Here is a 57,255-nt window from a genome sequence, read left to right as displayed (position 1 = left end):
GTCCCGGCGCAAGCACCGCGACCGCAAGATCGGCTGAACGGACGCACCCGCTACGGCGCCTCCGGCCGCCGAGTAAGCTGGGCTGCGCATCGTATTCGAGCGGGAGAGTTCCGTGGCTGCCAGTCACGGACGCCGAAGGAGCAACACCTCTCCGTCAACCTCTCAGGCACCCGGACCGCACGGAATCATGATGCCTCTGGAAAGCGGCGTGGACCCCTGGTGGCCCGCACCCGCCGATGGGGAAAGGCGCGCAGGCAGTTTCGGCGCCGAATCTCTCAGGCGCCCGGCCGAACGGGTGAAGACAGAGGGAGAGGGCCGATAAGTCCTCTGCCTCAGGAGTTCCAGTGTCCGATCCATTCACTTTCGCCGCCCGGCACATCGGCCCGGACAGCCAGGCCGTCGCCGCCATGCTCGCCGTCATCGGCGTCGATTCGCTCGACGAGCTGGCCGCCAAGGCCGTTCCGGCCGGCATCCTGGACCCGTCGGCCGACAGGGCCGCCGCGCCGGGGCTGGATCGGCTGCCCCCGGCCGCCAGCGAAGCCGAGGCGCTGGCCGAGCTGCGGGAGATGGCCGAGGCCAACACGGTGGCCGTGTCCATGATCGGGCAGGGCTACTACGACACGCTGACGCCCCCGGTGCTGCTGCGCAACATCATGGAGAACCCGGCCTGGTATACGGCCTACACGCCGTATCAGCCCGAGATCAGCCAGGGCCGGCTGGAGGCGCTGCTCAACTTCCAGACCATGGTCACCGACCTCACCGGCCTCGAGATCGCGAACGCGTCCATGCTCGACGAGGGCACCGCGGCTGCCGAGGCCATGACGTTGATGCACCGCGCGGCACGCGGCGGGGCCAACCGGCTGGCCGTCGACGTCGACGTCTTCGCCCAGACGGCGGCTGTGCTGGCCACCCGCGCCAAGCCGCTGGGCATCGAAATCGTCACCGCCGACCTGCGCTGTGGACTTCCGGATCTGCCCGAGGGAAGTGACTTTTTCGGCGTGATCACGCAGCTACCCGGGGCCAGCGGCCGGATCACCGACTGGTCGGCGCTGGTGGCTGCGGCGCACGAGCGCGGCGCGCTGGTCGCGGTCGGCGCGGACCTGTTGGCGCTGACTCTGATCACGCCGCCCGGTGAGATCGGCGCGGACGTCACGTTCGGCACCACGCAAAGGTTCGGTGTGCCAATGGGATTCGGCGGTCCCCACGCCGGCTACCTCGCGGTGCACGCCAAGCACGCCCGCCAATTGCCCGGCCGCCTGGTCGGGGTGTCGCTGGACGCCGACGGGTCGCCGGCCTACCGGCTGGCGCTGCAGACCCGCGAACAACACATCCGCCGCGATAAGGCGACGTCCAACATCTGCACGGCGCAGGTGCTGCTCGCGGTGATGGCCGCGATGTATGCCGGCTATCACGGCGCCGAAGGGCTCACCGCGATCGCGCGCCGCGTACACGGTCACGCCGATGCCATCGCGACCGGACTGGGTGATGCGCTGGTGCACGACGAATACTTCGACACGGTGCTGGCCCGGGTGCCCGGGCGCGCCAACGAGGTGGTCGCCGCGGCCAAAGCCAAGGGCATCAACCTGTGGCGCGTGGACAGCGACCACGTGTCGGTGGCCTGCGACGAGGCCACCACCGGCACGCACGTCAACGCCGTACTGGACGCCTTCGGGGTCGCGGCCGGCGAGCCGGTGTGTGCGGGCGCCGATATGGGGGCCAACCGCACTTCGGAGTTCCTGACCCACCCCGCGTTCACGCAATACCGCACCGAGACGGCAATGATGCGCTACCTGCGCGCGCTGGCCGACAAGGACATCGCGTTGGACCGCAGCATGATTCCGCTGGGGTCCTGCACCATGAAGCTCAACGCCGCCGCGGAGATGGAGCCCATCACCTGGCCCGAGTTCGCGCGTCAACATCCGTTCGCCCCGGCCTCCGATACTCCGGGGTTGCGCCGGCTTATCGCCGACCTGGAGACCTGGCTGGTGGACATCACCGGCTACGACGCCGTCTCGCTGCAACCCAACGCCGGCTCGCAGGGTGAGTACGCCGGCCTGCTGGCGATCCACGACTATCACGAGAGCCGCGGCGAACCGCACCGCGACATCTGCCTCATCCCGTCGAGCGCGCACGGCACCAACGCGGCATCGGCGGCGCTGGCCGGACTACGGGTGGCCGTGGTGGCCTGCCGCGCGAACGGCGACGTCGACCTCGACGACCTGCGGGCCAAGGTGGCCGAGCACGCCGACCGGCTGGCGGCCCTGATGATCACCTACCCGTCCACGCACGGCGTCTACGAGCACGACATTGCCGAGATCTGCGCGGCCGTGCACGACGCCGGCGGCCAGGTCTACATCGACGGCGCCAACCTCAACGCGCTGGTCGGGCTGGCCCGGCCGGGGAAGTTCGGCGGCGACATCAGCCACCTGAACCTGCACAAGACGTTCTGCATTCCGCACGGCGGCGGCGGGCCCGGCGTCGGGCCGGTGGCGGCGCGTTCCCATCTGGCCCCGTTCCTGCCCGGCCACCCCTATGCCCCGGACCTGCCTGGCGGCCGGCCGGTTTCGTCGGCGCCGTACGGGTCGGCCTCGATCCTGCCGATCACCTGGGCCTACATCAGGATGATGGGCGCGGACGGCCTGCGAGCGGCGTCACTGACCGCGATCGCCTCGGCCAACTACATCGCCCGCCGGCTCGACGAGTACTTCCCGGTGCTCTACACCGGCGAGAACGGCATGGTCGCCCACGAGTGCATCCTGGATCTGCGGCCGATCACGAAGTCCACCGGCGTGACCGTCGATGATGTCGCAAAACGCTTGGCGGACTACGGCTTTCACGCTCCGACCATGAGCTTCCCGGTGGCCGGCACGCTGATGGTGGAACCGACCGAGAGCGAGAGCCTGACCGAGGTCGACGCGTTCTGCGAGGCCATGATCGCCATCCGCGCCGAGATCGACCGGGTCGGCGCGGGGGAGTGGCCGGTGGACGACAACCCGCTGCGCGGAGCGCCGCACACCGCGGAGTGCCTCGTGGTCGGCGACTGGGACCACCCGTACACCCGGGAGCAGGCCGCCTATCCGCTGGGCAAGGAGTTCCGGCCCAAGGTGTGGCCGCCGGTGCGCCGAATCGACGGCGCCTACGGCGACCGCAATCTGGTCTGCTCGTGCCCGCCGGTGGAGGCGTTCGCCTGACGGTACCGGCCGAACTTCAGCCGGGCGTCGTCGCGGGAGCGGGTAGCACCAGCGGCACCAGGTAGCGGCGGGCGAAGTCGCGGGCCCCGTTCAGGTCATAGATCGGGATGGCCGACTTCGGCGTCTCGATCAACGAGATGATCAGCCGTCCGATCATCTCGCCGACCACTTCGGTGTCCAGGTCGTCGGACAGTTCGCCGCGTTCCTGCCGGCGGCGAAGCCAGGTGGCGATGTAGCCGCGGGTCATGACGATCAGGTTCTCGTCGGTCAGGTAGGCGGACAGTTCGCCGGCGGCGGCCGACTCGCGGATGCTTCGGGTGAGCAGTTTGGGCGCGGACGCCTGGTGAACGAAGGCCGCGAAGACTTCGGCGATCGCCTCTTGCGGCGTTGTCGCCCGGCCGGCGACCTCGGAGACCAGGGTGCTCAGCCGCAGCGATTCGTCCATGATGGTCAGCCGCACCAGATTTCGCTTGCGCCGGAAGCGGCGGTAGACCGTGGCCACGCCGACTCCGGCGGTGTCGGCGATGTCCTGCATGGTGGTGTTCTGGAAGCCGCGTTCAGTGAAGCAGGTGCGGGCCGCGGTGACGATGGTCCGGGCGGTCGGATCGAGGGCGGCCAGACCGTCGGGCACCGCGCCCACCAGCATCGCGGGGTGCGGCGACTCGTTGTGACGTTGGCCGATCGTCACACGACGGTCGCCCCGAGCTTGTGCCGCAACCGCATGTCCCACACCACCGCTCGCACGCCCAGCCGCATCAGGAACCGCGGCGTGAACATGTCCAGCACCGACAGGCCCCGTTGCCAACGGTCGAAGCGGCGTTGCTGAGCGTCCGACCACTCGAATCCGAGCTTGTCGCGCAGTTGCGCCGGCAGATAGCCCAGCGTCATGAACAGGTTCCAGCCGCCCAACAGCCGCGGGACGGGAGCCGGCAGGAAGTCCAGGCGCGCGATGCCGACCAGAAACGTGCGCATCCGGTCGTCGAAGTCGAGTCGGTCGAGTTGCTCCTGCCAGTAGCGGTCAGCGGCCGCCCGGTCGCCGGGCCACATCTCCTGCGGCACCTGCAGCATGGTGGCGAACATCGACGCGGCGCGGTGCACCGCCTCGGGGTCTCGCCGCGACCGGCCGCCCCGCAGCCTGCGGGTGTCCTCGAAGACCGCGGCCATGCAGGCGGCCACCCAGAGCTGCAGTTGGGGGTCGAAGGCGTTGTAGCGCACCGGACTTTGCGCGCCGGAGCGCACCTGGGCGTGCACCGCGTTGACGGCCTCCCGATACACCTTGCGGTCGTGCGCATTGCCGCCGATCGCCACGGCGATATAGGTGAAGGTGGTACGCGCCCGTTTGAACGGGTGCTTGTGCAGGTTTCCGCTGTCGACCTTGCTTTCCATCACGCCGTAGGCGACGCCCGAATTCGCCAGTTGCATCACCACATTCGCCGCACCATAGGCCGGGGACAGCCAGGGTGACAGCTCCTCTGCCAGAAACCGGGTGTCCGCGGCATCGGTGTCCGCCCGTGCGGAACGCCGATCGCCAGGCGTCACCAGCGGGTTGGCGTCTGCAGAGGACATCGTCGACAGCATCTCCCAAGGCCTGACGGCTGATAGAAATCAACGTCGATTCTATCGCCGATTCTGGCACAGACCGTCGTCATTTGATAGCGACGACGAGATGTTTGTCCGGCACCAACCAATGGCCTTGGCGGGCCCAGAGCTTTCAGCTCAGGAAATTGTTGACTGCAGTCGCGAGATCAGGAGACGCCGATGTCGCCAGGTTCTGATAGCCACCGCCACTGAGCTGGGCGACCGCTTCCCAGGTCGCCCGGTCCGAGTCGGCGCCGAAGTCGATGACGTTCACCGCGATGGGTTTGGCGGGGTCGGCACTCTTGCGGATGAAATCCTGCAGACCCGGCCCGTCCAACGTCTGGTCGGTGTGCGGCCCGGCGGTGATCAACAGGATCGAATTCGCTTGGCCTGCACGATAATTAGCCTGCATATCCTGGTAGAGCATCCGCAGGGTGGTGAAGGACACCGCGCCGCCGCCCGACGAGTACTGCTTGTCCAGCGCGGCGCCCAGTGCCGCCGACCGCGGCTGGCCGTTGACGGCGTCGGACAGCGGCCCGCTCGCCACCTCCGATCGGCCCTCATGGCCGTCGAACGTCCAGAGGCCGACCACCGCGGTGGGCGGCAACGCCTTGATCCTGTCCTGCAGCGCCCCGACCACGTTGGCCAGCCTGGTTTTTCCGCCTTCCTGGCCGGGCATCGACTGGTCGAGCATGATCGTCGTGGCCTGTCCGCTCGACGGGCTCGCCATCGCCTCGGCGAGGGTGGCCCGCATCGGATCGTCGCCCACCGACAGGGTGGCGGGCAGTGCGGGGAAATTCGTCACCGGACTGCTGGGTGGTGTGGCCCCGTTGACGCGGAAGCCGGCCTTCGCCAGCTTGGCCAGTTGGTCGGATTTGTGCATGAAACGCGAGAACTCGCTGGCCGCCGAGGCCTGTTCTCGGCTCAGCCACGAACCGCTGAGCAGCACGGTGGGATAGTCGGCCACCGCTGCGGATCCGGGCGGAAGCCAGAAACCCAAGGCGCCCTTGGCGTCTGGCAACGATTGGCCACGCTGGAACAGCTGCTGTTCGGTGGTGACCACCGCGTGTACCGGCGCGGTGGCGGGGTCACCAGGCTTCAACAGCGCGTTCATCGACTCGGACAAGGAGTTGTCGGCCAGTTTGGGTTGTGCGCTCAACAGGCTGCGCACGGCGCCGGTCCCTTGCGCCACCGGGGCGCCGGGCGGCACCGAGCCCGCCGCCACCGCCTCCCCGGCGAGAAACGCCGCATCGCCGTTGCCGTTCATCGGCAGCGCCAAGCGCAGCGAGCCCCACGCGGGTAAGTTCAACCCGGCCAACGCATTCGGGTTGGTCTGCAGCCCGGGCAGCGCGGCCCAGTTCTGGTTGGACAGCGACGGCGCGAGTTGGGGCCGGATGGCGAGCACCACCGGCGAGGTGACCAGCGAATGGCTTTCGATGATGGTTTTTTGAGGCGCCGCCCCCGCCAGCCGCGCGGCCGAGATCGAACTGCCCGGAATCCACAACGCCGGCTGGCCGCCGAGTTCCGCGGGCCACTTGCCGATGAAGCCGTTGAGCACGGCGTCGGAGTTGGCCGGCTTGACGCTCACCACCATGCAGTGGTCACCGACCGGCCCTGCGGATTTGTTGTAGCTTTCCGCCAGCTGCGCAACGGGATCGGCGATCGACGGGTCGGCAACGACGGCGACGGTCTCCTGGCCTCCGACACAGCGGGTGGCAGCGGTGTGCGAACGCTTCGACAACGCGTCACCGAAGAAGCTCCACAGGATGACCGATCCCACCACGACGACGACCGCGACCAGCGCCGCGATCACGCCGATGCTGACGCCGCGCCGTCCGCCCTCGCTGCGATGACCGCCCAGCCGGTCGGCGAGCCCACGATGCCCACCCCGGAAGATCGACGCCGGCGCGGCGGGCGGCGCCGGGCTCGACGGGGCCGCCCGCCGCGCCGGAAACTCCGGGTAATCGTCGGCGGTGGTGTCGTCGAACGCATCCCCGGCCGCGTACGGATCGTCGCCAACATCGTCGGCAAGGTCCTCGTCGTCGCCATCCCAGTCTTGAAAGCCGGCCTCTTCACCGCGAGACGGCTCGTCGACGACGCCGTCGCGAGATGTCTCGTCGCGAGAGTCGTCGGGGTCGGGCGCACTGTGCCTACCCATAGCAGCGGCCGCGGCCTTTCCGTCGATCCATCAGTTGAACTCGGCGCCGATTTTAGTCACCGGCGGCATTTTTGTAGCGCAGCTCAATTCGACTGCGCGGCGCGCGCCTTGGCCTCGCGCCGACGGCGGTGCAGGATCGGCTCGGTGTAGCCGTTCGGCTGTTGCGTTCCGGTCAGAATCAGATCCTGTGCGGCGAGGAACGCCAGGCTGTCGTCGAAGTTCGGCGCCATCGGCTGGTACGCCGCGTCCTTGGCGTTCTGCTCGTCGACCAGTGGGGCCATCCGCTCCAGGCTGGCCCGCACGTCCTCCTCGGTGATCACCCCGTGGCGCAGCCAATTGGCCAGCAGCTGACTCGAAATACGCAGCGTGGCACGGTCTTCCATCAGTGCCACGTCGTGGATGTCGGGCACCTTCGAACAGCCGACGCCCTGCGCGACCCAGCGCACCACATATCCCAGGATGGACTGGCAGTTGTTGTCGACCTCTTCGCGGATCTCCTCGGACGCCCAGGCCAGTTCCTTGGCCAGCGGGATGGTCAGCAGCTCGTCGATGGTCGTGCGCTTCTCGCCTTCCAGCTCGGCTTGCACGGCGCCGACGTCGACGTAGTGGTAGTGCATCGCGTGCAGGGTGGCCGCGGTCGGCGACGGCACCCACGCGGTGGTCGCGCCGGCCTTCGGCTGACCGATCTTCTGCTCGACCATGTCGGCCATCAGCTCCGTCATCGCCCACATGCCCTTGCCGATCTGAGCCTTGCCCTTGAAGCCGGCCGCCAGGCCGATGTCGACGTTGGCGTCCTCGTAGGCCTTGATCCAGGTGGTGTTCTTCATCGCACCCTTGCGGATCATCGGCCCGGCTTCCATCGAGGTGTGGATCTCGTCGCCGGTGCGGTCCAGGAACCCGGTGTTGATGAACACGACGCGGTCGGCGGCCGCCTTGATGCAGGCCTTGAGGTTGACGGTGGTGCGCCGCTCCTCATCCATGATGCCGACCTTGAGGGTGCCCTGAGGCAGGCCGAGGACATCCTCGACGCGGCTGAACAGCTCGCAGGTGAAGGCGACCTCGTCGGGCCCGTGCATCTTGGGCTTGACGATGTAGATGGACCCGGTGCGGCTGTTGGCCAGTGGGCCGTTCGCCCCGTCGTTCTCCGAGCCGGACCGCAGGCCGTGGATCGCGGTCAGGCCGGTGAACAGCGCATCCATGATGCCCTCGAACACCTCTTTTTCCTCGTCGCCTTCGCCCCACACGATCGCGTCGTTGGTCATCAGGTGACCCACATTGCGGACGAACAGCAGGCTGCGCCCGGGCAGGGTCAGCTCGCCCTCGCCGTCGGGCGTGCGGTAGGTGCGGTCCTCGTTGAGCACCCGGGTGAAGGTCTTGCCGTCCTTGTCGACATCTTCGGACAGGTCGCCCTTGTTCAGGCCGAGCCAGTTCCGGTAGCCCAGCACCTTGTCGTCGGCGTCGACGGCGGCCACCGAGTCCTCGAAGTCCATGATCGTGGTGATCGCCGACTCCAGCACGACGTCCTTGATGCCGGCCTTGTCGGTCTTGCCGATCGGCGATTCCGGGTCGATCAGGATCTCGATGTGCAGGCCGTGGTTGACCAGCAACACCGACCAGCTCGGGGAGCCGAGCTCACCGGTGTAGCCGGCGAACTTCTCGGGGTCGGCCAGGCCGACGGAACCGTCGGCGGTCGTGACCTCGAGGCTGCCGGCTTCGACACTGAGGCCGGTGGCGTCCGCCCACGACCCCGATTCCAGCGGCACAGCCTCGTCGAGGAACTTGCGCGCGTAGGCGATCACCTTGTCGCCACGGACCTTGTTGTAGCTCGTGCCCTTCTCGGCGCCGTCGTCCTCTCCGATGACGTCGGTGCCGTAGAGGGCGTCGTAGAGCGAGCCCCACCGGGCGTTGGCGGCATTGAGCGCGAACCGGGCGTTGAGCACCGGCACCACCAGCTGCGGGCCGGCGGTGGTGGTGATCTCGTCGTCGACGCCGGAGGTGGTGATGGTGAAGTCCGCGGGCTCGGGGAGCAGGTAACCGATCTCGGTGAGGAAGTTGCGGTAGGCGTCGATGTCGAGGGGCTCGATGACGCGCTGCCGGTGCCACTTGTCGATCTGCGCCTGCAACTCGTCACGGCGGCGCAGCAGGTCCTGGTTCTTGGGGGTGAGGTCGGTGACCACCTTGTCGACGCCCGCCCAGAAACTGTCGGGGTCGATGTCGGTGCCGGGCAAGGCCTCGTTGTTCACGAAGTCGTAGAGCACTCGGGCGACGCGCAAGTTCCCCGCCGACACGCGATCAGTCATGATTCTCCTCCGTCATGGGCCGCACCGGACCGTCGTTGGACCAGCTTGGCAATGGCATAAGCCTACCGAGCGCAGCCTGGTGAGTGTCATCCGCCCGATCCGGCACGTGCAGGTCAGGCGCCGATGACCGTCCGGGCGACGACACCGCGGCGAGCACCGGGATCTGTTTTCGACAGCGCGTGTCCCGCGCGAAACGGACCCCTGCCCCCGGCACCTTCTTGACCGGTAGCCGTCAAGATCATACGGGCTGCGGCCGTTCGTACCGGCCGGCCAGTGTCGCTACGCCTCCCGCATGGTGCCGACCAGGTCCTCAACCAGGTCCTCCATCGCCACCATCGCCACCACGCCCCCGCCCTCATCGGTCACCAACGCCAGATGGCTGTTGCTGCGGCGCATCCGGGACAGGGCGTCGGCCAACGGCAGCGACCGGGACAGCCGCGGCAGCGCCCGGACCATTGCCAGGTCGATGACCGTCTGCGGATCGTCGCCGAGCGTCAGCACGTCCTTGATGTGCAGATATCCGACGAACGCGCCGCCGACACTGGCCACCGGGAAGCGGGAGTAGCCGGTCTGGGCCAGGGCCTGCTCGACCGCCCCCACCGTCGGCCCCGATCCCGCCGCGGCGACCGGCACGGCATGCACGTCCGCCAGGGGCACCGCGACGTCGCCAACCACGCGGTGGCGAATTTGCAGCGCCCGGGTGAGCCGCGTGTGTTCCTCCCGGTCCAGCAGGCCTTCGGACTCCGATTCGGCGATCATCTCGCTGAGCTCGACGGGGGACACCGTGATCTCCAGCTCGTCCTTGGGTTCGACGCCGAACGCGCGCACCACCACGCTGGCGCACTTGTCGTAGAACACGATGAACGGCCGGGCGGCCCGCACGTACGCCAGATACGGCGGGACGAGCAGCATCGCGGTGCGCTCCGGGCCGGCCAGCGCGATATTCTTCGGCACCATCTCGCCCAGCAGCACATGCAGCGTCACCACGATGGCCAGCGCGATCACGAATGACAGCGTGTGCAGCAGCGTCGCGTGAATCCCGGTGAGCCCCAACGCAGTTCGCAACAGGCTGGATACCGCCGACTCGCCGATCCGCCCGAGCAGCAGGGACGCGGCCGTGACGCCCAGCTGGGCGCCTGCCAGCATGGACGGCAGTTGCTCCCCGGCACGGATCACCGCGACCGCGGCCGCCTTGCCCTGTTCGGCCAGCGCCTCGAGACGGTCGCGCCGTGCGGAGATCAGCGAGAACTCCGCCCCGACGAAGAACGCGTTCACCGCGATCAGCAGGCAGGCCAGCAACGCGCCCATGGTGTCGCTCATCGGTGTGCCCCCGTCGCGGGGACGTCACCGTGAGTGCTCAACTCGACGAGTTCGAGCAGGTCGATCCGGCGTCCGTCCATCCGGATGACGGTCGCCTGCCAGTGCGTCGCCACGGCCAGCAAGCCGTCGGCGTCCAACGCGGGCAGCTTGACGGTGTCACCGGCCACCGGAATGTGCCCGATCTCCCGCAGCACCAGCCCGCCGATGGTCTCGTAGGGGCCCTCGGGCGCCCGAAACCCGGTGGCGGCGGCCACCTCATCGATGCGCAGCAGGCCCGACACCCGCCAGCCGGTGCCGGCGGGCACCACATCCGGAGTCGCGTCGTCGTGCTCGTCGCGGACATCGCCGACGATCTCTTCGATCAGGTCCTCGACGGTCACCATGCCCGCGGTGCCGCCGTATTCGTCGACCACCAGTGCGGTTTGCAGGTTGTTGGCCCGGATCTCGGCCATCACCGCGTCGCCGTCCAGGGTGGACGGCACCTTGGGAACGGACTGGGCCACCGTGATCAGGCGGGTGTGGGGCCGTTCGGTCCGCGGGATCGCGAATACCTGCTTGACGTGCACGATGCCGACCGTCTCGTCGAGGTCGCCGTCGACGATGGGGAAGCGGGAGAAGCCGGACTCGACGGCCGCGGTCGCCAGGTCGGCGACCGTATCGTCGGTCTGCAGCGCCACGATCTTGGACCGGGGCGTCATCAGCTCCTCGGCGCTCAGGGTGCCGAACTGCAAAGATCGGCGCACCAGGGCCGCCGTGGCGGGATCCAGCGCACCGCTGCGCGCCGACGAACGCACCAGCGACAACAGCTCTTGCGGCGACCGGGCCGACCGCAGCTCCTCGGCCGGTTCCACGCCGAGCCGGCGCACGATCCAGTTGGCCGCGCCGTTGGTCAGCCGGATCGCCGGGGTGAGCAGCAGCGAGAACAACAGCTGGGCGCTGACCACGGTGCGGGCCGTCGACAGCGGACGGGCCACCGCCAGGTATTTGGGGACCAGCTCACCGAACACCATCGACACCGACGTCACGATCAGCAGCGCCAGGAAGGCCATGATGGCATCGCCGACGCTGTCGGATATGCCCAGCGCATCCAGCCACGGGTGGGGCAGGTCGTCCACCATCGGATCGGTCAGGTAGCCGGCCGCCAGCGTGGTGACCGAGATGCCCAACTGGGCGCCCGACAGTTGAAACGACAGCCGGTGATGCGCGCGGCGGATCCAGCGGTCGCGGCGTCCGCCGCCGCGCGCGTTCGCCTCGACCGCGCTGCGGTCCAGGGTGGTCAGCGAGAACTCCGCGGCGACGAAGACGGCGTTGCCGAAGATGAGCACCGCGATCGCCACGACGCTGATCACGGTGACGGTGACGTTCATGGCCTGCGCCGCCGGCGGGCCGGGAGGAAGGGCGTGCGGAGCGCGGGCGGCGCGGAAGGAGGCTCCGCATCGGCCGATTCGTCAGACGGCCCGTGCGCCCGCAAGCCGATAGCTGGCACGGGTGCCTGCGGCACGTCGATCCCTTCGCTGCCCGGTGGTGGAGTCGGTCGCGATTGCGTCCGTCTTTGCTGCCCTATGCTAGCCCGGGCCGCGACCACGCGGGGCTACCAGTCGCGGCCGGGCCGCGGCTCACGGATTGGAAGCGCCGACCACCGACTCGTAGCCGCGATAGTCCGGCGTCATCCCGGCCGCCACCAACTCCCACAGCACCTCGTCGGTGCCGCCGCCGACCCGGGCCAGCTTCATGTCGCGCCACCACGCCCCCAGCGGCGTCTCATCGACGAGGTAACCCGACCCGCCGAAAATGTGCATGCACTCCGAAATCACCTCTTCGCCAAGGCGTGCCGCCGTCACCTTGACCCCCGCGGCCGCGCGGAGGTCCAGCCGGCCCTGAGCCGCGATGCCGTTGAGCGCGTGCCGCAGCAGATCGACGCGCGCCTGCAGATCCGCGATCCGCAGCCGCAACGCCTGGTGCTCGAACAGCGTGTGGCCAAACTGCCGGCGGGTCATCATGCGCGCCAACGTGATTCCGATCGCCCGCTGGCAGGAGGCGGCGATCTGCCCCGCGATCGACATGCGCTCATGCGCGAGTGCCCAGCTGATCGCGGCCAGTCCGGTGCCGGCGCGGGCGACCAGGGCGTCGGAAGGCACCCAGGTGTCGATGTGCACGGCGGCGGTGTCCAGCGGCCCGGCACCGACCTTGTGGTAAGGCCGTTGCACGCTGACCTGGGCGGTCGGCACCGCGATCAGCGCGACGTTGCCGTGTGTGCTGCTCGAGTCGTGGTCGACGCTGCGCGCCACCACCATGATGTGATCGGCGATGGGGGACAGCGACACGAACTTCTTGATCCCGCGCACATCGAAACCGCCGTTCCGAGAAGATATCTCGGTCCGGACGATTTGCAGGTCCGAGCCTCCCGACTCCTCGGAGGCGCCGATGCACAGCACCGCCTCACCGCGGATCGCCCGCTCGCAGATGTCCTTGAGGTACTCCGACTTGCCGAAGCGGCGCAGCACGCAGATGGCCGAGTCGTGCAGGCTGACCCCGACCCCGATCCCGGCCGACGACAGTCGGCCCAGCGCGAGCGCGAGTTCCACCAGCCTGGCCACGTCGGGCAGCGGCCCGGCCCACTTCTGGCTGAACACCCCCCGGGCCCCCAGGTGTTCGATCAGCTCACGCGGAAAGCGTTGCCGTGCTTCGGCTTCCCGCGTCCACGCCACGACCTTGTCGTCGAAAGCCTCGGCGAGCAGGCTCCGGTAGTCCTCGAGGCTGCTCTCGGTCGTCATCGATGTCGTCGTCACCTAGTCCACCGCTTCCAGAGAGCGCCGGACCTCGAGCCGGCGCAGTTTGCCCGACGACGTGCGCGGCAGCGAGCCCGGTGACATGAAGATCACCTGCGAAGGGACGACGCCGCACACGGAGGCGACGCGCCGCACGACGTCCGCGCGCGCGCCCGCCTCGTCCGGCCCACGGAACTCGGCGGCCACGATCAGGCCGGGACGCGCCGATCGTTCGCCGGTGGCCAGCGCCACCACGGCACCCTCGCGCACCCCGCGCACCTCGGCGGCGGCCGTCTCGATCTCGGTCGGGAAGATGTTGCGGCCGGCGATGGTGATCAGTTCCTTGGCCCGGCCGCACACCACCAGTCCGCCCTCGCCGAAGAAGCCGAGATCGCCGGTGGGAAACCATTCTTCGCGGTCGACGGGTGGGTGACCGAGGTAGCCGTCCATCATCGACGCCCCCCGGATCTCGATCTCACCGATCCCGTCCGGTGCGTCATCACGAGGCGAGATCCGGATTTCGGTGCCCGGAATCGGCTCGCCCAGCACCGCGTGGCGATGCGTACCCGCCTCGTCGGTGACGCCGGCGAAGCGCAGCCCGCTGCCCGGCGCCGGGACGGTGACGGCGCAGGTCGACTCGGCCAGCCCGTAGGACGGGGCGGCGGCGCCGGCGTCGAATCCGAACGGGGCCATCGCGTCGGTGAACCGTTGATACCCTTCGCAGTCGACCGGTTCGCCGCCGTTGATCGCCACCCGCACCGCGCCCAGGTCGATGTCGGATATCCGGCGCGCATACTTGCCCAGCAGGTTGTAGGCGAAGTTGGGCGCCGCGGTGATGGTCGCGCGGCTTTCCGACAGCCAGCCCAGCCAGCGAAACGGTGAGGCCGTGAAAGCCGTTGTGGGCGCCAGCCATAGCGACATGCCGCCCAGCGCCGAGGCGAGCAGGAACGACAGGCCCATGTCGTGGTACAGGGGCAGCCACGAACAGCCGACGTCGGCCGAAGTCACGCCCAGGCGCTGATTGAGTCCCCGCAAATTGGCCAGCACCGCGGCCGGCGAGAGCACGGCCGTCTTGGGCGAGCCAGTGGAGCCCGCCGTGCCCTGCAGGATTGCCGGGTTCTGGCTTTCGGGGATCACCAACGGCCCCGAGCGGCTCGTATGTGCCGCTGCCGCAAGGTCTTCGATGGCCATATCACCGGGCCCGGAGGGATCCACCGACTGTAGGCCGTCCAGATGCGAGCCGTGGCTGAGCACCGTGCGCACACCGATTCCGCCGAAGCGCGTCAGCGTCGCCTCGGCCCACCGCCGGCCCTCGGCGCCGCGCACTGGACCGGGCAGGACCGACACGCCGGCCCCCGTCAGCCACGCGCCCTGTATTGCCGCGACGAACTCGAGTGTCGGTTCACCGACGAGCCCCAGCGTGGCGGGACGTCCCCGGTCCAGCAGCCAACCGGCAATGCTCTCGGCCAGCCCGTGCACTTCCGGCCAGGGGTGGTGGGCCCAGGTCGACGTCTCGCGGTCGAACACCACCAGTTCGCTGGTGCCCGTGCGCATCGAGTCGGTCAACGCCGTGGCCAGCGTGCTCATCGCGCAGTTTTCGCGCCGATCGCGGCCTGCAGGTCGCCGACCGTATCGCAGTTCAGCAGTTCCTCCTCCGACAGGGTCACGCCCAGCCGCTCTTCGATCGCCACCATGCCCACGGCGAAGGCCACCGAATCCAGTCCGACGTCGTCGATGAGCCGGGCGTCCGGTGTGACACGGGACGGGTCGACGTTGAGGTCGTCGCGCAGGACGCTCAGCAGCTCGGGGTTGACCACGGACGGGGAGACCGAAGGGGTAGGGGTAGAGGAGGTCATGGCGCAGTAGGGTAGCAGGCCCTCATTAGGCAAGGCTAGCCTTACCCCTGCGTCACCACCCCTGCGGAAGCGGATGCCCCTCGGCGAACCCCGCCGTCGACTGCACCCCGACCACGACGCGCTCGTGCAGCTGCGCCAGGTTGGCGGCACCGACGTAGGTGCACGTGCTACGCACTCCCGAGGTGATGTGATCGAGCAGATCCTCGACGCCGCCGCGGGCCGGATCCAGCCCCATCCGGGACGTCGAAATGCCTTCCTCGAACAGGGCTTTGCGCGCCCGGTCGAACGCGGTGTCCGCCCCGCTGCGCGCGACCACCGCCCGCTTGGACGCCATGCCGTAGCTCTCCTTGTACGGCTGGTCGTCGCGGTCGCGCATCAGGTCGCCGGGCGACTCATAGGTCCCGGCGAACCACGACCCGATCATCACGTTGGACGCCCCGGCGGCCAGCGCCAGCGCCACGTCGCGTGGATGCCGGATGCCGCCGTCGGCCCACACATGTCCGCCCAATTCCCTTGCCGCCAAAGCACATTCGACGACGGCGGAGAATTGCGGGCGGCCCACACCGGTCATCATCCGGGTGGTGCACATCGCACCCGGTCCGACGCCGACCTTCACGATGTTCGCTCCCGCCTCCAGCAGATCGCGGGTGCCCTCCGCCGAGACGACGTTGCCCGCCGCCAGCGGGACCCCCAGCCGCAGCCCCGCCACCGTGCGGATCGCCTCGATCGTCTTGACCTGATGCCCATGCGCCGTGTCGATGACCAGCAGGTCGATGCCGGCCTCGACCAGCGATCGCGCCTTCGCTCCGACGTCGCCGTTGATGCCGATGGCAGCGCCCACCCGCAGCCGGCCCCGCCCGTCGACGGCCGGGGCGTACAGGCCCGCGCGGATGGCGCCGGTGCGGGTCAACACGCCCGCCAGCGTGCCGTCGACGTTGGTCACGACCGCCACGCCGATGTGTGACTGCTCGAGCAGATCGAAGACCTTGCGCGGATCGGTGCCGACCGGGGCGGTGACGAAGTCGGTCATCGCGACGTCGCGCACCCGGGTGAAGCGATCCACGCCGAGGCACGACGATTCGCTGACCAGACCGACCGGGCGGCCCTCGAAGGCGACCACGGCGACACCGTGCGCGCGCTTGTGGATCAGCGCCGTCGCGTCGGACACCGAGTCGTCGGGTGCGAGCACGACGGGGGTGTCGAGAACCAGGTCACGACTCTTGACGAACTCCACCGTCTGCTGCACCGCGGTGATCGGAATGTCCTGCGGCAAGATGACGAGTCCGCCGCGCCGCGCCACGGTTTCGGCCATCCGCCGTCCCGCCACCGCGGTCATGTTGGCGACGACGACCGGGATGGTGGTGCCCGAGCCGTCCGCGGTGGACAGGTCGACGTCGAAGCGGGAGGCGACCTCCGAGCGATTCGGCATCACGAATACGTCGTTGTAGGTCAAATCGTATGCGGGCCTGTGCCCGTCGAGAAACCTCATCGCAGTCGCCCCACCAACTCGAGCCCCCTTCGGCTACGCCGGCACCTCGGTGCGGTCTCCGCTCCACAGCGTGTGGAAGCGCTTGTCCGGGTCGTCGTCGATCCGGCCGTAGGTGTGCGCGCCGAAGAAGTCCCGGAGACCCTGGGTGAGCGCGGCCGGCAGCCGCTCGGTGCGCAGCGCGTCGTAGTACGACAGCGCCGAGGAAAAGCCCGGGATCGGGATGCCGAGCTCGGTGGCCTTGACCACGACACGGCGCCAGCCGTCGATGGATTCCTCGATGGCGCTGCGGAAGTAGGGCGCGACGATCAGCGACGGCAGGTCGGGGTCGGCGTCGAACGCCTCCTTGATCCGGTTGAGGAACTTGGCGCGGATGATGCAGCCACCGCGCCAGATCGTCGCCATGTCCCCCGGGGTGATGTCCCAGTCGTACTCGGCGCTGCCCGCCTGGATCTGGTTGAAGCCCTGCGCGTAGGCGATGATCTTCGACGCATACAGCGCCTTGCTCACATCATCGATGAATTGTTCTGTGTCGCTTGGCTTCTCGCCGAGACGGCCGGAAGCCAGGCCGGTGGTCGCTTTGCGCTGGGCGACCGACCCGGACAGGGCGCGGGCGAACACCGCCTCGGCGATACCGGTCACCGGCACCCCGAGGTCGAGCGCCGACTTGACCGTCCAGCGCCCGGTGCCCTTCTGCTCGGCCTCGTCGAGGATGAGGTCCACCAGCGCCTTACCGGTCTTGGCGTCCGTCTGGCGGAGCACCTGGGCGGTGATCTCGATCAGGAAGCTGTCCAGATCGCCGGAGTTCCACTCGGCGAAGACGTCGGCGATCTCGGGCGCGGACTTGCCGAGCCCGTCGCGCAGCAACTGGTACGCCTCGCCGATCAGCTGCATGTCGGAGTACTCGATGCCGTTGTGCACCATCTTGACGAAGTGCCCGGCGCCGTCGGGGCCGATGTGGGTGCAGCACGGCACCCCGTCGACGTGTGCGGAGATCTCCTCGAGCAACGGGCCCAGGGACGTGTAGGACTCGGCCGGTCCGCCCGGCATGATCGACGGACCGTTCAGGGCGCCCTCCTCACCGCCGGAGATCCCGGCGCCGACGAAGTGCAGTCCACGCTCGCTGATGGCCTGTTCGCGGCGAATCGTGTCGGTGTAGAGGGCGTTTCCGCCGTCGATGATGATGTCGCCTTCTTCCATCGCGTCGGCGAGCTCGTTGATGACGGCGTCGGTGGGGTCGCCGGCTTTCACCATGATGATCACCCGTCGCGGCTTTTCCAGCGCGTCCAGGAATTCGGCGATGGTCTCGGATCGGACGAACTTGCCGTCGTCGCCGTGCTCTTCGAGCAGCGCGTCGGTTTTGGCGATCGAGCGGTTGTGCAGCGCCACGGTGTAACCGTGCCGGGCGAAGTTGCGGGCGAGGTTGGAGCCCATCACGGCCAGGCCGGTGACGCCGATCTGGGCGGTGCCGGTCGTGGAACGGGAATCCGACGAACTCATGTTCTCGCCTCTCAATCGGAGAAACTCTTACGAAAAGCTTTCGGTGACACTGTGGCACAGCGCACGGTTGAGCAGCCGAGGTGATCCGCTCTCGGCTGTGTCAGAGGTTGACCAACCGTTCCAGTTCGGTGAGCCACGGAACGGCCAACGCGATGGTGGGCACCACGAAGATCCCGGCCGCCGCCAGGTACGCGGCCGCCGACAGCCGTCGGCTGTTGCCGCGTCCGCCCAGTCGCCGCACCCGCAGCACCGTGCTCGGCCCGCCGGCCGCGAGTGCGCCCGACGGAGCCCGCCCCGACGCGCACGCGACCAGCGCCCGGGCCAGGGGAGCGCGGCCCGCGGCGCGGACCGCCGCGTCGTCGGCGAGTAGCTCGACCAGAAGTTGAACCGCGCCCAGCGCATTGGCGCTGCGGACCAACCGCGGAAAAGCGGCATGCAGCGCCGTGAAAGCCTCCAGCACAAGGTCGTGCCGGGCCCGCAGGTGGGAGCGCTCGTGCGTCAGGATCGCCGCGACTTCCGAGTCGCCGAGCGTATTGAGCGTTCCCTCGCTGACCACCACGCGGCTGCGCACGCCGGGCAGGCAGTAGGCGAGCGGTTGCGGCACGTCCAGCACGCGAAGATCGCGCGTGCGGCCGCACGGCTGGGACAGCGTCGCGCCATGGCCGACTCCGACCAGGTCGACCACCATCCGGTGGTGGGCCCGTCGTCTCCGGTTGGCGATGGCCACCCGGACCACGGCGACCATCAATCGGGCGCCGACCAGCACGGTCAGGGCGAAAACGCTGACGTATGCCACCCACAGCGGCCAGCCGAGCCGGTGTTCCGCGCCGACAATGCTCGTGGTGGGTCGCCCGTCTCGGCCGGGCATCAGCAAGCGAGTCGCGATCGCGATGCCGGCGCTGAACGCCGACAGGACGGCGGCCAGCGCGACCGCTTGCCAGAGCACCATGGCGGCGCGGGGGGCGCGTAGCGGCCAGCGCGCGCGTGCCAGCATGGCCGGCACCGGGCCGGTCAAAAGCACTGCGAGAATGGTGAAAGCCACCGCGGACACATCACCAGTGTCCCTCAGCCCTCGGGTGCAGCGCCAGCAGATCGCGAGTTGTTGCGTTGACCGGCCTCCAGTTCGGCGAGTGCGCGTCGCAGCGCCTCCGCCTCGTCGGCGCCGACACGCTCGACGAAGTGCACGAGCGCGGCCTGCCGCCCTCCCGGGTCCTCTGCCTGGGCCAGCGCGTCCACCATGAGCCCGGCGACCAACTCGTCGCGACCGTGCACCGGCGCGTACCGGTGCGCCCGGTCGTCACGGATCTGGGAGACCAGGTTCTTCTTCGCCAATCGCTGCAGCACGGTCATGATCGTGGTATAGGCCAGGTCGCGTCGTGTCGACAACTCCTCATGGACCTGGCGAACGGTCTGCGGCTCGGGTGTGGACCACAGATGGTCCATGACGGCGCGTTCTAGCTCCCCCAGCCGGGTCAGTTTCGCCATAGTTCGTTCATCTCCTGAGAGTCGGGTCAAGCGTACTCCGGCTTACTACCGGCGGTCGTACCGAAGGCGGGCGAATCACTGTGCCGGCCGCCGCGCGCCACCGTCGCGAACAAGACGGACAATACCGCTTGCGAAGTTAGGGCAGCCTTGCCTATGCTAATCGAGTCGAGCGATAACGGACCGTGCGAGAGTCCTGAGGGCTGCAGCGACCCCCGGTCTACTCGATCGGCGAGCCCCGTGCCCATGTGGCACGGGGCTCAGCCGTTTTCCGGGCTGTATAGGGCCGTTTCGGGTTGCATTCGGCCCGGAGTGGCCATGGTGTAGACACATGGACGTGTCAGAGCCGCAGAAAACGATCCTGCCCCCGGACTTCGCCGCGCCCTTCGACCGCGAGATCGGGCTGCGGTTCACCGAACTCAGCCCCGACGGCGCCCGCGCGCAGCTCGAGGTCACACCTAAGCTGTTGCAACCGATGGGTTTGGTTCACGGCGGCGTTTACTGCGCCATGATCGAGAGCATGGCCAGCGTGGCCGCCTACACCTGGTTGGCTACCCGCGGCGGCGGAAATGTGGTGGGGGTCAACAACAACACCGATTTCCTGCGCTCCATCGGGTCGGGCATGGTGTACGGCGCCGTCGAACCCATCCATCGTGGGCGACGTCAGCAATTGTGGCTGGTCACCATCACCGACAGCGACGACCGGGTGGTCGCCCGCGGTCAGGTGCGGCTGCAGAATCTGGAGGTTCGCGAAGGCTGATCATCCGGCGTTCAACCGAAATGCACTGTGCGGCAACCTTATTAAAGGATGCCCGATTATAGGATGCCCGGCGGTGACGGGCTAGCTGGCCCGCCTGGCCGCCGGCCGGTTGGCCTCGGCGGCCACCACGGCCAGCTGTTCGAGCCGGGTCCGCGCGAACGCCTGCTGCTCGGTGATGGTGAGCTGGCCGCGCCGGGTGCTCAGGAATGTCACCGTCCAGGACAGCAGCGTGCTGACCTTGGTCTTGAACCCGACGAGGTAGACCAGGTGCAGCACCAGCCACGCGAACCAGGCGAAGAGACCGCTGAACTCGAGCGGACCGATCTTGGCGACCGCGGAGAAGCGCGACACCGTGGCCATGGAGCCCTTGTCGAAGTACTGGAACGGCTCGCGGCCGGCGGGGTCGGCGCCGCCGAGTTCGGCCCTGATGGTGTTCGCGACGTACTTGGCGCCCTGAATGGCGCCCTGCGCCACTCCCGGCACGCCTTCGACGGCAGCCAGGTCGCCGATGACGAATACGTTCGGGTGGCCGGGGACTGACAGGTCGGGCAGCACCTTGACGCGGCCCGCGCGGTCCAGCTCGACGGACGACTGGTCGGCGAGATCGCGCCCCAGCGGGCTGGCTGCCACGCCGGCGGACCAGACCTTGCAGGCCGATTCGATGCGCCGGAGGGTGCCGTCGGAATCCTTGACGGTGATGCCGTTGCGGTCGACGTCGGTCACCATCGCGCCCAGCTGGATCTCCACGCCCAGCTTCTCCAGCCGGGCCGCCGCGCGCTCACCGAGCTTGTCGCCGAACGGCGGCAGCACGGCGGGGGCGGCGTCGAGCAGGATCACCCGCGCTTTGGTCGAGTCGATGTGCCGGAACGAGCCTTTCAGCGTGTATGACGCCAATTCCGCTATCTGCCCGGCCATTTCGACGCCGGTGGGGCCCGCCCCGATCACGGTGAACGTCAGCAGCTTGGCGCGTCGTTCCGGGTCGCGGGACCGCTCGGCCTGTTCGAAGGCGCTCAGGATCCGGCCGCGCACCTCGAGCGCGTCGTCAATCGACTTCATGCCCGGCGCGAACTCGGCGAAATGGTCGTTGCCGAAATAGGACTGGCCTGCGCCGGCGGCGATGATCAGGCTGTCGTAGGGGGTGTCGTAGGTGTGTCCGAGCAGGTCGGACACCACGAATTTGCCCTCGAGGTCGATGTGGGTGACGTCGCCGAGCAGCACCTGGACGTTGCGCTGCCGGCGCAGCACGACGCGGGTGGGGGGTGCGATATCGCCTTCGGACACAATGCCGGTGGCCACCTGGTACAGCAACGGCTGGAACAGGTGGTGGGTGGTGCGAGCAATCAGTTTGATGTCGATGTTGGCGTGCTTGAGCTTCTTGGCCGCGTTCAGACCGCCGAACCCGGAGCCGATGATGACGACCTGGTGACGGCGCTCCGATCCAGCTGTGGTACTTGGCTGGGGGCTCATATTCCGCTGCTCCTGACGGGGGCTTTTCCGAGGCGCGACTGCACTCAGATACCACGCTAGTCAGGCGAATACCCGCAAACCTAACTGGCAACATGTGTAATCAAACACATCGTCAGTATCACTGCTCTTCGTCGGACGTGATACTCGTCATGTCCGACCTGCGGCCGCGGCGAAAGGCCTTACAGGCCCACGAGTGGGCGCAGCGCTTCGCCGGCCGCAGCAACGATGCCGGGCGTATAGAACGGCAGGTTGATGATGACGCCGTCGACGCCCGCGTCGATCACCTTGGTCTTGATCTGATCGGCGACCGCGTCCGGCGTGCCGGACACCATCCGCTGCTTCATCTCGGCGGGGACCTGGTCGGCACTCACGTTTTCGTCGATCAGCACCGTGGTCAGCGTGCTGGTTTCCAGGGTGGCGGGGTCGCGGCCCACCTCCTCGCAGGACCGGCGCACCACGTCCAGCTTGCGCGGCAGCTCGTCGAAACCCGCGATCACGTTGAGGTGGTCGAAATGCCTCGCGGCGAGCGGGATCGTCTTCTTCTCCCCGCTGCCGCCGATCATCAGCGGAATGTGGTCCCGCAAGCGGGGATTGGCGAACGCCTCGCTGGTTTGATACCACTTGCCCGAGAAGGTGGCCCGTTCACCCTTGATCATCGGCAGGATGATCTCCAGGGCCTCGTCGAGCCGGTTGAATCTGTCGGTGAAGGTCCCGAATTCGAAGCCCAGCTGATCGTGCTCCAGCTGGAACCATCCGGTGCCGATCCCCAGAATCGCCCGGCCCTGGCTCACGACGTCCAGCGTGGTGATGGTCTTCGCGAGCAGGCTCGGGTGCCGGTAGGTGTTGCCGGTCACCAAGGTGCCCAGCTGCACCCGCTCGGTGGCGGTGGCCAGCGCCCCCAGGGCGGTGTAGGCCTCCAGCATCGGCTGGTCGGGCGACCCGAGCATCGGCAGTTGATAGAAGTGGTCCATCACGAAAACCGAGTCGAATCCGGCGGATTCGGCCTCGCGGGCTTGGGCGATGACGGTGGGGAAGAGTCGGTCGACCCCGGTGCCGTAGGAAAAGTTGGGAATCTGCAGACCGAGTCGAATAGCCACAGAATCACCGTAGCGACGGGCCGGGCCCGGGAGAAGGGTTCGCGCTACGCCTCAGGCGAAACGAGCAAGGGCGCCGTGGCTCACGTGCAGCGTCTGGCCGGTGATGTGGCGGGCCGCCGGTGTGGTCAAGAACAACGCCAGCCGGGCGACCTCGGAGGCCACCGGCGCCGGCGTGCGGGAGAGTCCGTCGTAGCCGGCCTCCGCGCTGCGTCCACTCGCCACGACGTTGACTGTGATCCCGCGGGTCCCGAATATGTTTGCCTGGCCGGCGGTCCAGTTCGACAGCGTCGCCTTGATCGCGGCGTCCGCGCTTCCCGCCGGCGGATTCTCGGGCACCACGCTGATGATGGAGCCGCCCGAACGCAGGTGGTCGCCGACGGCCTGGACGGTCAGCACCGCCGAAAGCACGGTCGACTCAAGGACGTTGCGCCACGCGCCGGCCGTATCGGCAAGCGAGTAGGTGCGCGGGTCGCCGGCGTCCCAGGCGGGCGCAGGCACGTTGACGATGGTGTCCAGATGATGCGGGAACAGGGGGCGGGCCTCTTCGAGGCTGGCCGGGTCGGTGGTGTCGCAGACGATCGCCTCGACCTCGAGTTCCTTCGCGGCGATCTCCAGTTCGCTCTTGCGTGCGCCCACCAGGGTCACTTTGTGGCCGTCGTCGCGGAAGCCCTCGGCCACCGTGCGGCCCAAGTCCGTGTCTCCGCCGGTAACCAGTACCTCCACCGCCATAACCTCCCTCATGCTCACGCGCGCTCTGGCGTCGATTTTCACGATGTTACTGGACAGTAGCTAGATGGCGAAACTTTCGGCGGCGCGACTCGCGGATCATTTGCATAACTATTCGGCCGCCACTTTCTTGCGGCGATTCAACCGCCGAGCGCACCGCATCATCGGCGGGCTAGGGTCCATTCATGCGTCGGATCCCGATCCTGGCCGCCATGGTGTCGACGGTGCTGGTAGCGGGTCTGATCGGGTGTAGTCCGAAATCGCCCGCCCCGCCGGCCTCCCGGCAATCCGGCAAGGTTGTGGTGTTCGCCGCGGCGTCGCTCAAGACCGCGTTCACCAAGATTGGCCAGCAGTTCAAGAACCAGAATCCGGGCGTCGGGGTCGACTTCGAGTTCGCCGGCTCCTCCGACCTGGCGACCCAGTTGACGCAGGGGGCCACCGCCGACGTCTTCGCCTCGGCCGACACCGCCCAGATGGACACAGTCGCCAAGGCCGGCCTGCTGAGCGGCAATCCGACGAACTTCGCATCCAACACGCTGGTCATCGTCACAGCGCCCGGCAACCCGAAGAAGATCGCGTCCTTCAGCGATCTGACCGAGCCGGGCCTCACCGTGGTGATCTGCCAGCAACCCGTGCCGTGCGGGGCGGCGACGCAGCGCGTCGAAGACAGCACGGGGGTGCGCCTGCGTCCGGTCAGCGAGGAACTCAGCGTGACCGATGCCCTCAACAAGGTCACCAGCGGCCAGGCCGACGCGGCCCTCGTCTATGTCACGGACGCGAAGTCCGCCGGCGACAAGGTGGCGACCCTCACGTTCCCCGAGGCCGCCGGCGCGGTGAACGTCTATCCCATCGCGGTACTGAAGAAGGCGCCCCTCGCCGCGCCCGCGCAGAAATTCGTCGACCTGGTCACCTCGCAGACCGGGCAGCAGGTCCTGGCCCAGGCCGGCTTCGCCAGGCCCTGACGCCGCCGATGCACCGGCCGACGGATCTGCCCCGCTGGGTGTATGTCCCCGCGGCGGTGGGGACCGCCTTCGTGCTGCTGCCGCTGCTGGCCATCGCGGTCAAGGTCGACTGGCCGCATTTCTGGTCGCTGATCACCGGCTCATCGTCGCGGACCGCGTTGTTGCTGAGCCTGAAGACCGCCGGCGCCAGCACGGCGCTATGCATGGCCCTGGGGGTGCCGATGGCATTGGTGCTGGCCCGTAGCACGGCGCGGGTGATCCGGCTGCTTCGGCCGCTGATCCTGCTGCCCCTCGTGCTGCCGCCGGTGGTGGGCGGAATCGCACTGCTGTACGCGTTCGGCCGGCTCGGATTGCTCGGGCGATACCTGGAAGCCGCCGGTGTCAGGATCGCGTTCAGTACCACCGCCGTAGTGCTGGCGCAGACCTTCGTCTCGCTGCCATTCCTGGTGCTTTCCCTGGAGGGTGCGGCGCGTACCGCTGGAGCCGATTTCGAGGTGGTGGCCGCGACGCTGGGGGCACGTCCGAGCGTCGTCTGGTGGCGCGTCACCCTGCCGTTGCTGTTGCCCGGAGTGGTGTCGGGGGCGGTGCTGGCCTTCGCCCGCTCGCTGGGTGAGTTCGGCGCGACGCTGACGTTCGCCGGATCCCGGCAAGGGGTGACCCGCACGCTGCCGCTGGAGATTTACCTGCAGCGGGTGACCGACGCCGATGCCGCTGTGGCGCTGTCGATCCTGCTGGTGGTGGTGGCCGCACTGGTGGTGCTGGGCCTCGGCACTCGCCGGCTGACCGGAACCGACACAAGGTAACCATGACCGGATTGCAGCTGCGCGCGGTCGCCGCGGACCGCCAGGTGGACGTGGAATTCTCCGTGTCCGCCGGCGAGGTGCTCGCGGTGCTCGGACCCAACGGGGCGGGCAAATCGACCGTGCTGCATGTCATCGCGGGGCTGCTTCGTCCCGACGCCGGGGTGGTGCGGGTGGGGGATCGGACCTTGACCGACATCGCGGCCGGAATAGACGTGGCGACGCACGACCGCCGCGTCGGGTTGCTGCTGCAGGACGCGTTGCTGTTCCCGCACATGAGCGTTGCCGCCAATGTCGCTTTCGGACCGCACAGTCGGCACCCGAGGTGGCGCCCCGCTCGTGCAGCCCGGGCGGCGACGGCGTTGCGCTGGCTGCGCGAGGTGGATGCGGAGCGCTTTGCCGACCGCAAACCGCGACAGCTGTCCGGTGGACAGGCCCAGCGCGTCGCGATCGCCCGCGCGCTGGCGGCCGAACCCGACGTGTTGCTGCTCGACGAACCGCTGGCCGGCCTCGATGTCGCCGCGGCCGCCGCGATCCGAGCGGTGTTGCGCAAGGTCATCACCCGCACCGGCTGTGCGGCGATCCTGGTCACCCACGACCTGCTGGACGTGTTCACCCTGGCCGATCGCGTGCTGGTGCTGGAGTCGGGCAGAATCGCCGAAATCGGCCCGGTAGCGGAGGTTCTGACCGCACCGCGCAGCCATTTCGCGGCCCGCATCGCGGGCATCAACCTCGTGAACGGAACGGTCGATCGTGACGGCTCGCTGCGCGCTGAGGGCGGCGACCGCTGGCATGCGGCCCCTGCGGGAAGCGGCGGACCGTGTCCGCCGGAGCAGCGCGCGACCGCCGTGTTCGCGCCGACGGCGGTGGCCGTCTATCGCGACCGCCCGCATGGCAGCCCCCGCAACACCGTCGAGATCATCGTGGCCGAAATGGATGTCCGCGGACGGGCGGTGTTGGTGCGGGGCGTGCAGCAACCCGACGGCGCCCCGGGCCTGGCCGCGGAGATCACGGTCGACGCCGCCTCGGAGCTGCAACTGGTGCCCGGGGATCGAGTGTGGTTCTCGGTCAAGGCCCATGAGGTGTCGCTGTATCCAGCGGCCGGGTGAGGCGCTCGGCGGTCGGCGCCGGGCTTCGACGGATTGCACATCGGCAACATCGGTGAATTTGCATCGCAATTGTCAGCAATACTTCCTTGCGCCACAGCGGTAACACGGTAGGTTCGTCGCCATGGAGCAGGTGGATCCGATCCCGACCCGTCGCAAAGGCCTGTGGACGACGCTGGCAATCACCACGGTGACCGGCGCCAGCGCAGTCGCCATCGCGTTGCCGGCGCCTTCCAGCGCCGACCCCGAGGTGCCGACGCCGGTCCCGCCGACCACGGCCGCCGCCCCGCCGGTTGGGCCGAACGGGCAACCGGCGCCGGCTGATCCGAACGCGGTCCCGCCGCCGCCGGCCAACCCCATCGTGGCGCCGCCGCCTCCCGTCGACCCGAATGTGCCGCCGCCACCGCCGGCCGACCCGAACGCGGGGCGGATCACCAACGCCGTCGGCGGATTCAGCTACGTCCTGCCCGCCGGCTGGGTGGAGTCGGACGCGTCGCACCTCGACTACGGCTCGGCGCTGCTGAGCAAGGTCACCGGCCCGCCGCCGCTGCCCGACCAGCCACCGGCGGTCGCCAACGACACTCGTATCGTGATGGGCCGTCTGGACCAAAAGCTGTATGCCAGCGCGGAAGCCAACAACGCCAAGGCCGCGGTGCGACTCGGGTCGGACATGGGTGAGTTCTTCATGCCGTATCCCGGCACCCGGATCAACCAGGACGCCACGCCGCTCAATGGGAGCAATGGGAGCACCGGCAGCGCGTCGTACTACGAGGTCAAGTTCAGCGACGCGGCCAAGCCGAACGGCCAGATCTGGACGGGTGTCATCGGTTCGGCCAATGGCGGCACCGCCCAACGCTGGTTCGTGGTGTGGCTCGGAACCTCCAACGACCCCGTGGACCGGGGGGCGGCCAAGGCGCTCACCGAGTCGATCCAGGCGTGGACACCGCCTGCGGCCCCGCCCGCGGCACCGGGCGTACCCGCACCCGCACCCGCCGCTCCCGTGCCGCCTGGTCCGCCCGCGCCGGCGCCTGCTGCTCCCGCGGCACCCGCACCTGCGGCTCCCGCCGCGCCGGGTGCACCCGCGCCGGCCTCCGAGGTCACTCCGACTCCGACACCGGCACCTCAGCAGACACTCTCGGCCTGACCGCGCCGCTGGACGGGCCCGCCCGCGGCCGAAACCGAGGGGTCAACCGTCTTCAATTCGGCACTCATTTCGTGACCCAAACTGGGTATACCGAAATGACGGCCCAGCAAATAGCTGGGCTTTGCCAGCGATTGCAAGGAGACCGCCATGGACGTCATTGCCGCCACTGAATATCTGGCCCGCTCCACGACGTTTACCAGCGTCGGCATCATCGGCTACATCATCATCGGCGGTTTGGCCGGTGCGCTTGCCAGCCGGATCATCCGCGGTAGCGGCGCCGGGATCGTGATGGACATCGTGATCGGCGTGGTCGGAGCCCTGATCGGCGGCTTCATCCTCAGCTTCTTCGTCGACACCGCAGGTGGTGGCCTGATATTCACCTTCTTCACCGCACTGCTCGGTGCCATCATCCTGCTCTGGGTCGTCGGCATGGTGCGCAGGACATAGTCAGCTAACCCGTTGCGGCCGTGGTGGTTAGCGGCATGATGGATTGATGCCCCCACCGGTGACCACCACGGCAATGCGTGCCTGGCGCGTGCGTCGGCCCGGGCCGATGAGCACCGACCCGGTTGAGCTGGTCACCACCGAGGTGCCTCGTCCCGAACCCACCGAGCTGCTGGTGGCCGTGCGTGCGTGCGGTGTGTGTCGCACCGATCTGCACGTCACCGAAGGCGACCTGCCCGTCCACCGCGACCGGGTCACTCCCGGACACGAGGTGGTGGGCGAGGTTGTCGAGGTGGGTTCTCGGGCCGGTGACGAATTCCAGGTGGGGGACCGGGTGGGCATCGCGTGGCTGCGCCACACCTGCGGTGTCTGCGCATATTGCCGTCGCGGCGACGAGAACCTGTGCCCCCAGTCCCGCTACACCGGCTGGGACGCCGACGGCGGCTACGCCGAATTCGCCACGGTCCCGGCCGCTTTCGCGCACCCGCTGCCGAGCGGCTACAGCGACAGCGAGCTGGCCCCGTTGCTGTGTGCGGGCATCATCGGTTACCGCTCGCTGCTGCGTGCCGACTTGCCGCCGGGTGGGCGCCTGGGCCTCTACGGCTTCGGCGGCAGCGCGCACATCACCGCGCAGGTGGCGCTGGCGCAGGGCGCCGAGGTGCACGTGATGACGCGAGGATCGCAGGCGCAGGAACTGGCGTTGGAGCTCGGCGCGGCGTCGGCGCAGGGCGCCGCCGATCCGCCCCCGGTGCCGCTGGATGCCGCGATCCTGTTTGCGCCGGTGGGTGAACTGGTGCTGCCGGCGCTGGAGGCGCTAGACCGCGGTGGCACCCTGGCGATCGCCGGGATTCATCTCTCCGATATCCCGGCGCTGAACTACCAGCGCCACCTCTTCCAGGAACGGCAGGTCCGTTCGGTCACGTCCAACACCCGGGCGGACGCGCGGGCCTTCCTGGACTTCGCGGGTGAACATCACATCGAGGTGACGGCGCCGGAATATCCGCTCGGACAGGCTGATCGGGCGCTGACGGATCTAAGCGCCGGACGCATCGCCGGTGCGGCGGTGCTGCTGGTCTGATCGGGCGTCAGGTGGACAGGTGCCACACCAGCGCGGCGGCCAGCGCGCCGAGCCCGTTCAGTGACCAGTGCAACGCGATCGGCGCGATCAGGCTGCCGCTGCGCCGGCGCAGCCAGCTGAAGACGAACCCCGCGGCCCCCGTTGCCAGCACCGCCCCGATCACCCCGGCTGTCATGCCGACCAGTCCGCCGCCGAACAGCCGGGTGAAGCCCACGTTGCTGCTGGTCAGCCCCAAGGAGGTCGCGACGTGCCACAGCCCGAACAACAGCGAGCCCGCCAGCGCGACGCCGCGAAAGCCCCAGGCCCGGTTGAGCGTGCCGTGCAGGACGCCGCGAAATGCCAGTTCCTCGGGGATGACGGTCTGCAGCGGGATGACGACCATCGAGGCGATCATGGCGCCCGAGATAGTCGCGTAGCGGTTGTTCATGAACATCGGCCGGGTCTCCGGCAGCAGCACGCCCAGCGCGATCACCAACGCCACGACGGTGACGGCGGCCACGGCGTAGCCGAGACCGGGCTTCCAGTGCTCGCGGCCCAGGCCGAGGTCGACCCAGCCCAGGCCCCGGTAGCGCATCAAGACGACCAGCCCCACGGCCGCTGCCGGTACGGTGGCGATGCTCGCCCACGGGGTGGTGAAGTGCGCGATCAGGTTGGTGAGCACCAGCACCGCGACGACGACGGCGATGTCGAGGTGGATCCGGAACGGGTGCGGCGCCGCCGCAACGTGAACGTCGGCTGTCCCCGTGGCGTCAGGCATCCGGCCAGTTTACCGGCGGACTCCGGCCCGACAGGTCAGCGAGATTGCCGTCACGGTCGTGCTCGGTGCCCGACGCACGGCCGTCACGGCAATCTCGGCGCTGGATCAGTTCGACCCCCAGGTCCACCCGGAGATCCGCGGGTCGTCCTCGCCGTGCTCGCGGGTGTAGCGCCGGGCCGACAGGCGCGCGTCGACCATCCGCTGGCGTAGCTCGGCGGCCTGGCTGGCCAGCCCGTCGACCCGGTCGATCACGTCGGTCACCAGGTGGAAGCGGTCCAGGTCGTTGAGCATCACCATGTCGAACGGGGTGGTCGTGGTGCCACGCTCCTTGAACCCGCGCACGTGCATCCCGGCGTGGTTGGTGCGGCGGTAGGTGAGCCGGTGAATCAGCCACGGGTACCCGTGGTAGGCGAAGATGACCGGCTTGTCGGGGGTGAACAGGGCGTCGAACTCCTTGTCCGGCAGGCCGTGTGGATGCTCGGTCTCCGGCAGCAGGCGCATCAGGTCCACCACGTTGACCACCCGCACCTGCAACTCGGGCAGCTCGCGGCGCAGGATGTCGGCGGCGGCCAGCGTCTCCAAAGTAGGTACGTCGCCGGCGCAGGCCAGCACGACGTCGGGCTCGCCGACCGCCGTACTGGCCCACTGCCAGATTCCCAGGCCCCGCGTGCAGTGCAGGATCGCGTCGTCCACCGACAGGTAGGACAGCGCGGGCTGCTTGCCGGCGACGATCACGTTGATGTAGTCGCGGCTGCGCAGGCAGTGGTCGGCCACCGAGAGCAGCGTGTTGCCATCCGGCGGCAGGTACACCCGCACCACCTCGGCGCGTTTGTTGGCCACCAGGTCGATGAACCCGGGGTCCTGGTGAGACGCCCCGTTGTGGTCCTGGCGCCACACGTGCGAGCTCAGCAGGTAGTTCAGCGACGCGATCGGCCGCCGCCAGGGCAGCTCGCGGCTGGTGGACAACCACTTGGCGTGCTGGTTGAACATCGAGTCGACGATGTGCACGAACGCCTCGTAGCAGTTGAACAGCCCGTGCCGGCCCGTCAGCAGGTAGCCCTCCAGCCAGCCCTGGCACAGGTGCTCGGAGAGCACCTCCATCACCCGCCCGTCCGGCGCCAGGTGGGTGCCCGCGTCCACGTCGGGATCGGTCCGCGACAGCCACACCTTGTCGGTGGACTCGAAGACCGCGCTCAGCCGATTGGAGGCGGTCTCGTCGGGCCCCATCAGCCGGAAGCGGTCCAGGTTGCGCGTGATGACGTCGCGCAGGAAGGTGCCCAGCACCCGGGTGGCCTCGTGGGTCTCGGTCGCGGGCCGTTCGACGGGTACCGCGTAATCGCGGAAGTCCGGCAGGTCCAGGTCGTGCAGCAACAGCCCGCCGTTGGCGTGCGGGTTGGCGCTCATCCGCCGATCGCCTTGCGGCGCAATGTCTTTCAAGTCAGCACGCAACGCGCCGTCGGCGTCGAACAGCTCGTCGGGCCGGTAGCTGCGCAGCCACTGTTCCAGCTGGGCGCGGTGCTCGGGGTTCTCGTGCGTGCCGGCCAGCGGCACCTGGTGGGAGCGCCACGTGCCCTCGACCTGCTGACCGTCCACCACCTTCGGCCCGGTCCAGCCCTTGGGGGTGCGCAGCACGATCATCGGCCACACCGGCCGCTGGAGCTGCTCACCGGAGCGCGCGGCGGCCTGAATCGCGCCGATCGAGTCGAACGCGTCGTCCAGGGCGGTCGCCAGCTTCTGGTGCACGTCGGCGGGGTCGTCGCCCGCGACGGTGATCGGCCGGTAGCCGTAGCCGCGCATTAGCGCCTCGAGTTCGTCGTCCGGGATGCGGGCCAGCACGGTCGGGTTGGCGATCTTGTAGCCGTTGAGATGCAGGATCGGCAGCACGGCACCGTCCACGGCCGGGTTGAGAAACTTGTTGGAGTGCCAGCCGGCGGCCAGCGGGCCGGTCTCGGCCTCCCCGTCGCCGATCACGCAGGCGACCACCAGGTCGGGGTTGTCGAAGGCCGCGCCGTAGGCGTGCACCAGCGCGTAGCCGAGTTCGCCGCCCTCGTGGATCGACCCCGGCGTCTGCGCCGCGACATGGCTGGGGATGCCGCCCGGAAAGGAGAACTGCCGGAACAGCTTGCGCAGGCCCTCGGTGTCCTCCTCGATGCCGGTGTACACCTCGCTGTAGGTGCCTTCGAGGTAGGCGTTGGCCACCAGCCCGGGGCCGCCGTGCCCGGGTCCGGTGATGTAGATGACGTCGGCGTCGCGGTTGCGGATGATCCGGTTGAGGTGAACGTAGAGCAGGTTGAGTCCGGGGGTGGTGCCCCAGTGCCCCAGCAGGCGCGGTTTGACGTGCTCGGCGGCCAGCGGTTCGGCCAGCAGCGGATTGTCCAGCAGATAAATCTGGCCGACCGAGAGATAGTTCGCGGCTCGCCAGTAGGAGTCGATGAGGGCCAGTTCGTCGTCGGAAAGGATCGCGGGCGCGGATGCTGTAGCGGTTTCTGGGCTCATCAAGCCGATTGTGCGCGAAGACGGTGAACTCCGCTTTACGTGTCCTGCTCTTCGCCGCGGGCGCGGGCCTCGTAGGCACGGCGCTTTTCGACGTCGACGTCGTCGGTGAAGACGTGTTCGCCGCCCAGCAGCCGGTTCAGTCCCTCGGCGAGCCGGCGCGGCCAGAATCTCTGCGACACCACCATCGCCCCGGCCGCCTTGGTGACCCGCACCCGCGGCTTGGGATGGACCACCAGCCCGACGATCGCGTCGGCGATTTCGTTCGGTTCGGCGTTGCGGAAGCCCTTCATTCCCGGTGTGCCCGCGGCCAATTCGGTGTTCACGAAGGTCGGCAGCACCGCCGAGAAGTGCACGCCGGCCGGTCGGTATTCCAGCCGCGCCGAGTCGGTGAACGCCAGCACCGCGTGCTTGCTGGCGACGTAGCTGGCCAGTCCGACGATGTGCAGTTCCCCGGCCAGTGACGCGACGTTGATGATGTGGCCGTGCCGACGGGGCACCATGCGCTGGGCGGCCAGCTTGCTGCCCAGGATCACGCCGTAGACGTTGATGTCCAGGATCCGGCGGGTGACGGCGTCGGGTTCGTCGACGATCCGGCCGACCGGCATGATGCCGGCGTTGTTGATCAGCACGTCGATTGGCCCGAGCTGGCGCTCGACCTGGTCCAGGAAGTCCGAGAACGAGGCGGGGCCGGTGACGTCGAGCTTGCCGTAGACCTCCAGGCCGAGGTCGGCGCCGGACTCCTTGACCGTGGTCTCGTCGATGTCGCCGATCGCGACTCTGGCGCCGAGCTTGTGCAGCGCGGTCGCCGTGGCCAGCCCGATGCCCCGGGCCCCGCCGGTGATCACGATTACCTTGCCTTTTACCTGGCCGCTACCCTTCAGGCCAATCGAAGCCGTGTCTGCCATGCGGGTCCCCTCCAAGTTCTTGACGGGTGTCAACTGGACAACTGGCTAAGCACAGCACTCGACGTCGCCCCACGCAACAATCTGCGCGGCAGCAATCGCGGCGACCCGCCCATTCAGCTCAGGGCAAACCAGAGGAGGCTCGCGCCGCCGGCCAGCGCGCAGTAGATCGCGAACGGCGTCAGTGTGCGGGTCTCGAAATAGCGCGTCAGGAACCGCACCGCGAGGTACGCGCAGACGAACGAGGCGACACTGCCGGCCAGCACCTGGCCGCCGATTCCGGCGCCGAGCGGCCCGAAGAGTTCCGGGATCTTGTACACGCCCGCGGCCAGAATGATGGGCGTGGCGAGCAAGAAGGAAAACCGTGCGGCGTCTTCGTGCGACAGGCCCCGCCACAACCCGGCCACGATGGTGATCCCCGAGCGGCTGACGCCGGGCAGCAGCGCCAGTATTTGCGCCGCACCGATCGCCACACCGCGGGGCAGCGGCAGTTGCGCGAGCCGGTGGTCGGAGGCCACGCCTTTGTCGTCGGGCTCCTCGTCGGCCTGCGCGGGCTCGCCTGGTGCGGGGGCGATGCGCCGGCGGAGCACCTCGCCCGCATACAGCGCGAGGCCGTTGAGCAGCAGGAAGGCCGCCGCGGGGACGGGCTTGCCCAGGGTGGTGCGGAACAGCTGTTCCAGTGCGAGACCGGCCAGGCCCACGGGGATGGTGCCCGCCACGAGCAGCCAGGCCAGCCGTTCGTCGGGTGTCTGCATCCGCCGGTGACGTAGCGACGTGAAGAAGCCGGTCAGGATGCGCACCCAGTCACGCCAGAAGAACACCAGCAGCGCGGCGGCGGTGGCCACGTGCAGGCCCACGATGAACGCGAGATAGGGCGATTTCGGGGCGGACACGCTGAGATCCTGTGCCCACCGCCCGCCGACCAGCGCCGGCACCAGCACGGCGTGCCCCAGGCTGGAAACCGGGAACAGCTCGGTGACGCCCTGGAACGCGCCGACCACGACGGCCTCGACGTAGCTCAGGTGCGCGGTCATAGCGATGCCTCCATGAGACGACGGTTGGGGCCTGGCGGGTCGGCCTGTGACGATAGCCGACGCCGCCGCGGCACGGGCCTTCGACCGAGCGTTGCGCCGAATCAGCTTGCCCGCCTGACACTTTGGCCGTCTGCGCGGTCGATCTACGACGTGCGAGGTCGCCGCGCAGCGGCCTGACCAGGCGGGTACGGTGTCCAGATGGCCGACGGGTTGCTCGATGCCGTGCGCGTCCTCGACTTGTCCAGTGGCGTCGCCGACGCCGTCACCCGGCTGTTCGCCGACCTCGGCGCCGACGTCCTCAAGGTGGAGCCGCCGGGGGGCTGCCTGGGGCGCGATGCGCTGCCCACGCTGCGCGGGTCCGGCATTCCGTTCGCCGTGCACAACGCCAACAAGCGCAGCGCGGTGCTCGACCCGTTCGACGACGAGGATTGCGCCCGCTTCCTGGATCTGGCCGCCGAGGCCGACATCGTCGTGGACACCGGCGCCGACGAGCGCGGCGCCATGTTCGGAACCTCGGGCGAGGAGCTCGCGGGCCGCTACCCGCACCTGGTGGTGCTGTCGATCACCGACTTCGGTGCGACGGGTTCGCGATCGTCGTGGCGTGCCACCGATCCGGTGTTGTACGCGATGTGCGGTGCGCTGTCCCGCTCCGGCCCGACCACCGGCACCCCGGTCCTGCCGCCGGACGGGATCGCGTCGGCGACCGCCGCCGCCCAGGCCGCGTGGGCGGCGCTGGCGGCGTACTACAATCGATTACGTTGCGGCACAGGAGATTACATCGATTTTTCCTGGTTCGACGCCGTCGTCATGGCCCTCGATCCCGCGTTCGGCGCGCATGGGCAGGCCGCCGCGGGCGTCCGCCGCAGTGGGCGGTGGCGGGGCAGGCCGAAGAGGCAGGACGCGTACCCGATCTATCCGTGCCGGGATGGCTACGTTCGGCTGTGCGTGATGGCGCCGCGGCAGTGGCGCGGCCTGCGGCGCTGGCTGGGGGAGCCGGCGGAGTTCCAGGACCCGCAATACGACGGGATCGGTGCGCGGTTCGCGGCGTGGCCGCAGATCAGCCTGCTGATCGAGGAGTTGTTCGCCGGGCAGACCATGAAGGACTTGGTCGCTGCCGGCCAGGCCCATGGCGTTCCGATCGCCGCCGTGTTGACGCCCGCGAGAATCCTGGGGTCCGAACACTTCGAGGCGGTGGGCGCCATCACCGAGGCCGAGCTGGTGCCCGGCGTGCACACCAGCGTGCCGACCGGATATTTCGTCGTCGACGGCCGCCGCGCGGGTTTCCGGACGCCGGCGCCGGCTGCGGGCTCCGACGAACCGTATTGGCGCGGCAACCCGGCGGTGGTGCCGTCGTCGTCCGGTCGGCTCGGCGACTATCCCTTCGCCGGGCTGCGGATTCTCGATCTGGGCGTCATCGTCGCCGGTGGCGAGCTGAGCCGCCTGTTCGGCGACCTGGGCGCCGATGTCATCAAAGTCGAAAGCGTCGATTACCCGGACGGACTGCGCCAGGCCCCGGTCGGCGCGGCCATGAGCGAGTCCTTCGCCTGGACGCACCGCAACAACCGGGGTTTCGGACTGGACCTGCGTAGCGCCGAGGGCAAGAAGGTCTTTGGCCGTCTGGTCGCCGAGGCCGACGCAGTGTTCGCCAATTTCAAGCCGGGCACCCTTGCCGCACTGGGCTTTTCCTACGACGAGCTGCGCGCCCTCAACCCGCGCATTGTGCTGGCGGAAAGCAGCGCGTTCGGCGACACGGGGCCGTGGAGCGCGCGGCTGGGCTATGGCCCGCTGGTCCGCGCCACCACCGGCGTCACCCGGCTGTGGACGTCCGGCGCGGAGGACGAAACCGGCACGGGGCACGGGTTTTACGACGCGACGACGGTCTTTCCCGACCACGTGGTGGGGCGGGTCACCGCGATCGGGGCGCTGGCCGCGCTGATCCACCGCGGCCGGGCCGGCCGGGGCGCCCACGTGCACATCTCGCAGGCCGAAGTCGTGGTCAACCAGCTCGACACGCTGTACGTCACCGAGGCCGCGCTGGCCGCCGGCGTCGCACAGATCCGCGAGGACACCAGCCTGCACGCGGTCTACCCATGCGCGGGCGACGACGAATGGTGCGTCGTCTCGATCCGTTCCGACGACGAATGGCGCCGCGCGACTTGGGTTTTCGATCATGACGGATGGGCCGACGACCCGCGCTTCGCCACCGGCGAGGCGCGGCTGGCCCATCGCGGCGAGCTGGTGGAGCTGGTCTCCGGCTGGACGCGCACCCGCACGCCGCTGCGGGCGGCCGAACTGCTGCAGGCCGCCGGCGTCCCGGCGGGCCCGATGAACCGGCCCCCGGACGTACTCGAGGACCCGCAGCTGGTCGCACGACACGTCTACAGCCCCATGGCGCATCCGCTGATCGATAATCCGTTGCCGGCCGAGACGGGCCCGGCGCCGTTTCGGCACATTCCGGCGGCCCGGCACGCGCCTGCGCCGCTGCCAGGCCAGGACACCGTGGAGATCTGCCGAACCGTGCTCGGCATGAACCCCGCGGACATCCAGCGGCTGATCGACGACGGAGTGCTGTCCGTCCCGGCCGGGACGTCGCGACCGTAAGATCCATAGCCACGCTAAATTCGTTCCCATGAGCGTCGACCCCAGGACCCCGGTGTTGATCGGCTACGGGCAGGTCAACCATCGCGACGAGATCGATCCGGACGGCCGCTCGGTCGAGCCCATGGACCTGATGGTTGCCGCGGCCGAGCAAGCCGCCGATGCCGCGGTGATCGCGGCGGTGGATTCCATCCGCATCGTGAACATCCTGTCCGCCCAGTACCGCGATCCGGGTCTGCTGCTCGGCCAGCGCATCGGCGCCTCCGACTTCGGCACGCGGTACAGCCCCGTCGGCGGCAACGTGCCGCAGTCGCTGGTCAACCAGGCCTGCCTGGACATCCAGCGGGGCCATGTCCGGGCTGTGCTGCTGGCCGGCGCCGAAACCTGGCGCACCCGGCGGGGACTGCGGGCCCGGGGCGGCAGGCTGGCGTGGACCGAGCAGGACGCGTCGGTCCCGATGGCCGAGGTCAGCGGCGACGACGTCCCGATGGCCGGCGACGCCGAGATCAGGATCTCCCTGGACCGTCCGGCCTACGTCTACCCGATGTTCGAGGAGGCGCTTCGGGTCGCGAACGGCGAGTCGATCGACGATCACCTCAAGCGCATCGGCGCGCTGTGGGCACGGTTCAACGCCGTGGCCGTGGACAATCCAAACGCCTGGATCCACACGCCGCTGGACGCCGACGACATCAGCCGGCCGGGCCCGCAGAACCGGATGATCAGCTGGCCGTACACCAAGCTGATGAACTCGAACAACATGGTCGACCAGGGCGCGGCGCTGGTGCTGACCTCGGTCGGGGAGGCGACGCGGCTGGGCGTCCCGCCGCAGCGATGGGTGTTCCCGCACGCGGGCACCGACGCCCACGACACCCCGTCCATCGCCGAGCGCCACGAACTGCACCGCTCGACGGCGATCCGGATCGCCGGTGCGCGGGCGCTGGAACTGGCCGGCCTGGGGATCGACGACATCGATTACGTCGACCTGTATTCCTGTTTCCCGTCCGCCGTTCAGGTTGCCGCGGCCGAGCTCGGCCTGAGCCTCGGCGATCCCCGGCGCCCGCTGACGGTGACCGGTGGGCTTACGTTCGCGGGCGGGCCGTGGAGCAACTACGTCATGCATTCGATTGCCACGATGGCGGAGTTGCTGGTGGCGAATCCCGGCCGGCGCGGGCTGATCACCGCCAACGGCGGCTACCTGACCAAACACAGCTTCGGGGTCTACAGCACCGAGCCGCCGGCCGAATTCCGGTGGGAGGACACCCAGGCCGCCGTCGATCGGGAGCCGACGACGCGCGCCGTGGTGGGGTGGGCGGGCAACGGCACCGTCGAGGCCTGGACGACGCCGTTCGATCGCGACGGCAGACCCGAGAAGGCCTTTCTGGCGGTGCGCACGCCCGATGGCGCTCGTGCGCTGGCCGTAGTCACCGATGGCGCCGGGGCGCAGGCGTCCGTGCGTGACGACATCGGTGGCGCCACGGTTGCCGTCGCCGCGGACGGCAGCGCGACGCTGCGCTAGCGTCGGCCCAGCTCATTACGAGAGGTCACCGAAGCGTTACCAGGCATTCGGTCGCGTGGCCCGTGCCTATTTGCCTATTGTTGAGTGTTGGGTGTTGACGGTCGGGGGAGGTGAGCCCAGGTGCACATCCTGGTTACCGACGCCACCGGCGCACTCGGCCGGCTGGTCGCCGGGCAGCTCGCCGCTGCTGGCCACACCGTCACGGGCATTGCTGAGCTTGCCCATCCGTGCCTGGACCGCAACGTCAGCTTTGTTTGCGCGCCGCTGCGCGACCGGGTGCTGCGCGAGCTGACCGACGAAGCCGATGCCGTCATCCACCTGGCCCCCATCGACCCCACCGCTCCCGGCAGCGCGGGCATGGACGGCCTGGCGCGCGTCACCGATGCCGCCGCGCGCTCCGGTTCCCGGCTGCTGTTCGTGTCGCAGGCCGCCGGCCGGCCCGAGCTGTATCGGCCGGCCGAGGACCTGGTTTCCTCGAGCTGGGGGCCCAGCGTGGTCGTCCGCATAGCGCCACCGGTGGGTCGTCAACTGGACTGGATGGTGTGCCGCACGGTGGCCACCCTGGCGCGCGCCAAGGTATCGGCGCAGCCCATGCGCGTGCTGCATCTCGATGACCTGATGCGATTCCTGGTCGCGGCGCTCAACACCGACCGCACCGGCGCCGTCGACCTCGCCAGCCCGGACACCGTCAACCTGGTCACCGCGTGGCGGGTGTTGCGAGCCACCGACCCGCGGTCAAGGCCGCACCGGGTGCGCAGCTGGGCGCAGCTGATTCCGGATATGAATGTTACTGCAGCACAAGAGGATTGGTTGTTCGAGTTCGGCTGGCACGCGCTCGACGCGGTCGCCGACACCGCGCGCGGGCTGGCCGGCCGCCGACTCGACACCGCAGGCGCGACCAACCATGGCGGCCGGCTCGCGCTGCCGGTCGAGGTGCTGGCACACCCACCCTGGCCGGCCGACGACGCGCACAGCGCGGCACCGGAAGGCATCGAGGGCGAGTTCGACGACCAGATCGATGCACGCTTTCCCGTCTTCAGCGGCTCCGCCCTCGACGTGGCGCTGCCCGGACCGCTCACCCCGATCACACTGGACGTCCAGCTCAGCGGGCTGCGCGCCGCCGGCCGCGTGCTGGGTCAGGCGCTCGCGCTGGGCGGCGTGGTCGACGGGGAATGGGACAGCAGGGCCATCGCGGTGTTCGGTCATCGTCCCTACGTCGGGGTGTCGGTCAACATGGTCGCCGCCTCGCAGCTGCCCGGGTGGGACCAGGAGGCCGTCGTCCGCGACGCGCTGGTGGGCCGGCCGCACGTCGGAGACCCGCTGCCGTTCGGTGAGCCGGCGTTGGCGGTCGGGGCGCTCGGCTCGGTCGCCAAGGCGGTGGCCGCGGGACGATCGGTGGCGCTGCTGCGCCACCTGCGCGCCGACACCCGCGCGTACGCCGCCGCCGCGACCGCCGAGCACCTGGACGCCGCCCAATTGACGTTGCTGCCCGAGGCGGCGCTGGAAGTTCGGCTGCGGCTGCTGCGTGACCGCATTCATCAAGGCTGGATCCTCAACGCGCTGTGGTTGATCGACGCGGGCATCAGCGCCGCGGCGCCGGTGCGAGGCCAGACGCGCCGCAGTGTTCCCGGGGTGGGCATGATCACCGACAGCGACCTCGTCGCCGCGGAAATCGCCGAGTTGGCGGCCGCGCTGCGGGCCGACCCGCCGCTGTGCGCGCTGGCGGCGGAGGGCAACCTCGCCAGCATTCGCGCGTTGTCGCCGAAGACAGCCAACCTGCTCGACGCCGCCGTCGCGCGGATCGGCCACCGCGGCCCGGGGGAGGCCGAGTTCGCCCGCCCGACCTTCGCCGACGACCCGACGATGTTGCTGATCGCCGCCGCGCAGCCCGCGCCGGTGCTCACGCGGGACGAGCGGTCGGCCGCGGGTGCGTCGCGGGAGGTGGCCCACGACACCACGATGCGGTTCACGCACGAGTTCCGAATGACGTTGCGCGCCTTGGGATATCTGCGTGTCGAGGCGGATCTGATCGACGACGTCGACGACATGTACTACTTGACGTGCAACGAACTGGTCACCCTACCCGGCGATGCGCGGCTGCGGATCAAGCGCCGCCGCACCGAACGGGAACGGTTACAGGTGCAATGCCCGCCCGACGTCATCGACGGCGCGTGGGCTCCGGTGCGGCGCAGCGCCGACGAGCACACCGTCTGACGACTCAGCCGAGCAGACCGGCCAGCGGCGACTGCCGATCGCACAACGTGTCGACGTCGACCGGGGCCCGGGACCGGATCAGCGCTTTGACATCGTCGAGCACGTCCCAGACATTGACGTTCATTCCGGCCAGCACCCGGTCGTCGGCGTCGAGCCAGAACGCGATGAATTCACGCCCCGCGACGTCACCGCGGAACACCACCCGCGCGAAGCCGGGCGCGTACCCGACGTATTCCATGCCGAGGTCGTACTGATCGGTGAAGAAGTACGGCAGCTCCGCGTATTCGCCTGGGGTGCCGAGCATCCCGGCCACCGCCACCGCCGGCTGCTTGAGCGCATTGGCCCAGTGCTCGGTGCGGATCCGGGTGCCCAGGAGCGGGTGTTCGGCCGCGGCGATGTCGCCGACGGCGTAGATGTCGGGGTCGCTGGTGCGCAACGAGGCATCGACCAGCACCCCGCCGTCGCCCGTGGCCAGGCCGGCCTGTTCGGCGAGTTCGGTGTTCGGCTTGGCGCCGACGGCCACCAGCACGGCGTCGGCCGCGATCGTCGCCCCGTCGCGAGTCCGCAGACCTCTCGCCGCTCGGTCCTGTCGGGTGATCTCCTCGACCTGGGTCTCGAGTCGCAGATCCACGCCGTGCTCGCGATGCAGGGCGGCGAATATTTCGCCGACCGATTCCCCCAGGGCGGCCTGCAGCGGTTGTCTGGCCGCCTCGACCACGGTGACCTCGACGCCGCGCTGACGGGCCGCGGCGGCCACTTCCAGCCCGATCCACCCGGCACCCACGACGGCCAGCGAATCCCCTTCGGTGAGAACGGATTTCAACGCCACCGCGTCTTCGTAGGTGCGCAGATAGTGGACCCCGCCGGATTCCGAGCCCGGGATCGGCGGACGGCGCGAGGCCGAGCCGGTCGCCAGTAGCAGTTTGTCGTAACCGATGGTGGTGCCGTCGGCAAGCCCCACGGTGTGGCCGGCGGCGTCCAGGGTGGTGACCGGGGTGCTCAACCGTAGGTCGACGTTGTTGTCCCGGTACCAGCCTGAGTTCTGCACCGTGAAATCGGTCAGCGACTTCTTGCCCGCCAGATACTCCTTCGACAGCGGGGGCCGCTCGTAGGGCAGCCGCTCCTCATCGGCGAATACGGTGATATGCCCGCCGAAGCTGTTGTCCCGCAGCGCTTCTACGGCCTTGGCCGCCGCGAGTCCGCCGCCGACGATGACGAAGCTGGTCGAGCCGGCCATGATGGGTGCCCCGTTCTTCCTCGAAGATTCCAGCCTACTCGTGCGGGCTCAACGCAGGAGCTTGCGCAAGGCCAGGGCGTTGCGGACCGCATGGCCGCCGAGGTCATTGTTGAAATACATCCACACGTCGATCCCGTCGCTGTCCCACTGGCCGATCCGGTCGGCCCAGCGGCGCAGGTCGTTCTCGGAATAGGACCCGGCGTAATCGGCTTGTGGATCCGGGCCGTGCATGCGGATGTACACCAGGTCGGTGGTCGCCCGGGGGATGCACTGCAGGCCGAGTCCGCTGGTCACCACATAGGCGGCGCGCCGGCGTTCCAGCAACTCGAACACGGCGGGGTCATTCCACGACGGGTGCCGCAATTCGACGGCGACGCGGATCGATTCGGGCATGAGGGTCAGAAACGAATCCAGGCGGGCGTCGTCGCGCTCCTGTTCTGGGTGCAACTGCACGAGCAGCACCCCGCGCCGATCACCGAGCAGCCGCCACCAACGTTCGAACCGTTCGATCCACGGCTCGGGTGAGGCAAGCCGGCGGTAGTGCGTCAATCCGCGATGTGCCTTGACTGACATGGTGCAGCCCTCCGGCAGCTGCCGGCGCCAGCCCGTGAAGGTCGAATCCCGGGGCCATCGGTAGAAACTCGCGTTCAGCTCGACGGTGTCGAACACCTCCAGGTAGCACGCCAGCCGGCGTGCCGGGCGGGTACAGCACGTTCGTCCAGTGGTGGTACGACCACCCCGATGTACCGATGCGTATCGTCACAGGTCGCTCAGCCGGCCACCCGCGCACGCATATCGTCATCCAGCGACACCCTGATCAGTGCGGCGGCTAGCCGCGCATTAGCCGGCGGCGCAAGCGATCCCAGCTTGGCCGGTTGGGCGGGCAATCCCAGTCGCTTGGCGGTGGCGGTGGCGCGGCCATCGAAGTACGGCCGCACCCACATCCACACGTCTTGAACCTCGCGCAGGTAGATGTCGGCGCCGGTGTCGCCGATTCCCTTGAACTCCTTGAGCATTCGTTTGGCCGCCGTCGGGTTGTGCCGGCTGCGATCGGCCAGCCGGCGTAGATCATCGGAGTATTCGTCGCGAACGCGCTCGGCCATCTCGGCGAGCCGGGTCGCAGAGCTCTCGTCGTAGCGCACGTAGTGCGCCCGCCCGAACGCGTCGATCATGGTGCGGCGGTCGGCCTCCCGCACGGCTTTGGGTGTCCGCAGGCCGGCTTTGAACAGTTCCCGCGCGGCGGCCATGGCGATGTCGGCGTCGATCGGCTTGCTGGCCAGCATGCACAGGACCAGCAGCTGAAACAGTGGCATAGGCGTGTCGCGCATCGTGATGCGCGCCTGCGCCGCGTAGGTGGTACCGGCGACGTCGAGCAGTCTTCGCACCCGCTTGTCCATGGGCACCCGCGTACCCACGCCCCTCGGGAGCAAACCCGGACGCAATGGGTGGCGGATGCGCTCACCGTGGCGGCCGGCCCAGGGTGACTGGCATTCGCCTAAAACCTCACCGTGTAACGCGCGCGCCGGTCATTTGGGCGGCAGGCTGCGCGCGTGGTCCACACCGCGCTGCACCCAGCCCTGTAACTGTCGTTTGGTGGCGATGCCGGCGGAGTCCACTCGAAGCCACCCGCGAACGTCGCGGCCGCCCATCACCATGGGGTGGACGTGCGCGCGCTGCAGCAATGCGTCGAGGTCGTCCGCCGGGATCCGCACCAACATCCCGCCCTGGCCGCTGGCGGCCACCGATATGTTCCCGTTGATCAGGAAGGCCAGACCGCCGAACATGCGCTTCTCCTCGACACCGGGCTCGGTGCCGAGGAGCTCGCGGATCCGGTTCGCCAGGTCCTCGTCGTAAGCCATCAGTCCAGATCGACGCGGACCGTCAGCAGGTCGCTGCCCATCAGGCGCACCACGGCGCTGTTCATTCGCGGCAGCTTGCCCAGGCGCTGCGCGGCGTCGTCGTCGGGCAACAGGTGAGCGGTCCCGTTACGCCACCGGCCGCCGACCCGCACCCGGACAGCCGGGTTGGCCTTGATGTTGCGGACGTAGTCCGAGTGTTCACCGTGTTCGGAGACCATCCAGAACTGGTTGTCCACGACGCGCCCGCCCACCGCGGTACGGCGCGGTTGCCCGCTCTTGCGGCCGATGGTCTCGAGCATGGTCACCGGCAACTGACGACCGATCGGATTGACGACGAACCGTTGCACGCGATGGACGAGCCGCCTCTTCAGAGTCACGGTTCCATTTAACGCCGCGCACGCCGGCCGCGCTCAGGCAGCTTTCCCGGCCGTGGTCTCTGAGGGCTCGAGCGCCTGCGCGACGATCTCGGCGACGTCGGTCATGGGTTTGACCGTCAGCGTCTCGAGCACCTCGGCCGGCACGTCGTCCAGGTCGGGCTCGTTGCGCGCCGGGATGAAAACCGTTGACAGGCCGGCGCGTTGGGCGGCAAGCAGTTTCTGCTTGACCCCACCGATCGGCAACACCCGGCCGTTCAGCGTGACCTCGCCGGTCATACCGACGTCGGAGCGCACCTGGCGCCCGGTGGCCATCGACACCAGCGCGGTCACCATCGTGACACCGGCCGACGGACCGTCCTTGGGCACCGCGCCGGCCGGCACGTGCACGTGGATGCGCCGGTCCAACGCCTTGGGGTCGACACCCAGTTCGACGGCGTGCGAGCGGACGTAGGACAGCGCGATCTGCGCCGATTCCTTCATCACGTCGCCCAGCTGACCGGTGAGCTGCAAGGACCCATCACCTGGCTTATCTGATCCAGCCGCGCCCGCTTCGATGTAGAGCACATCGCCGCCCAGTCCGGTGACGGCCAGGCCGGTGGCCACCCCGGGCACCGCGGTGCGTTCGGCCGACTCGGGAGTGAACCGGGGACGACCCAAGTACCCGACCAGATCGGGCTCGTCGATCGTCACCGGATCCTGCGCGATCTTGGTGGTCACCTTGCGCAGCGCCTTGGCCAGCAGCCGCTCCAACTGCCGAACCCCCGGCTCTCGGGTGTAGTCGGCGGCGATCTTGCGCAGCGCGGCGTCGGTGACCGTGACCTCGTCGTCGCCCAGCGCCGCGCGCTCGCGCTGCCTCGGCAGCAGGTAGTCGCGGGCGATGGCCACCTTGTCGTCCTCGGTGTAGCCGTCGATGGTCACCAGCTCCATGCGGTCCAGCAACGCCGACGGGATGTTCTCGATCACGTTGGCGGTGGCCAGGAACATCACATCGGACAGGTCCAGGTCCATATCCAGGTAGTGGTCGCGGAACGTGTGGTTCTGCGCCGGGTCGAGCACCTCCAGCAGCGCCGCACTCGGGTCGCCGCGATAGTCGGAGCCGACCTTGTCGATCTCATCAAGCAGCACAACGGGATTCATCGATCCCGCTTCACCGATCGCACGCACGATCCGGCCCGGCAACGCACCCACATAGGTGCGCCGGTGCCCGCGGATCTCGGCCTCGTCGCGCACACCGCCCAGAGCGACGCGCACGAACTTGCGGCCCAGCGCGCGGGCCACGCTCTCACCCAGCGAGGTCTTGCCCACGCCCGGCGGACCGGCCAGCACCATCACCGCGCCGGAGCCCCGGCCGCCGACGACCTGCAGGCTGCGCTGGGCGCGGCGGGCCCGCACGGCCAGATACTCGACGATGCGGTCCTTCACGTCGTCCAGACCGTGGTGGTCGGCGTCCAGGATCTCCCGGGCGGCGCCCAGGTCCGTCGAGTCCTCCGTCCGCACGTTCCATGGCAACTCCAGCACGGTGTCCAGCCAGGTGCGGATCCACCCGCTTTCCGGGCTCTGGTCGCCGGCGCGTTCCAGTTTGCCGACCTCGCGCAGCGCGGCCTCGCGCACCTTCTCGGGCAGTTCGGCGGCCTCGACCCGGGCCCGATAGTCGTCAGACCCGTCGGGTTCACCCTCGCCCAGTTCCTTGCGGATGGCAGCGAGCTGTTGGCGCAGCAGGAACTCCTTCTGCGTCTTCTCCATGCCGTCGCGCACGTCCTCGGCGATCTTGTCGTTGACCTCGACCTCGGCCAAATGCGCGCCGGTCCAGTCGATCAGCACGCGCAACCGTTCGGCGACATCGACGGTCTCCAGCAGCCGGCGCTTCTGCACATCGGTCAGATAGGACGCGTAGCCGGACGTGTCCGCCAGGGCGGACGGGTCGGTCAGGCTGTTGACGTAGTCGACGATCTGCCACGCCTCGCGGCGCTGCAGCATGGCCAGCAGCAGCTTCTTGTACTCGGCCGTCAGCGCTTTGATTTCGTCGGTCGTCTCGGTCTCGGGGACCTCGGTCACCTCGACCCACAGCGCCGCGCCGGGTCCGGACGCTCCGGCGCCGATCTGGGCCCGCCGCTCGCCGCGCACCACCGCGGCCGTGCCGCCCCCGGCGATACGCCCGACCTGCAGGATTTTCGCGATGACGCCGTGCGACGGGTAGCGGTCCTCGAGGCGCGGAGCGATCAACAGCTGCCCGGATTCGCTCGCCTGAGCGGCGTCGATCGCCGCGCGGGCGGCGTCGTCCAGGGCGATCGGCACCACCATCCCCGGCAGCACGATGGTGTCGGTGACAAACAGCACCGGCACAGACTTGGCTTCAGCCATCAAGTCCTCCAAAAGTTGAGTCTGATGCGCTTAACCCACCCGGGCGCCGCTTTGTTCCCGGGATACCCGGGTTAGCCGAGTGTGCGGCCAGCTTCACATTGGGCCACGAGTGTGCGGCGAGCGTCACACTCGTGACGAACGGCGCTGTTGAGCGCGCGTCATGAATCGATGGGCGCCAGCCGCTGCAGCTGCGTGACGTGCCGGGGCGACAGCTCTTCGAGACAGGTGACGCCGAGCAGCGCCATGGTGCGCAGGATCCCGCCGGCGAGGACGTCGATGGCGCGGCTCACCCCGGCCTCCCCGCCGGCCATCAGGCCGTACAGGTACGCCCGCCCGACGAGCGTGCAGCGGGCCCCCAGCGCTATCGCGGCGACGATGTCGGCGCCCGACATGATGCCGGTGTCGACCAGGATCTCGGTGTGCTTCCCGAGCTCGCGCGCGACAGTGGGCAGCAGATGAAAGGGCACCGGGGCCCGGTCTAGTTGGCGCCCACCATGATTGGACAACACGATGCCGTCGACACCGCGGTCGACGACGGCGCGCGCATCCTCGAGCGTCTGGATCCCCTTCACCACCAGCTTCCCGGGCCACTGCGCCTTGATCCACTCCAGGTCGTCGAAGGTGAGGCTGGGATCGAACATCGTGCTCAGGTACTCGGCGACAGTGCCCGGCCAGCGATCCAGCGACGCGAATGCCAGCGGCTCGGTGGTCAGCAGGTCGAACCACCATTTCGGGTGCGGCACGGCGTCGAGCACGGTGCGCAGCGTCAGGGTCGGCGGGATCGTCATGCCGTTGCGGTTGTCGCGGAGCCGGGCACCGGAGACCGGAACGTCGACGGTGGCCAGCAAGGTGTCGAAGCCCGCGGCGGCGGCGCGCCGCACCAGCGCCATCGAGCGCTCGCGATCCCGCCACATGTAGAGCTGGAACCACTTGCGGCCCTGGGGAACGGCGGCAACCAGGTCTTCGATCGCGCAGGTGCCCAGGGTGGACAGAGAGAACGGGATGCCCGCCTTGGCCGCCGCCTGCGCGCCGGCGATCTCGCCTTCGGTGTGCATCAACCGAGTGAAGCCGGTGGGGGCGATTCCGAACGGCAGGGCCACCGGCTGGCCCAGCACGTTCCAGCCCGCGGTGACATTGCTGACGTCACGCAGGATCGTCGGATGAAACTCGATGTCGCGGAACGCTTGTCGCGCGCGTGCGATGGACAGCTCGTCTTCGGCGGCGCCGTCGGTGTAGTCGAACGCCGCCCTGGGGGTGCGGCGCTTGGCGATGGCGCGCAGATCCTCGATGCTGTGGGCCGCGTCGAGGCGGCGCTGAGTCGCGTTGAACCGGGGCCGCTTGAAGTGCATCAGCGGTGCGAGATCGCGGACTTTGGGCACTCGCCGTCGAACTGCCATGTATGCAACCGTAGTCATATGCAATCGGCAGGCGACCCCTTCGATCTCAAACGTTTTGTGCAGGCGCAGGAACCGGTGTACGCCGATGTCGTCGACGAACTGCGCGCCGGACGCAAGCGCAGCCACTGGATATGGTTCGTCTTTCCGCAGCTGCGCGGGCTGGGCGGCAGCGCCATGGCGGCCCGTTTCGGCATCGACTCGCTCGACGAAGCCGCCGCATATCTGCAGCACGAGCTCCTGGGCCCGCGGCTGCGTGAGTGCGCGCGGCTGGTCACCGCGGTGCAGGGGCGATCGGTCGGCCAGATCTTCGGCTCGCCGGACGATCTCAAGCTGTGCTCGTCGATGACGCTGTTCGCCCGCGCCACCGAGGACAACCAGGACTTCATCGCGGTGCTGGACAAGTACTACGACGGCCGCCAGGACCCGCTGACGTTGCAGCGGCTGACGACGCCTTAGGCCGGGCTCAGGATCCGCCAGCCCCCGGCCTCGACGGTGACCGTGTCGACGACGTGCTGCGGCGGGGCCGCCGATCCGCCGATCACCACTGCGCGGGCGGTGCCCAGCTCCGGCAGCGAGACACGCAGTGGCTCGTCGTCGATGTTGAGCACCACCAGCAGGGCATCGTCGCCGTTGCGCGTCTCGTACACGTAATGCCGGTTTTGCAGCAGCCGTGCGGTGGTGACTGCCGCGTGCAGCCACGGGTAGCGGCGCCGCAGGCCGATCAGATACTGGTGCAGCCGCCAGGTCTCGACGCCGGCGTCGTCGAGTGACACTGGGGGAGAACCGAACTCGGGTCGTACCGCGTCGTCGCCGCCGTACCGTTCTTCCTTGACGCCCCGGAACCCCAGCTCGTCGCCGGCGTACACGCTGGGCACCCCGCCGACAGTCAGCAGCAGCACCAGCGCATGGGCCACGCGCTCGGGCGCGCCCAGTCGGCTGGCGATGCGGGTGACGTCGTGGTTGCCGACGAACGTCAGCGGCGCGAAGGCGGTCAAGAAGTCGTTGTGGCGCTGCAGCGCCCAATCCAGTTCGAAGAAGTTGCCGTCGTTGAGGCTGCTCCAGATCGCCTTCCACAGCTCGTACTGCGTGGCGGAGTCGAAGGTGGCCTCCCGAACGACCGCGGCGTAGTCGCCGTGGATGAGTTCGCCGACGAACCAGGCGTCCGGGTGACGTTCCCGTACCCTGGGCAAGGTCACGGCCCAGAAGCGTTGCGGCACTGCGTAAGCCGCATCGAGGCGCCAGCCGTCGGCGCCGCGCCCCAACCAGTGCGCCATCACGTCGACGACGTAGTCGGCGACCTCGGGGTTGTCGTGGTTGAGGGTGATCAGCCCGGAGTGTCCTTCGAAGGTGTCGAAGCGGCCGCGACGTCCACGAAACCAGCGCGCGGCGGCGTCGTCATGGGCCGCGTCGCGGTAGCGTGCAAAATCCTGCCCGACGTGATTGAACACCCCGTCGAGCAGGACCCGCAGCCCGCGGCGATGCGCCTCGGCCACGAGGTGGTCGAAGTCGGCGTCGTCACCCAGCCGGGGATCGATGCGGTAGTGGTCGGTCGTGTCGTAACCGTGTGTGCGCGAGGCGAATACCGGACCCAGCGCAATGCCCGATGCCCCGAGTTCGATGGCATGCTCGAGCCAGTCGACGAGCCGCCGCAACCGGTGCTCATCCGGTTGCGGCGGCTCGTGCGACTGCTGCTCGTCGGGGTCGGCCGTGGGGAATGCTCCCACGAACCCCAGCGGGTAGACCTGCCACCAGATCGCGTGCCGAACCCAGGCGGGTTCGGTCACGGCGCTATTCACGGCGCTGGTCACCAAGGCGTTCAGCCGACGGTTGCCAGCGCCTGGGAGGCGATGAGCGCTTGTGCCACACCGGAAATGATCGCCGCGGCCTTCAGCGCCTCCTGGATGGTTTCCCGGCTGACCCCGGCTTCACGCAACGTGTGCTCGTGAGCGGCCACGCAGTCGGGACATCCGTTGATCGACGAGACCGCGAATGACCACAGCTCGAAATTCGCCTTCTCGACACCGGGGTTGGCGATGATGTTCATCCGCAGCCCCGCGCGCAGGTCGTCGTACTTCCCGTCCAAAAAGCCACGGCCACGGTAGAACACGTTGTTCATGCCCATGATCGACGCGGCCCCGAGGGCCGCGTTGTACGCGTCGGCGGACAGGACGTCGGCCGCCTCGGCGCCAATCTCGGCGAGCACCTGCGTGTTCCGGGTCGCCGCGGCGCCCGCCAGCAGGGTGCCCCACAGCTGCTCCTCGTTGAGCTCGGTCGTGCGCGTGATCGAGCCGAGGTTGAGCTTGAGGTCCTTGGCGTACTCCGGCAGCGCTTCTTTGAGGTTTTCTACGCTCATCTCGCCTCCTTGTCAGACCTTATGCGATGTCAGACCTTATGCGATCAGGCCCGGAATCAGGCCGACTGCTTGAGCAGTTCGGCGGCGTCCAGCGTGGGATCGCCCTTGCGCCAGTTGCACGCGCACAACTCGTCGGACTGCAGTGCGTCCAGGACGCGCAGCACTTCCTCGACGTTGCGGCCCACGGAACCCGCGGTGACCGAGACGAACTGGATCTCGTTGTTCGGGTCGACGAGGAAGGTCGCTCGGTCCGCCACGCCGTCCGCGTTGAGCACACCGGTACCCAAGCTCAGCTCCCGCTTGATGTCCGAGAGCATCGGGAAGGGCAGCTTCTTCAGGTCCTCGTGCTGTGCACGCCAATTGAAGTGCACGAACTCGCTGTCGATCGACACGCCTAGCACCTGCGCGTCGCGATCTTCGAATTCGTCGTTGAGCTTGCCGAAGGCGGCAATCTCGGTCGGGCACACGAAGGTGAAGTCCTTCGGCCAGAAGAACACCACGCGCCACTTACCCGCGTGGTCCTCGTTGGTGATTGTGGTGAAGTAGTCCCCAGGCTGCTTGGCGTCGACCTTGGACAGATCGCCCGCGATCAGCGCAGTGAGCTCGTAGGCGGGGAACTGGTCGCCGATGGTCAGCAGAGGCATATCGCTCCTTGTCTGGATTCGTTCAAGATTAGGATTTCTTCCACCATGGTGCCGTGCGACCGAGTTGAAGTAAAGGTGATATTTCCCACTAGACTTATCGGTATGTCCGATAAGAGTTATCAACCGACCATCGCCGGCCTGCGCGCCTTCGTCGCGGTTGCCGAGAAGCGTCAATTCAGCAGTGCAGCAACCCTTCTCGGGGTAAGCCAGTCAACGTTGTCGCAGGCGCTGGCGGCGTTGGAAGCCGGGTTGGGCACCCAGCTGGTGGAACGCTCTACCCGGCGCGTCTTTTTGACAACGGAGGGCAGGCAACTGCTGTCGCGCGCCCAGGCCGTCGTCGAAGCGGCGGACGCGTTCAGCGCCGCGGCCGCAGGTTCGTCCGACCCGCTGCGGGCCGGTATGCGGCTGGGTCTGATACCCACGGTGGCGCCCTATGTGCTGCCGACGGTGCTGGCCGGCGTTGCCGAGCAACTGCCGGAGCTGAAGCTGCGGGTGACCGAAGACCAGACCGAACGGCTATTGGCGGTGTTGCGGGAGGGCGCGCTGGACGCGGCCCTGATCGCCCTGCCCGCCGAGGGGTCCGGCCTCACCGCGATCCCGATCTATGACGAGGATTTCGTACTGGTCCTGCCTCCGGACCATCCGTTGGCAGGCAAGCGCCGGGTGCCGGCCACCGCCCTGGCCGACCTGCCGCTGCTGTTGCTGGATGAGGGCCACTGCCTGCGCGACCAGGCACTCGACGTCTGCCATAAGGCGGGTGTGCGAGCGGAGCTGGCCAATACCCGGGCGGCGTCGCTGGCCACCGCCGTGCAATGCGTGACCGGTGGCCTGGGCGTCACGCTCATTCCACAGAGCGCGGTTCCGGTCGAGGCCTCCCGAAGCCGCCTGGGCCTCGCGCAGTTCGCCGCACCCCGCCCGGGCAGGCGGATCGGTTTGGTTTTCCGATCGTCGAGCGGGCGCGACGAGTCCTACCGCCGGCTGGCCGGGCTCATCGGCGAATTGATCAGCAGCCAGCACCCGGTACGGCTGGTGAAGTAACCGCGCGCCGACTGTAGGTTCTGCGTATGGAGAAGGTCATCGCCGTGCTGAGGCGTGCCGAGCCGGATGACGCGTGGTGCGCCCGGCAACGCGGCCACGTCGCCGACGCGTTGCTGCAACTGGGCGTCGCCGGGCTGCAGATGAACGTTCGTGACAGCGCCGTGCGTCATTCGCTGATGACACTGACGACGTTGGATCCGCCGGTGGCCGCGGTGGTGAGCATGTGGACGCAGCAATGCTACGGCGACCAGACGACTGCGGCACTCAGATTTCTCGCCCAGGAATGTGAGCAGCTGGCCGCGTACCTGGTGACCGAATCGGTCCCACTGAGCGCCCCCGCCGTCGAGTCCGCTGCTCGCACACCGGGTTTGGCCAACATCGCACTGCTGCGCCGGCCCGACGGCATGGATCAGCCAACCTGGCTGAACCGTTGGCAGCGTGACCACACGTCGGTAGCCATCGAAACGCAGTCGACGTTCGGTTACACCCAGAATTGGGTGGTGCGCGCGCTCACCCCGGATGCACCGGGAATCTCCGGCATCGTCGAGGAGTTGTTCCCGCAGGAGGCCATCACCGACCTCAAGGCTTTCTTCGGAGCCACCGATGACGACGACCTACAGGACCGATTGGGCCGAATGGTCGCCAGCACAACTGCATTCGGTGCCAACGAGAACATCGACACCGTGCCAACCAGCCGGTACGTATTCGAGACACCGTTCCGGGATTGAGGACCGCTCATGACAACACTCGACGAGGCAGTCGCGCTGGCCAAGGGAGAAAGCGGCCTGGCGGTGATATCGACCGTTCGCGCCGACGGGACGGTGCAGGCTTCGCTGGTCAACGTGGGCTTGCTGGCGCACCCTTCGAATGGCGACCAAGTGCTCGGCTTTACCACGTACGGGAGAGTCAAGCTGGCCAACCTGCGTGCCCGGCCGCAGCTGGCGGTGACTCTCCGCAACGGATGGCAGTGGGCGACCGTCGAGGGCCGCGCCGAACTGGTCGGCCCAGACGATGAGCAGCCCTGGCTGACCGAAGCGGATCAGCTGCGGTTGCTGCTCCGCGAGGTGTTCACCGCCGCGGGCGGCACCCACGACAACTGGGACGAGTACGACCGGGTGATGGCTTCCGAGCGGCGCGCCGTGGCGCTGATCGCCCCAACCCGCGTCTACAGCAACGGCTAGCCTCGTTAGGCTGCTGGCGTGACGCTGCAGATCGATGACGAAAAGCGGGTGCGCACCCTCACGCTGAATCGGCCCGAGGCGCTCAACGCGTTCAACGAGGCCCTCTACGACGCCACGGCCGAGGCGCTGCTCGCCGCCGCCGACGATCCCGAGGTGGCCGTCGTGCTGCTCACCGGCGCGGGTCGCGGCTTCAGCGCCGGCACCGATCTGGCCGAGATGCAGGCCCGGATCACCGACCCCGGCTTCACCCCGGGTAAGCACGGCTTCACCGGACTCATCAACGCGCTCAGCGCGTTTCCCAAGCCGCTGATCTGCGCGGTGAACGGCGTCGGCGTCGGAATCGGCGCCACCATCCTCGGCTACGCCGATCTTGCGTTCATGTCGTCGACCGCCCGCCTGAAATGCCCGTTCACCAGCTTGGGCGTGGCGCCCGAAGCGGCTTCGTCATACCTGCTGCCCCAGCTGGTGGGCCGGCAGAACGCGGCCTGGCTGTTGATGTCGTCGGAGTGGGTCGGCGCCGACGAGGCGTTGCGCATGGGCCTGGTCTGGCGCGTCTGCGAACCCGACGAGCTGTTGGCAGAGGCCCGCCGCCACGCCGAAATCCTTGCCTCCCGGCCTATCTCGAGCCTGATGGCGGTCAAGCACACGATGATGGAGCCGGTCCGCCCGGAGATCGTGGCCGCCACCGCACGGGAAAACGCGCACTTCGCCGAGCTCATGGGCGCGCAGGCCAATGCGGATGCCCTGGCCGCCTTCAACAAAAGCTGACGCGACGAAAACTGACTCAACGAAAACTGACGCGACAAAGCTGATAACAAGCGCTGACGCGGGAGCTAAGCGGACTGCGCCGTCTCCAACTCCGCCGACGCGGCGAGGATGGCACGCAACGTGCGCCGGCAGCGGCCGCAGTCACCGCCGGCCCCGCACGCGGCGGCGATCTCTTTGGAGGTCGACGCGCCCTGCGCGACGACATCGCTCACGGTCTGGGTGGTGGCCCCGACACACAGGCACACGTACATCAGCGCACCTCCCGCACGTCGGCATCCCTTCGTCGAAAACCCGGCCCACTTGTTAGCGGAGTCTAACCTAAGTTCGTTAGCGAAGTCTAACCTAATTAAGGGTCTGCTTACCCTCTTCAGCCGCCAGTGAGCGCAGCCAAACCTTGCTAGAACAATGCCCGCGGGCGTGGCAAAGTGCTGCTAGAGCCCGGGTTTGTGCGCTCCAGCCCAGCGCACCCCCCGCGGCCACACAAGACAAGCCGCTCACACCACGAGGAGTGCCCATGCAAGGCGATCCAGAAGTTTTGCGGCTGCTCAATGAGCAGTTGACCAGCGAGCTCACCGCGATCAACCAATACTTCCTGCACTCCAAGATGCAGGACAACTGGGGATTCACCGAGTTGGCTGAGCACACCCGGGCCGAGTCGTTCGACGAGATGCGACACGCCGAGGCGATCACCGACCGCATCCTGCTGCTCGACGGGCTGCCGAACTACCAGCGCCTTTTCTCCCTGCGCATCGGGCAGACGCTGCGCGAGCAGTTCGAGGCCGACCTGGCGATCGAATACGAGGTGATGGATCGGCTCAAGCCGGCGATCATCCTGTGCCGGGAGAAGCAGGACTCCACCACCGCGACCCTGTTCGAAAGCATCGTGGCCGACGAGGAAAAGCACATCGACTACCTCGAGACACAGCTCGAGTTGATGGACAAGTTGGGCGTGGAGCTGTACTCGGCGCAGTGTGTGTCGCGTCCACCCAGCTGAGCGGGCCGCGGGCGAAATAGGTAACGTCGGCGGAGTATGACGGGCTCGAGAGCACCGACCCAAACTCCGCCGTCGTCCGGCCCACCGGCCAGTGGCGAGCTGATCACCCCACAACGGCGCAACCTGATCTTCATCGCCATCGTGCTCGGCATGCTGCTCGCCGCGCTGGATCAGACCATCGTCGCGACCGCGTTGCCGACCATCGTCGCCGATCTGCGCGATGCCGGCCACCAGTCCTGGGTCGTCACCAGCTATCTGCTGGCGTCCACCGTTGTCACCGCGCTGGTCGGCAAGCTGGGCGACGTGTTGGGCCGCAAACGCGTATTCCAAACCGCCATAATCTTTTTCGTTATCGGCTCGATACTGTGCGGACTGGCGCAGTCGATGGCCATGCTGGTGGGCGCGCGTGCCCTGCAGGGCATCGGCGGTGGGGCGATCACCGTCACGGCCAGCGCGCTGATCGGCGAGGTCGTTCCACTGCGGGAGCGCGGCCGATACCAGGGCATCCTGGGTGCGGTCTTCGGCGTCACCACCGTCATCGGTCCGTTGCTCGGCGGGTACTTCACCGATTACCTGACCTGGCGATGGGCATTCTGGGTCAATGTGCCCATCTCGGTGGTCGTCATTTTCGTTGCGGCAGCGACGATTCCCGCACTGGCCGCCGCCGCCCGGCCGGCCATCGACTACGCAGGCATCACGTTCGTCGGCCTCGGCGCCGCGGGCCTGACGCTGGCCACCAGTTGGGGCGGCACGCTCGACCCGTGGGGGTCGCCGACGATCATCGGCCTGTTCGTCGGCGCCGCCGTGGCGCTGGGCGTGTTCGTGGCGGTGGAACGTCGCGCCGCCGAACCGATCCTGCCCATCCGGCTGTTCACCAACCCGGTGTTCACCGTGTGCTGCGTGCTGTCCTTCGTGGTGGGCTTCGCGATGCTGGGCGCGATGACGTTCCTGCCGACCTACATGCAATACGTCAACGGGGTTTCGGCGACCACCTCGGGACTGCGCACGCTGCCCATGGTGCTCGGGATGCTGGTCACCTCGACCGGCAGCGGCACCATCGTCGGCCGGACCGGCCGCTACAAGATCTTCCCGGTGGCCGGTACCGCGCTGATGGCGCTGGCGTTTGTGTTGATGTCGCGGATGGAGCCGTCCACGTCCGCGCTGATCCAGTCGCTGTATCTGGTGATCCTGGGCGCCGGCATCGGCCTGTCCATGCAGGTGCTGATCCTGATCGTGCAGAACACGTCGAACTTCGAAGATCTCGGTGTGGCCACATCGGGCGTGACATTCTTTCGGACCATCGGAAGTTCGTTCGGCGCAGCCATTTTCGGCTCATTGTTCGTGAACTTCCTGGACCGCCGGATTGGTCCGGCGGTGGCGGCGAGCGGCATGCCGCCCAGCGCGGTCGGCTCACCCGGCGCCCTGCACCGCCAGCCTCATGACGTGGCGGCGCCCATCGTGGCGGCCTACGCGGAGTCGCTCACCCAGGTGTTCTTCTGGGCGGCGCCGGTCGCCGTGCTCGGCTTCGTGCTGGCACTGTTCCTGCGCGAAGTCCCGCTGCGCGACATCCACGACAGCACAGTCGATCTCGGCAATGCTTTCGGAATGCCGACCACCGAGACGCCGGATCAGATGCTGGAGAACGCGATCGCGCGGATGCTGCGCGGGGAGACCGGTATGCGGTTGCGCAGCATCGCGATGCGGCCCGATTGCCGGCTCGACGTCGCCGGGCTGTGGGGAGTTCTGCGGATCAATCGCTACACGCAGATGTACCGGACCGCCCGGCTCACCGACATCGCCGACTACCTCCGGGTGCCGTTCGAGGTTCTCGAACCCGTTTTCGCGCGCCTGGTGTCCACGGGATATGTGCAGCGCGACGGCGAGCGGATGTGGCTCACCCCGGCCGGGGACCAACAAGTCGGCTACGTGCACTCCCTGCTGCTGGCGTGGCTGGTCGACAAGCTTGCCCGGTCGCCGGGCTTCGAGGGCCGCCCCGATCGCCGCGCGGTGGAGGCCGCGCTGGACCGCGTCGCGCATCGCGTTCTGGCCCAACGCGATTGGCACGACGAGCAACCCACCATGGCGATCCCGGCCGCCGCTCGCTGACCCGCGCCATCAGGGATTGGCCGACATCCGCTCAGGGCGACTCGGCGCGGGCGTACCATCGCGCCATGAGCCGAATCGGAACATTTGCTGACGACGACCTGGCCGGCTGGTTCGCGAAGTCTCCGGACATCGGCGGCGCGCTCGGCGGCTTCAGCCAGGCGGTCTACACCAAGAATCGGTTGCCGTTGCGCACCCGCGAG

Annotated in this window: 50 protein-coding genes, 1 pseudogene and 1 riboswitch (2 of these 52 cut by a window edge); of the genes and pseudogenes, 20 read left to right on the top strand and 31 right to left on the bottom strand. The window is 68.6% G+C overall.

Annotation, left to right across the window (positions count from 1 at the left end):
• Positions 1–37, top strand: partial view of a MerR family transcriptional regulator gene (locus OQ789_RS13130; protein WP_324686306.1) — the 3' end only. It extends 593 nt beyond the left edge of the window; the window shows 37 of its 630 coding nt (coding positions 594–630); the start codon falls outside the window, past its left edge; the stop codon is at positions 35–37.
• A 53-nt stretch (positions 38–90) separates the two neighbouring features.
• Positions 91–188, top strand: a riboswitch (glycine riboswitch).
• 156 nt (positions 189–344) lie between these two features.
• The gene (gene gcvP, locus OQ789_RS13125; RefSeq protein WP_324686304.1) at positions 345–3,191 is read left to right on the top strand and encodes an aminomethyl-transferring glycine dehydrogenase; all 2,847 of its coding nucleotides are present in this window, start codon (positions 345–347) and stop codon (positions 3,189–3,191) included.
• Between the two features lie 16 nt (positions 3,192–3,207).
• Here gcvP and OQ789_RS13120 read toward each other — a convergent pair whose 3' ends face one another.
• The 13 genes from OQ789_RS13120 to OQ789_RS13060 all read right to left on the bottom strand — a co-directional run bounded on the left by OQ789_RS13120 (position 3,208) and on the right by OQ789_RS13060 (position 19,642).
• A complete protein-coding gene (locus OQ789_RS13120) occupies positions 3,208–3,837 on the bottom strand; it encodes a TetR/AcrR family transcriptional regulator (protein WP_324686372.1) in 630 nt (209 codons plus the stop codon).
• A gap of 38 nt (positions 3,838–3,875) precedes the next feature.
• Positions 3,876–4,757: an oxygenase MpaB family protein gene (locus OQ789_RS13115; protein WP_324686303.1), complete on the bottom strand. Its 882-nt coding sequence runs from the start codon at positions 4,755–4,757 to the stop codon at positions 3,876–3,878.
• Positions 4,758–4,902: 145 nt separating this feature from the next.
• Positions 4,903–6,927 (bottom strand): substrate-binding domain-containing protein, encoded by a 2,025-nt coding sequence (locus OQ789_RS13110; protein WP_324686301.1) that lies wholly within the window; start codon positions 6,925–6,927, stop codon positions 4,903–4,905.
• Positions 6,928–7,010: 83 nt separating this feature from the next.
• On the bottom strand, positions 7,011–9,227 hold the full coding sequence (locus OQ789_RS13105) for a malate synthase G (protein WP_324686299.1): 2,217 nt from the start codon (positions 9,225–9,227) through the stop codon (positions 7,011–7,013).
• Between the two features lie 279 nt (positions 9,228–9,506).
• Positions 9,507–10,547 (bottom strand): hemolysin family protein, encoded by a 1,041-nt coding sequence (locus tag OQ789_RS13100; protein ID WP_324686298.1) that lies wholly within the window; start codon positions 10,545–10,547, stop codon positions 9,507–9,509.
• Positions 10,544–11,914: a hemolysin family protein gene (locus OQ789_RS13095; protein WP_324686297.1), complete on the bottom strand. Its 1,371-nt coding sequence runs from the start codon at positions 11,912–11,914 to the stop codon at positions 10,544–10,546. Before OQ789_RS13095 ends, OQ789_RS13100 begins: the two co-directional genes overlap by 4 nt.
• A 249-nt stretch (positions 11,915–12,163) precedes the next feature.
• Entirely contained in the window at positions 12,164–13,321 is a 1,158-nt protein-coding gene (gene mbtN / locus OQ789_RS13090) for a mycobactin biosynthesis acyl-ACP dehydrogenase MbtN (protein ID WP_324686296.1), read from the bottom strand.
• Positions 13,322–13,336: 15 nt separating this feature from the next.
• Positions 13,337–14,902: a long-chain-fatty acid--ACP ligase MbtM gene (gene mbtM / locus OQ789_RS13085; protein WP_324686294.1), complete on the bottom strand. Its 1,566-nt coding sequence runs from the start codon at positions 14,900–14,902 to the stop codon at positions 13,337–13,339.
• Positions 14,899–15,171, bottom strand: a complete 273-nt coding sequence (locus OQ789_RS13080; RefSeq protein ID WP_324686292.1) for an acyl carrier protein — start codon at positions 15,169–15,171, stop codon at positions 14,899–14,901. The genes mbtM and OQ789_RS13080 overlap by 4 nt, the downstream gene beginning before the upstream one ends.
• 52 nt (positions 15,172–15,223) lie before the next feature.
• Positions 15,224–16,660, bottom strand: a complete 1,437-nt coding sequence (locus OQ789_RS13075) for a GuaB1 family IMP dehydrogenase-related protein (protein ID WP_324686290.1) — start codon at positions 16,658–16,660, stop codon at positions 15,224–15,226.
• Between the two features lie 33 nt (positions 16,661–16,693).
• Positions 16,694–18,157 (bottom strand): NADP-dependent phosphogluconate dehydrogenase, encoded by a 1,464-nt coding sequence (gene gndA / locus OQ789_RS13070; protein WP_324686289.1) that lies wholly within the window; start codon positions 18,155–18,157, stop codon positions 16,694–16,696.
• Between the two features lie 100 nt (positions 18,158–18,257).
• Entirely contained in the window at positions 18,258–19,208 is a 951-nt protein-coding gene (locus tag OQ789_RS13065; RefSeq protein ID WP_324686288.1) for a M56 family metallopeptidase, read from the bottom strand.
• Between the two features lie 14 nt (positions 19,209–19,222).
• Positions 19,223–19,642: a BlaI/MecI/CopY family transcriptional regulator gene (locus OQ789_RS13060; RefSeq protein WP_324686286.1), complete on the bottom strand. Its 420-nt coding sequence runs from the start codon at positions 19,640–19,642 to the stop codon at positions 19,223–19,225.
• Between the two features lie 328 nt (positions 19,643–19,970).
• Between OQ789_RS13060 and OQ789_RS13055 the strand changes: the two genes are divergently transcribed.
• Positions 19,971–20,399: a PaaI family thioesterase gene (locus tag OQ789_RS13055; protein WP_324686285.1), complete on the top strand. Its 429-nt coding sequence runs from the start codon at positions 19,971–19,973 to the stop codon at positions 20,397–20,399.
• 81 nt (positions 20,400–20,480) lie between these two features.
• Here OQ789_RS13055 and OQ789_RS13050 read toward each other — a convergent pair whose 3' ends face one another.
• From OQ789_RS13050 to OQ789_RS13040, 3 genes are all read right to left on the bottom strand, one after another.
• Positions 20,481–21,866 carry an NAD(P)/FAD-dependent oxidoreductase gene (locus tag OQ789_RS13050; protein WP_324686283.1) on the bottom strand — a complete coding sequence of 462 codons (1,386 nt, stop codon included), beginning with the start codon at positions 21,864–21,866 and terminating at the stop codon, positions 20,481–20,483.
• 179 nt (positions 21,867–22,045) lie between these two features.
• Entirely contained in the window at positions 22,046–22,963 is a 918-nt protein-coding gene (locus OQ789_RS13045; protein ID WP_324686281.1) for an LLM class F420-dependent oxidoreductase, read from the bottom strand.
• Between the two features lie 51 nt (positions 22,964–23,014).
• Positions 23,015–23,692 carry an SDR family oxidoreductase gene (locus OQ789_RS13040; RefSeq protein ID WP_324686279.1) on the bottom strand — a complete coding sequence of 226 codons (678 nt, stop codon included), beginning with the start codon at positions 23,690–23,692 and terminating at the stop codon, positions 23,015–23,017.
• 182 nt (positions 23,693–23,874) lie between these two features.
• On the opposite strand from OQ789_RS13040, the gene modA reads away from it, so the two are divergent.
• The 6 genes from modA (at position 23,875) to OQ789_RS13010 (ending at position 29,223) form a co-directional block, all read left to right on the top strand.
• Positions 23,875–24,651 (top strand): molybdate ABC transporter substrate-binding protein, encoded by a 777-nt coding sequence (gene modA, locus OQ789_RS13035; RefSeq protein ID WP_324686277.1) that lies wholly within the window; start codon positions 23,875–23,877, stop codon positions 24,649–24,651.
• Positions 24,652–24,659: 8 nt separating this feature from the next.
• Positions 24,660–25,454: an ABC transporter permease gene (locus tag OQ789_RS13030; protein ID WP_324686276.1), complete on the top strand. Its 795-nt coding sequence runs from the start codon at positions 24,660–24,662 to the stop codon at positions 25,452–25,454.
• A gap of 2 nt (positions 25,455–25,456) precedes the next feature.
• On the top strand, positions 25,457–26,560 hold the full coding sequence (locus OQ789_RS13025; RefSeq protein WP_324686274.1) for a sulfate/molybdate ABC transporter ATP-binding protein: 1,104 nt from the start codon (positions 25,457–25,459) through the stop codon (positions 26,558–26,560).
• Between the two features lie 121 nt (positions 26,561–26,681).
• Complete coding sequence (locus OQ789_RS13020) at positions 26,682–27,701, top strand: alanine and proline-rich secreted protein Apa (protein WP_324686273.1); 1,020 nt, start codon at positions 26,682–26,684, stop codon at positions 27,699–27,701.
• 147 nt (positions 27,702–27,848) lie between these two features.
• Positions 27,849–28,148, top strand: coding sequence for a GlsB/YeaQ/YmgE family stress response membrane protein (locus OQ789_RS13015; protein ID WP_324686271.1), 300 nt, complete (start codon positions 27,849–27,851; stop codon positions 28,146–28,148).
• A gap of 46 nt (positions 28,149–28,194) precedes the next feature.
• On the top strand, positions 28,195–29,223 hold the full coding sequence (locus OQ789_RS13010; RefSeq protein WP_324686269.1) for a zinc-binding alcohol dehydrogenase family protein: 1,029 nt from the start codon (positions 28,195–28,197) through the stop codon (positions 29,221–29,223).
• 7 nt (positions 29,224–29,230) lie between these two features.
• On the opposite strand, the gene OQ789_RS13005 is transcribed toward OQ789_RS13010, so the two are convergent.
• The 4 genes from OQ789_RS13005 to OQ789_RS12990 form a co-directional block, all read right to left on the bottom strand.
• Positions 29,231–29,980 (bottom strand): CPBP family intramembrane glutamic endopeptidase, encoded by a 750-nt coding sequence (locus OQ789_RS13005; RefSeq protein WP_324686267.1) that lies wholly within the window; start codon positions 29,978–29,980, stop codon positions 29,231–29,233.
• 105 nt (positions 29,981–30,085) lie between these two features.
• Positions 30,086–32,476, bottom strand: a complete 2,391-nt coding sequence (locus OQ789_RS13000; RefSeq protein ID WP_324686265.1) for a phosphoketolase family protein — start codon at positions 32,474–32,476, stop codon at positions 30,086–30,088.
• A gap of 35 nt (positions 32,477–32,511) precedes the next feature.
• Positions 32,512–33,381, bottom strand: coding sequence for an SDR family oxidoreductase (locus OQ789_RS12995; RefSeq protein WP_324686263.1), 870 nt, complete (start codon positions 33,379–33,381; stop codon positions 32,512–32,514).
• Between the two features lie 113 nt (positions 33,382–33,494).
• Positions 33,495–34,412 carry an undecaprenyl-diphosphate phosphatase gene (locus tag OQ789_RS12990; RefSeq protein WP_324686262.1) on the bottom strand — a complete coding sequence of 306 codons (918 nt, stop codon included), beginning with the start codon at positions 34,410–34,412 and terminating at the stop codon, positions 33,495–33,497.
• Between the two features lie 198 nt (positions 34,413–34,610).
• Between OQ789_RS12990 and OQ789_RS12985 the strand changes: the two genes are divergently transcribed.
• The 3 genes from OQ789_RS12985 (at position 34,611) to OQ789_RS12975 (ending at position 40,740) form a co-directional block, all read left to right on the top strand.
• Positions 34,611–37,013 (top strand): CoA transferase, encoded by a 2,403-nt coding sequence (locus OQ789_RS12985; RefSeq protein WP_324686261.1) that lies wholly within the window; start codon positions 34,611–34,613, stop codon positions 37,011–37,013.
• Positions 37,014–37,041: 28 nt separating this feature from the next.
• Positions 37,042–38,526, top strand: a complete 1,485-nt coding sequence (locus OQ789_RS12980; protein ID WP_324686259.1) for an acetyl-CoA acetyltransferase — start codon at positions 37,042–37,044, stop codon at positions 38,524–38,526.
• Between the two features lie 120 nt (positions 38,527–38,646).
• Positions 38,647–40,740, top strand: coding sequence for an NAD-dependent epimerase/dehydratase family protein (locus tag OQ789_RS12975; RefSeq protein WP_324686258.1), 2,094 nt, complete (start codon positions 38,647–38,649; stop codon positions 40,738–40,740).
• A gap of 4 nt (positions 40,741–40,744) precedes the next feature.
• Here the strand turns inward: OQ789_RS12975 and OQ789_RS12970 are convergent, their stop codons facing one another.
• From OQ789_RS12970 to OQ789_RS12940, 7 genes and pseudogenes are all read right to left on the bottom strand, one after another.
• On the bottom strand, positions 40,745–41,977 hold the full coding sequence (locus OQ789_RS12970; RefSeq protein WP_324686257.1) for an NAD(P)/FAD-dependent oxidoreductase: 1,233 nt from the start codon (positions 41,975–41,977) through the stop codon (positions 40,745–40,747).
• 48 nt (positions 41,978–42,025) lie between these two features.
• Positions 42,026–42,740 (bottom strand): annotated as a pseudogene (locus tag OQ789_RS12965) (DUF72 domain-containing protein).
• A gap of 7 nt (positions 42,741–42,747) precedes the next feature.
• A complete protein-coding gene (locus OQ789_RS12960; RefSeq protein WP_324686256.1) occupies positions 42,748–43,374 on the bottom strand; it encodes an endonuclease in 627 nt (208 codons plus the stop codon).
• 129 nt (positions 43,375–43,503) lie between these two features.
• The gene (locus OQ789_RS12955; protein WP_324686255.1) at positions 43,504–43,836 is read right to left on the bottom strand and encodes a TfoX/Sxy family protein; all 333 of its coding nucleotides are present in this window, start codon (positions 43,834–43,836) and stop codon (positions 43,504–43,506) included.
• Positions 43,836–44,213 (bottom strand): nitroreductase family deazaflavin-dependent oxidoreductase, encoded by a 378-nt coding sequence (locus tag OQ789_RS12950; RefSeq protein ID WP_324686254.1) that lies wholly within the window; start codon positions 44,211–44,213, stop codon positions 43,836–43,838. The genes OQ789_RS12955 and OQ789_RS12950 overlap by 1 nt, the downstream gene beginning before the upstream one ends.
• A 33-nt stretch (positions 44,214–44,246) precedes the next feature.
• Positions 44,247–46,574, bottom strand: a complete 2,328-nt coding sequence (gene lon, locus OQ789_RS12945; protein ID WP_324686253.1) for an endopeptidase La — start codon at positions 46,572–46,574, stop codon at positions 44,247–44,249.
• Between the two features lie 158 nt (positions 46,575–46,732).
• Entirely contained in the window at positions 46,733–47,971 is a 1,239-nt protein-coding gene (locus OQ789_RS12940) for an alpha-hydroxy acid oxidase (RefSeq protein ID WP_324686252.1), read from the bottom strand.
• 18 nt (positions 47,972–47,989) lie between these two features.
• On the opposite strand from OQ789_RS12940, the gene OQ789_RS12935 reads away from it, so the two are divergent.
• Entirely contained in the window at positions 47,990–48,427 is a 438-nt protein-coding gene (locus OQ789_RS12935; RefSeq protein WP_324686250.1) for a DUF1810 domain-containing protein, read from the top strand.
• On the opposite strand, the gene OQ789_RS12930 is transcribed toward OQ789_RS12935, so the two are convergent.
• The 3 genes from OQ789_RS12930 to OQ789_RS12920 are packed head-to-tail and all read right to left on the bottom strand — an operon-like array spanning position 48,424 to position 50,968.
• Entirely contained in the window at positions 48,424–49,767 is a 1,344-nt protein-coding gene (locus tag OQ789_RS12930) for an alpha-amylase family protein (RefSeq protein WP_324686371.1), read from the bottom strand. The two genes, OQ789_RS12935 and OQ789_RS12930, sit on opposite strands and share 4 nt — an antisense overlap.
• A 20-nt stretch (positions 49,768–49,787) precedes the next feature.
• Positions 49,788–50,324 (bottom strand): alkyl hydroperoxide reductase, encoded by a 537-nt coding sequence (locus tag OQ789_RS12925; protein ID WP_324686248.1) that lies wholly within the window; start codon positions 50,322–50,324, stop codon positions 49,788–49,790.
• Between the two features lie 56 nt (positions 50,325–50,380).
• Positions 50,381–50,968: a peroxiredoxin gene (locus tag OQ789_RS12920; protein ID WP_324686246.1), complete on the bottom strand. Its 588-nt coding sequence runs from the start codon at positions 50,966–50,968 to the stop codon at positions 50,381–50,383.
• A gap of 102 nt (positions 50,969–51,070) precedes the next feature.
• On the opposite strand from OQ789_RS12920, the gene OQ789_RS12915 reads away from it, so the two are divergent.
• The 4 genes from OQ789_RS12915 to OQ789_RS12900 are packed head-to-tail and all read left to right on the top strand — an operon-like array spanning position 51,071 to position 53,955.
• Positions 51,071–52,006: a hydrogen peroxide-inducible genes activator gene (locus tag OQ789_RS12915; protein ID WP_324686245.1), complete on the top strand. Its 936-nt coding sequence runs from the start codon at positions 51,071–51,073 to the stop codon at positions 52,004–52,006.
• 26 nt (positions 52,007–52,032) lie between these two features.
• Positions 52,033–52,734, top strand: coding sequence for a hypothetical protein (locus OQ789_RS12910; RefSeq protein WP_324686244.1), 702 nt, complete (start codon positions 52,033–52,035; stop codon positions 52,732–52,734).
• A 9-nt stretch (positions 52,735–52,743) separates the two neighbouring features.
• Positions 52,744–53,187 carry a PPOX class F420-dependent oxidoreductase gene (locus OQ789_RS12905; RefSeq protein ID WP_324686243.1) on the top strand — a complete coding sequence of 148 codons (444 nt, stop codon included), beginning with the start codon at positions 52,744–52,746 and terminating at the stop codon, positions 53,185–53,187.
• Between the two features lie 18 nt (positions 53,188–53,205).
• The gene (locus tag OQ789_RS12900) at positions 53,206–53,955 is read left to right on the top strand and encodes an enoyl-CoA hydratase/isomerase family protein (RefSeq protein ID WP_324686242.1); all 750 of its coding nucleotides are present in this window, start codon (positions 53,206–53,208) and stop codon (positions 53,953–53,955) included.
• A 65-nt stretch (positions 53,956–54,020) separates the two neighbouring features.
• On the opposite strand, the gene OQ789_RS12895 is transcribed toward OQ789_RS12900, so the two are convergent.
• Entirely contained in the window at positions 54,021–54,206 is a 186-nt protein-coding gene (locus OQ789_RS12895; RefSeq protein ID WP_324686240.1) for a (2Fe-2S)-binding protein, read from the bottom strand.
• Positions 54,207–54,469: 263 nt separating this feature from the next.
• Here OQ789_RS12895 and bfr point away from each other — a divergent pair, with 263 nt between their 5' ends.
• The 3 genes from bfr to OQ789_RS12880 all read left to right on the top strand — a co-directional run.
• Complete coding sequence (bfr, locus tag OQ789_RS12890; protein ID WP_324686238.1) at positions 54,470–54,949, top strand: bacterioferritin; 480 nt, start codon at positions 54,470–54,472, stop codon at positions 54,947–54,949.
• Between the two features lie 36 nt (positions 54,950–54,985).
• On the top strand, positions 54,986–57,055 hold the full coding sequence (locus OQ789_RS12885; RefSeq protein ID WP_324686236.1) for an MDR family MFS transporter: 2,070 nt from the start codon (positions 54,986–54,988) through the stop codon (positions 57,053–57,055).
• Between the two features lie 65 nt (positions 57,056–57,120).
• Positions 57,121–57,255, top strand: partial view of a carboxymuconolactone decarboxylase family protein gene (locus OQ789_RS12880; RefSeq protein WP_324686234.1) — the 5' end (the start) only. It continues 360 nt past the right edge of the window; 135 of the gene's 495 nt are visible here — the first part of the coding sequence; its start codon is at positions 57,121–57,123; the stop codon falls past the right edge of the window.

Origin of the sequence: Mycobacterium sp. 94-17 (assembly GCF_035617725.1) — a bacterium.
In the GTDB taxonomy this organism is placed as follows: Bacteria; Actinomycetota; Actinomycetes; order Mycobacteriales; family Mycobacteriaceae; genus Mycobacterium.
This window is presented reverse-complemented; position numbering and strand designations above follow the sequence as displayed.

Excerpts from the sequence above, each read along its gene's own strand:
- OQ789_RS13120 (WP_324686372.1), bottom strand. The coding sequence starts at position 3,837 with ATGCTGGTGGGCGCGGTGCCCGACGGTCTGGCCGCCCTCGATCCGACC.
- OQ789_RS13115 (WP_324686303.1), bottom strand. The coding sequence starts at position 4,757 with ATGTCCTCTGCAGACGCCAACCCGCTGGTGACGCCTGGCGATCGGCGT.
- OQ789_RS13110 (WP_324686301.1), bottom strand. The coding sequence starts at position 6,927 with ATGGGTAGGCACAGTGCGCCCGACCCCGACGACTCTCGCGACGAGACA.
- OQ789_RS13105 (WP_324686299.1), bottom strand. The coding sequence starts at position 9,227 with ATGACTGATCGCGTGTCGGCGGGGAACTTGCGCGTCGCCCGAGTGCTC.
- OQ789_RS13100 (WP_324686298.1), bottom strand. The coding sequence starts at position 10,547 with ATGAGCGACACCATGGGCGCGTTGCTGGCCTGCCTGCTGATCGCGGTG.
- OQ789_RS13095 (WP_324686297.1), bottom strand. The coding sequence starts at position 11,914 with ATGAACGTCACCGTCACCGTGATCAGCGTCGTGGCGATCGCGGTGCTC.
- mbtN (WP_324686296.1), bottom strand. The coding sequence starts at position 13,321 with ATGACGACCGAGAGCAGCCTCGAGGACTACCGGAGCCTGCTCGCCGAG.
- mbtM (WP_324686294.1), bottom strand. The coding sequence starts at position 14,902 with ATGAGCACGCTGGCCACGGCGTTGACCGACTCGATGCGCACGGGCACC.
- OQ789_RS13080 (WP_324686292.1), bottom strand. The coding sequence starts at position 15,171 with ATGACCTCCTCTACCCCTACCCCTTCGGTCTCCCCGTCCGTGGTCAAC.
- OQ789_RS13075 (WP_324686290.1), bottom strand. The coding sequence starts at position 16,660 with ATGAGGTTTCTCGACGGGCACAGGCCCGCATACGATTTGACCTACAAC.
- gndA (WP_324686289.1), bottom strand. The coding sequence starts at position 18,157 with ATGAGTTCGTCGGATTCCCGTTCCACGACCGGCACCGCCCAGATCGGC.
- OQ789_RS13060 (WP_324686286.1), bottom strand. The coding sequence starts at position 19,642 with ATGGCGAAACTGACCCGGCTGGGGGAGCTAGAACGCGCCGTCATGGAC.
- OQ789_RS13055 (WP_324686285.1), top strand. The coding sequence starts at position 19,971 with ATGGACGTGTCAGAGCCGCAGAAAACGATCCTGCCCCCGGACTTCGCC.
- OQ789_RS13050 (WP_324686283.1), bottom strand. The coding sequence starts at position 21,866 with ATGAGCCCCCAGCCAAGTACCACAGCTGGATCGGAGCGCCGTCACCAG.
- OQ789_RS13040 (WP_324686279.1), bottom strand. The coding sequence starts at position 23,692 with ATGGCGGTGGAGGTACTGGTTACCGGCGGAGACACGGACTTGGGCCGC.
- modA (WP_324686277.1), top strand. The coding sequence starts at position 23,875 with ATGCGTCGGATCCCGATCCTGGCCGCCATGGTGTCGACGGTGCTGGTA.
- OQ789_RS13030 (WP_324686276.1), top strand. The coding sequence starts at position 24,660 with ATGCACCGGCCGACGGATCTGCCCCGCTGGGTGTATGTCCCCGCGGCG.
- OQ789_RS13025 (WP_324686274.1), top strand. The coding sequence starts at position 25,457 with ATGACCGGATTGCAGCTGCGCGCGGTCGCCGCGGACCGCCAGGTGGAC.
- OQ789_RS13020 (WP_324686273.1), top strand. The coding sequence starts at position 26,682 with ATGGAGCAGGTGGATCCGATCCCGACCCGTCGCAAAGGCCTGTGGACG.
- OQ789_RS13015 (WP_324686271.1), top strand. The coding sequence starts at position 27,849 with ATGGACGTCATTGCCGCCACTGAATATCTGGCCCGCTCCACGACGTTT.
- OQ789_RS13010 (WP_324686269.1), top strand. The coding sequence starts at position 28,195 with ATGCCCCCACCGGTGACCACCACGGCAATGCGTGCCTGGCGCGTGCGT.
- OQ789_RS13005 (WP_324686267.1), bottom strand. The coding sequence starts at position 29,980 with ATGCCTGACGCCACGGGGACAGCCGACGTTCACGTTGCGGCGGCGCCG.
- OQ789_RS13000 (WP_324686265.1), bottom strand. The coding sequence starts at position 32,476 with ATGAGCCCAGAAACCGCTACAGCATCCGCGCCCGCGATCCTTTCCGAC.
- OQ789_RS12995 (WP_324686263.1), bottom strand. The coding sequence starts at position 33,381 with ATGGCAGACACGGCTTCGATTGGCCTGAAGGGTAGCGGCCAGGTAAAA.
- OQ789_RS12990 (WP_324686262.1), bottom strand. The coding sequence starts at position 34,412 with ATGACCGCGCACCTGAGCTACGTCGAGGCCGTCGTGGTCGGCGCGTTC.
- OQ789_RS12985 (WP_324686261.1), top strand. The coding sequence starts at position 34,611 with ATGGCCGACGGGTTGCTCGATGCCGTGCGCGTCCTCGACTTGTCCAGT.
- OQ789_RS12980 (WP_324686259.1), top strand. The coding sequence starts at position 37,042 with ATGAGCGTCGACCCCAGGACCCCGGTGTTGATCGGCTACGGGCAGGTC.
- OQ789_RS12970 (WP_324686257.1), bottom strand. The coding sequence starts at position 41,977 with ATGGCCGGCTCGACCAGCTTCGTCATCGTCGGCGGCGGACTCGCGGCG.
- OQ789_RS12960 (WP_324686256.1), bottom strand. The coding sequence starts at position 43,374 with ATGGACAAGCGGGTGCGAAGACTGCTCGACGTCGCCGGTACCACCTAC.
- OQ789_RS12955 (WP_324686255.1), bottom strand. The coding sequence starts at position 43,836 with ATGGCTTACGACGAGGACCTGGCGAACCGGATCCGCGAGCTCCTCGGC.
- lon (WP_324686253.1), bottom strand. The coding sequence starts at position 46,574 with ATGGCTGAAGCCAAGTCTGTGCCGGTGCTGTTTGTCACCGACACCATC.
- OQ789_RS12940 (WP_324686252.1), bottom strand. The coding sequence starts at position 47,971 with ATGGCAGTTCGACGGCGAGTGCCCAAAGTCCGCGATCTCGCACCGCTG.
- OQ789_RS12935 (WP_324686250.1), top strand. The coding sequence starts at position 47,990 with ATGCAATCGGCAGGCGACCCCTTCGATCTCAAACGTTTTGTGCAGGCG.
- OQ789_RS12925 (WP_324686248.1), bottom strand. The coding sequence starts at position 50,324 with ATGAGCGTAGAAAACCTCAAAGAAGCGCTGCCGGAGTACGCCAAGGAC.
- OQ789_RS12920 (WP_324686246.1), bottom strand. The coding sequence starts at position 50,968 with ATGCCTCTGCTGACCATCGGCGACCAGTTCCCCGCCTACGAGCTCACT.
- OQ789_RS12915 (WP_324686245.1), top strand. The coding sequence starts at position 51,071 with ATGTCCGATAAGAGTTATCAACCGACCATCGCCGGCCTGCGCGCCTTC.
- OQ789_RS12910 (WP_324686244.1), top strand. The coding sequence starts at position 52,033 with ATGGAGAAGGTCATCGCCGTGCTGAGGCGTGCCGAGCCGGATGACGCG.
- OQ789_RS12905 (WP_324686243.1), top strand. The coding sequence starts at position 52,744 with ATGACAACACTCGACGAGGCAGTCGCGCTGGCCAAGGGAGAAAGCGGC.
- OQ789_RS12895 (WP_324686240.1), bottom strand. The coding sequence starts at position 54,206 with ATGTACGTGTGCCTGTGTGTCGGGGCCACCACCCAGACCGTGAGCGAT.
- bfr (WP_324686238.1), top strand. The coding sequence starts at position 54,470 with ATGCAAGGCGATCCAGAAGTTTTGCGGCTGCTCAATGAGCAGTTGACC.
- OQ789_RS12885 (WP_324686236.1), top strand. The coding sequence starts at position 54,986 with ATGACGGGCTCGAGAGCACCGACCCAAACTCCGCCGTCGTCCGGCCCA.